The sequence below is a fragment of the Vibrio sp. D401a genome (assembly GCF_030248515.1).
GTDB lineage: Bacteria > Pseudomonadota > Gammaproteobacteria > Enterobacterales > Vibrionaceae > Vibrio > Vibrio rotiferianus.
On the sequence record NZ_JAHGAI010000022.1, the window covers coordinates 1 to 57,671 of the forward strand.

Annotated in this window: 47 protein-coding genes and 1 riboswitch (1 of these 48 running past the window's edge); of the genes, 21 read left to right on the forward strand and 26 right to left on the reverse strand. The window is 45.0% G+C overall.

All coding sequences use genetic code 11. The features are described 5' to 3' along the window. Positions 1-29 precede the first annotated feature (29 nt). Positions 30-1,004 carry a TDT family transporter gene (locus tag KIV41_RS10170; protein ID WP_045394071.1) on the reverse strand — a complete coding sequence of 325 codons (975 nt, stop codon included), beginning with the start codon at positions 1,002-1,004 and terminating at the stop codon, positions 30-32. Between the two features lie 112 nt (positions 1,005-1,116). Here KIV41_RS10170 and KIV41_RS10175 point away from each other — a divergent pair, with 112 nt between their 5' ends. From KIV41_RS10175 to dapD, 5 genes are all read left to right on the forward strand, one after another. Beyond that, a complete protein-coding gene (locus KIV41_RS10175; RefSeq protein ID WP_285336280.1) occupies positions 1,117-2,034 on the forward strand; it encodes a LysR substrate-binding domain-containing protein in 918 nt (305 codons plus the stop codon). Positions 2,035-2,195: 161 nt separating this feature from the next. Beyond that, entirely contained in the window at positions 2,196-2,495 is a 300-nt protein-coding gene (locus tag KIV41_RS10180) for a YebG family protein (RefSeq protein WP_005380208.1), read from the forward strand. Positions 2,496-2,651: 156 nt separating this feature from the next. Beyond that, positions 2,652-2,727, forward strand: a riboswitch (Fluoride riboswitch). A 260-nt stretch (positions 2,728-2,987) separates the two neighbouring features. Next, positions 2,988-3,680 (forward strand): iron-sulfur cluster assembly scaffold protein, encoded by a 693-nt coding sequence (locus KIV41_RS10185; RefSeq protein WP_005386501.1) that lies wholly within the window; start codon positions 2,988-2,990, stop codon positions 3,678-3,680. Between the two features lie 23 nt (positions 3,681-3,703). Continuing rightward, positions 3,704-4,687: a GGGtGRT protein gene (locus tag KIV41_RS10190; RefSeq protein WP_285336282.1), complete on the forward strand. Its 984-nt coding sequence runs from the start codon at positions 3,704-3,706 to the stop codon at positions 4,685-4,687. A gap of 324 nt (positions 4,688-5,011) precedes the next feature. Then, positions 5,012-6,043, forward strand: a complete 1,032-nt coding sequence (dapD, locus tag KIV41_RS10195) for a 2,3,4,5-tetrahydropyridine-2,6-dicarboxylate N-succinyltransferase (RefSeq protein WP_285336284.1) — start codon at positions 5,012-5,014, stop codon at positions 6,041-6,043. 157 nt (positions 6,044-6,200) lie between these two features. On the opposite strand, the gene glpQ is transcribed toward dapD, so the two are convergent. Together glpQ and glpT are read right to left on the reverse strand one after the other, a co-directional pair. Beyond that, positions 6,201-7,256: a glycerophosphodiester phosphodiesterase gene (gene glpQ / locus KIV41_RS10200; RefSeq protein WP_285336286.1), complete on the reverse strand. Its 1,056-nt coding sequence runs from the start codon at positions 7,254-7,256 to the stop codon at positions 6,201-6,203. Between the two features lie 54 nt (positions 7,257-7,310). Then, positions 7,311-8,678 (reverse strand): glycerol-3-phosphate transporter, encoded by a 1,368-nt coding sequence (gene glpT / locus KIV41_RS10205; RefSeq protein ID WP_010449918.1) that lies wholly within the window; start codon positions 8,676-8,678, stop codon positions 7,311-7,313. A gap of 869 nt (positions 8,679-9,547) precedes the next feature. Between glpT and KIV41_RS10210 the strand changes: the two genes are divergently transcribed. The 6 genes from KIV41_RS10210 to mltC all read left to right on the forward strand — a co-directional run bounded on the left by KIV41_RS10210 (position 9,548) and on the right by mltC (position 21,857). Beyond that, positions 9,548-10,402: an MIP/aquaporin family protein gene (locus KIV41_RS10210; protein WP_005436583.1), complete on the forward strand. Its 855-nt coding sequence runs from the start codon at positions 9,548-9,550 to the stop codon at positions 10,400-10,402. 58 nt (positions 10,403-10,460) lie between these two features. Next, a complete protein-coding gene (gene glpK / locus KIV41_RS10215) occupies positions 10,461-11,978 on the forward strand; it encodes a glycerol kinase GlpK (RefSeq protein ID WP_005436582.1) in 1,518 nt (505 codons plus the stop codon). A 191-nt stretch (positions 11,979-12,169) separates the two neighbouring features. Then, on the forward strand, positions 12,170-12,961 hold the full coding sequence (locus KIV41_RS10220; RefSeq protein ID WP_252041074.1) for a DeoR/GlpR family transcriptional regulator: 792 nt from the start codon (positions 12,170-12,172) through the stop codon (positions 12,959-12,961). Between the two features lie 179 nt (positions 12,962-13,140). Further along, positions 13,141-14,700, forward strand: a complete 1,560-nt coding sequence (glpD, locus tag KIV41_RS10225) for a glycerol-3-phosphate dehydrogenase (protein ID WP_088881588.1) — start codon at positions 13,141-13,143, stop codon at positions 14,698-14,700. Positions 14,701-14,911: 211 nt separating this feature from the next. Continuing rightward, on the forward strand, positions 14,912-20,566 hold the full coding sequence (locus KIV41_RS10230; RefSeq protein ID WP_373417599.1) for an SslE/AcfD family lipoprotein zinc metalloprotease: 5,655 nt from the start codon (positions 14,912-14,914) through the stop codon (positions 20,564-20,566). A gap of 166 nt (positions 20,567-20,732) precedes the next feature. Then, positions 20,733-21,857, forward strand: coding sequence for a membrane-bound lytic murein transglycosylase MltC (gene mltC, locus KIV41_RS10235; RefSeq protein ID WP_252041076.1), 1,125 nt, complete (start codon positions 20,733-20,735; stop codon positions 21,855-21,857). A gap of 115 nt (positions 21,858-21,972) precedes the next feature. On the opposite strand, the gene KIV41_RS10240 is transcribed toward mltC, so the two are convergent. Beyond that, positions 21,973-23,157: an NnrS family protein gene (locus tag KIV41_RS10240; protein WP_010449927.1), complete on the reverse strand. Its 1,185-nt coding sequence runs from the start codon at positions 23,155-23,157 to the stop codon at positions 21,973-21,975. 199 nt (positions 23,158-23,356) lie between these two features. On the opposite strand from KIV41_RS10240, the gene KIV41_RS10245 reads away from it, so the two are divergent. After that, a complete protein-coding gene (locus tag KIV41_RS10245; protein ID WP_010449929.1) occupies positions 23,357-23,908 on the forward strand; it encodes a gamma-glutamylcyclotransferase family protein in 552 nt (183 codons plus the stop codon). A 38-nt stretch (positions 23,909-23,946) separates the two neighbouring features. Here KIV41_RS10245 and KIV41_RS10250 read toward each other — a convergent pair whose 3' ends face one another. Together KIV41_RS10250 and KIV41_RS10255 are read right to left on the reverse strand one after the other, a co-directional pair. Next, positions 23,947-24,558 (reverse strand): outer membrane beta-barrel protein, encoded by a 612-nt coding sequence (locus KIV41_RS10250; RefSeq protein ID WP_071235356.1) that lies wholly within the window; start codon positions 24,556-24,558, stop codon positions 23,947-23,949. Positions 24,559-24,699: 141 nt separating this feature from the next. Next, entirely contained in the window at positions 24,700-25,032 is a 333-nt protein-coding gene (locus KIV41_RS10255; RefSeq protein ID WP_285336290.1) for a tRNA-binding protein, read from the reverse strand. A gap of 178 nt (positions 25,033-25,210) precedes the next feature. Between KIV41_RS10255 and KIV41_RS10260 the strand changes: the two genes are divergently transcribed. Continuing rightward, positions 25,211-26,209, forward strand: coding sequence for a substrate-binding domain-containing protein (locus KIV41_RS10260; RefSeq protein ID WP_171305667.1), 999 nt, complete (start codon positions 25,211-25,213; stop codon positions 26,207-26,209). A 181-nt stretch (positions 26,210-26,390) separates the two neighbouring features. Here KIV41_RS10260 and galM read toward each other — a convergent pair whose 3' ends face one another. The 4 genes from galM to galE all read right to left on the reverse strand — a co-directional run bounded on the left by galM (position 26,391) and on the right by galE (position 31,003). Beyond that, a complete protein-coding gene (gene galM / locus KIV41_RS10265; RefSeq protein WP_285336293.1) occupies positions 26,391-27,449 on the reverse strand; it encodes a galactose-1-epimerase in 1,059 nt (352 codons plus the stop codon). 52 nt (positions 27,450-27,501) lie between these two features. Next, positions 27,502-28,662 carry a galactokinase gene (gene galK / locus KIV41_RS10270; protein ID WP_285336295.1) on the reverse strand — a complete coding sequence of 387 codons (1,161 nt, stop codon included), beginning with the start codon at positions 28,660-28,662 and terminating at the stop codon, positions 27,502-27,504. Between the two features lie 110 nt (positions 28,663-28,772). Then, on the reverse strand, positions 28,773-29,825 hold the full coding sequence (locus tag KIV41_RS10275; RefSeq protein WP_009707482.1) for a UDP-glucose--hexose-1-phosphate uridylyltransferase: 1,053 nt from the start codon (positions 29,823-29,825) through the stop codon (positions 28,773-28,775). A gap of 167 nt (positions 29,826-29,992) precedes the next feature. Beyond that, positions 29,993-31,003: a UDP-glucose 4-epimerase GalE gene (gene galE / locus KIV41_RS10280; RefSeq protein WP_285336296.1), complete on the reverse strand. Its 1,011-nt coding sequence runs from the start codon at positions 31,001-31,003 to the stop codon at positions 29,993-29,995. Positions 31,004-31,460: 457 nt separating this feature from the next. Between galE and mrdA the strand changes: the two genes are divergently transcribed. The 5 genes from mrdA to KIV41_RS10305 all read left to right on the forward strand — a co-directional run bounded on the left by mrdA (position 31,461) and on the right by KIV41_RS10305 (position 40,005). Continuing rightward, on the forward strand, positions 31,461-33,359 hold the full coding sequence (gene mrdA / locus KIV41_RS10285; protein ID WP_285336297.1) for a penicillin-binding protein 2: 1,899 nt from the start codon (positions 31,461-31,463) through the stop codon (positions 33,357-33,359). A gap of 241 nt (positions 33,360-33,600) precedes the next feature. Then, positions 33,601-34,587 (forward strand): transcriptional regulator EbgR, encoded by a 987-nt coding sequence (ebgR, locus tag KIV41_RS10290; RefSeq protein WP_010449947.1) that lies wholly within the window; start codon positions 33,601-33,603, stop codon positions 34,585-34,587. Positions 34,588-34,930: 343 nt separating this feature from the next. Beyond that, entirely contained in the window at positions 34,931-38,029 is a 3,099-nt protein-coding gene (gene ebgA, locus KIV41_RS10295; protein WP_285336298.1) for a beta-galactosidase subunit alpha, read from the forward strand. A gap of 3 nt (positions 38,030-38,032) precedes the next feature. Next, complete coding sequence (locus KIV41_RS10300) at positions 38,033-38,482, forward strand: beta-galactosidase subunit beta (protein ID WP_252041092.1); 450 nt, start codon at positions 38,033-38,035, stop codon at positions 38,480-38,482. An 89-nt stretch (positions 38,483-38,571) separates the two neighbouring features. After that, the gene (locus KIV41_RS10305) at positions 38,572-40,005 is read left to right on the forward strand and encodes an amino acid permease (protein WP_285336299.1); all 1,434 of its coding nucleotides are present in this window, start codon (positions 38,572-38,574) and stop codon (positions 40,003-40,005) included. Positions 40,006-40,105: 100 nt separating this feature from the next. Here KIV41_RS10305 and KIV41_RS10310 read toward each other — a convergent pair whose 3' ends face one another. After that, positions 40,106-41,032 (reverse strand): LysR family transcriptional regulator, encoded by a 927-nt coding sequence (locus KIV41_RS10310; protein WP_285336300.1) that lies wholly within the window; start codon positions 41,030-41,032, stop codon positions 40,106-40,108. Between the two features lie 112 nt (positions 41,033-41,144). Here KIV41_RS10310 and chrA point away from each other — a divergent pair, with 112 nt between their 5' ends. Further along, positions 41,145-42,284 carry a chromate efflux transporter gene (gene chrA, locus KIV41_RS10315; protein ID WP_285336301.1) on the forward strand — a complete coding sequence of 380 codons (1,140 nt, stop codon included), beginning with the start codon at positions 41,145-41,147 and terminating at the stop codon, positions 42,282-42,284. Positions 42,285-42,354: 70 nt separating this feature from the next. Here chrA and KIV41_RS10320 read toward each other — a convergent pair whose 3' ends face one another. From KIV41_RS10320 to KIV41_RS10390, 15 genes are read right to left on the reverse strand one after another with little or no spacing between them, the layout of a single operon-like run. Further along, positions 42,355-43,458, reverse strand: a complete 1,104-nt coding sequence (locus tag KIV41_RS10320; protein ID WP_285336302.1) for a phosphatase PAP2 family protein — start codon at positions 43,456-43,458, stop codon at positions 42,355-42,357. Positions 43,459-43,492: 34 nt separating this feature from the next. Further along, positions 43,493-44,506 carry a lipopolysaccharide assembly protein LapB gene (locus KIV41_RS10325; protein WP_285336303.1) on the reverse strand — a complete coding sequence of 338 codons (1,014 nt, stop codon included), beginning with the start codon at positions 44,504-44,506 and terminating at the stop codon, positions 43,493-43,495. Positions 44,507-44,521: 15 nt separating this feature from the next. Continuing rightward, on the reverse strand, positions 44,522-45,466 hold the full coding sequence (locus tag KIV41_RS10330; RefSeq protein WP_138955043.1) for a type II secretion system F family protein: 945 nt from the start codon (positions 45,464-45,466) through the stop codon (positions 44,522-44,524). A 2-nt stretch (positions 45,467-45,468) separates the two neighbouring features. Then, on the reverse strand, positions 45,469-46,437 hold the full coding sequence (locus KIV41_RS10335) for a type II secretion system F family protein (RefSeq protein WP_045394001.1): 969 nt from the start codon (positions 46,435-46,437) through the stop codon (positions 45,469-45,471). 9 nt (positions 46,438-46,446) lie between these two features. Continuing rightward, complete coding sequence (locus KIV41_RS10340) at positions 46,447-47,889, reverse strand: CpaF family protein (protein ID WP_138942725.1); 1,443 nt, start codon at positions 47,887-47,889, stop codon at positions 46,447-46,449. Between the two features lie 15 nt (positions 47,890-47,904). Next, positions 47,905-49,113 (reverse strand): AAA family ATPase, encoded by a 1,209-nt coding sequence (locus KIV41_RS10345; RefSeq protein ID WP_285336306.1) that lies wholly within the window; start codon positions 49,111-49,113, stop codon positions 47,905-47,907. Between the two features lie 12 nt (positions 49,114-49,125). Then, positions 49,126-49,644, reverse strand: a complete 519-nt coding sequence (locus tag KIV41_RS10350; protein ID WP_143692884.1) for a TadE/TadG family type IV pilus assembly protein — start codon at positions 49,642-49,644, stop codon at positions 49,126-49,128. Further along, positions 49,641-50,093, reverse strand: a complete 453-nt coding sequence (locus KIV41_RS10355) for a TadE/TadG family type IV pilus assembly protein (protein WP_138955047.1) — start codon at positions 50,091-50,093, stop codon at positions 49,641-49,643. The genes KIV41_RS10350 and KIV41_RS10355 overlap by 4 nt, the downstream gene beginning before the upstream one ends. Next, the gene (locus KIV41_RS10360) at positions 50,093-51,433 is read right to left on the reverse strand and encodes a TadE/TadG family type IV pilus assembly protein (RefSeq protein ID WP_285336308.1); all 1,341 of its coding nucleotides are present in this window, start codon (positions 51,431-51,433) and stop codon (positions 50,093-50,095) included. Before KIV41_RS10360 ends, KIV41_RS10355 begins: the two co-directional genes overlap by 1 nt. Positions 51,434-51,462: 29 nt before the next feature. After that, positions 51,463-51,690 (reverse strand): hypothetical protein, encoded by a 228-nt coding sequence (locus KIV41_RS10365; protein WP_045393984.1) that lies wholly within the window; start codon positions 51,688-51,690, stop codon positions 51,463-51,465. Between the two features lie 12 nt (positions 51,691-51,702). Next, on the reverse strand, positions 51,703-53,181 hold the full coding sequence (locus KIV41_RS10370; RefSeq protein WP_285336310.1) for a type II and III secretion system protein family protein: 1,479 nt from the start codon (positions 53,179-53,181) through the stop codon (positions 51,703-51,705). Between the two features lie 7 nt (positions 53,182-53,188). After that, the gene (gene cpaB, locus KIV41_RS10375; protein WP_045393979.1) at positions 53,189-53,944 is read right to left on the reverse strand and encodes a Flp pilus assembly protein CpaB; all 756 of its coding nucleotides are present in this window, start codon (positions 53,942-53,944) and stop codon (positions 53,189-53,191) included. 14 nt (positions 53,945-53,958) lie between these two features. Continuing rightward, positions 53,959-55,272: a hypothetical protein gene (locus tag KIV41_RS10380; RefSeq protein ID WP_045393976.1), complete on the reverse strand. Its 1,314-nt coding sequence runs from the start codon at positions 55,270-55,272 to the stop codon at positions 53,959-53,961. A gap of 60 nt (positions 55,273-55,332) precedes the next feature. Next, positions 55,333-55,821 (reverse strand): prepilin peptidase, encoded by a 489-nt coding sequence (locus KIV41_RS10385; protein ID WP_285336313.1) that lies wholly within the window; start codon positions 55,819-55,821, stop codon positions 55,333-55,335. A gap of 6 nt (positions 55,822-55,827) precedes the next feature. After that, positions 55,828-56,007, reverse strand: coding sequence for a Flp family type IVb pilin (locus KIV41_RS10390; RefSeq protein WP_045393972.1), 180 nt, complete (start codon positions 56,005-56,007; stop codon positions 55,828-55,830). Positions 56,008-56,347: 340 nt separating this feature from the next. On the opposite strand from KIV41_RS10390, the gene KIV41_RS10395 reads away from it, so the two are divergent. Both KIV41_RS10395 and KIV41_RS10400 read left to right on the forward strand, forming a co-directional pair. Continuing rightward, positions 56,348-57,073 (forward strand): AraC family transcriptional regulator, encoded by a 726-nt coding sequence (locus tag KIV41_RS10395; protein ID WP_285336315.1) that lies wholly within the window; start codon positions 56,348-56,350, stop codon positions 57,071-57,073. A gap of 127 nt (positions 57,074-57,200) precedes the next feature. Beyond that, positions 57,201-57,671: the 5' portion of an AMP-binding protein gene (locus KIV41_RS10400; RefSeq protein ID WP_045393967.1), read on the forward strand. 1,221 nt of this gene lie beyond the right edge of the window; only the first 471 of its 1,692 coding nucleotides appear in the window; it begins with the start codon at positions 57,201-57,203; its stop codon lies beyond the right edge, outside the window.

The following is a 57,671-nucleotide window of genomic DNA, read 5'->3' on the forward strand; positions in this document are numbered from 1 at the left end:
CATATCAGGACGGGTCATGCATATTTTATTTATGCATGATGTGCTGCCACTAAGCGTGGTTGAATCAGCAAATTATTAATGTATTGCAATGCTACGTAAGTCACTACTATTGTCGCCACTATCAACTCAATGCCAGCTAGACCACGAACTTGTTGTACATAGTGCGCTGCTAGGCCATTTGCTTCCATCCAATTTGCAGTTTTGAATAGAGCTGTCGCACCAATCACCATTGGGAAGGTAAACGCTGCATAGCCTGGACTAAATGGTAGTCTTAGCAGTTTAAAGAAGGCTAAGTAGATGATGGCTGTCATCAATACTGCGATACCAAACAATAGAGCAATAATCACTGGTGAAGGCGTTGCGGTTACGGTTAGATAACCTGCCAGCGATAGGCTTGCTGGAGCAGCCAAGATTGCCATGGTTGGTTTTGCTGCATCTGGAATTTCATGGGTGAACATGAAACGGTAGATCATGATTGGTAACATCACGGCATACGCAACCATACCGAATACCAAAGCACCATGCGCAATTGGTGCAAGCACTGGATTACCAGAGAAAGACACATCGGCAACGATGATACCCACAGGTGGTACGAACCAGCTTGGCACCATGTGGTGTAGCTCGAAGTCTTTCGCACGGTGGTATAAAAAGCTCGCAAGGAACACGATATGTAAAGCTACCGCCACTAACCAAAGCACGTCACCTGCAACAGAGAAGAAATGCCCTAGTGAGTTTGAAACCACCATAGTTCCCATTGCGAAAGTTGGAACGACACTACCCACCACAGGGTGCGCAAGATCTTGTCTTAACAAGTGATTGTGAAAAAGAAATTTAACCGCCAAGATTGCTAGCAATACACTTGCAATACCTGCGCTAATCCACTGTCCATAGCCATGTAATTCGGCGAAGTTTTCCCAACTCCAACCCAAGCTCGCAATACCAAGAGCCAGACCCGCCATTGGGGTTGGTGCTCCCATTACTTTTGCTTTTGTTCTTTGAATCATTACGACCTCAAAATCTAGGCTAACTTTCTATGGGGTGTATATTACTCTTGCACTTCGTTCTAATATATCTAATTATTTAAAACTAACGTTCAGATTTACTTAACGGAATATCATGCCTAGTCATATCTCTCTTAAACAACTGAAAGTTTTTACTACGATCACTCAGCACAAAACGCTGACAGCGGCTTCAGAAAGCCTGTTTCTTTCGAAAGCAGCGGTAAGTATGGCGCTGTCTGAGTTAGAGAAACAAATCGGACATCACCTATTTGACCGGGTGAACAACCGCTTAATTCTCAACCAAGAAGGACAAAAGCTTTTGCCCCTCGCGGATGAACTCCTCAACCGAGCTCGGGATATTGAGAGTGTGTTCGATGGCGATCAAACCCTATCGGGTCTTTTACGTATCGGTGCCAGTGACACCATTGGCAACCAAGTCGCGCCTTATCTGCTTAGTGATTTCCGTCAGGATACCAATCATCAGTCACAGAGTTTGTTCATCTCTAACTCAGCACAGATTTGTGACATGTTGATCGCCTACGAGCTCGATATCGCACTCATTGAGGGCAAGACCATACACCCAGAGCTGGAGTCAACGCAATTCAGTGAAGATGAAATGTGTGTGATTTGTCCACCGGATTACCCTAACTTCGATGAGGGACCAATCAGTCTCAACGAACTTGAAGACACCGAATGGATCTTGCGTGAGGCTGGCTCTGGTTCGAGAGAGTTTTTTATGCGCGCCATCGCTCCGCGTCTAGAACACTGGCATGAGGCTTTTCAGCTCAATACAACAGAAGCGCTGATCAATTCGGTATCTGCGGGGCTGGGGTTAGGTTGTTTATCGCGCCTATCTGCAGAACCTGCAATTCGCGATGGTCGTGTGAAAATGCTCAACATGCCGCTGGATATGAAGCGTCGCTTCTGGCTTTTGATCCACAAAGAGAAGTATCAAAACCCGCTCCTGCGTACATTCATTGAATTCTGCCAAGATTGGGAGCGACCAGAGAACCCACATCTTAAAGATGGCTAGTTCGAGATGGGTCGTTCACGGGAGATAGTTCAAGGCAGATAGTTCAAATGCTGGTCACTTAGTTGTACACGGCTCTCATTCTTAGGCTTGTCGCTAGACTTAACTGGTCAAAAACTGTATAAAAAGCCAGTATAAATTAATCAAGTTAGAGGACCAACACCATGGCTGTAATCGTCAAGTACGTGGTAGAACGCAATGGAGAAGAGAAAATGACTTTTACCTCTAAAGCGGAAGCTGACGCATACGACAAAATGCTGGATATGGCGGACGAGTTATTCTCACTGCTAGGTAAAAGTGAACTTCTAGAAGACGAAGGCAAGCAAGAAGATCTTGCAATGTTCCTTGCGCAGAACAAAGAAGAAGTGCTTTACGCTCTGGGTGCAAAACGTAAACCTGCACCAAAAAAAGCAAAGAAGCTTGAAGCTGTTGAAGAAGATAGCGAGCAAGAAGACGCTGCATAAGCCTCTCATTTGTTTCAAAATAACGTCGCGCCATGCGGCGTTTTTTTATGCCTTCCGTTTGTCGTCATATATCTCTGAGAATATAAAGAACCGATTTAATATCCCAAATTGCTCTAAATTTCATGTTGCAGATTAGTGTGACTTAGATCTAATCTAAATGGGTACGGTGATGGGGTACCACCGGAATCGAAAGATTCAAACCGCTTTTAAAGCTGATGACTCCTACAGAAACGAGAACAGGTAAGCCCTGTTGGAAGTACTTTTGCCTCTAGTGTAAAAGTAAGAGTTCTGTAGTGAGCAATTCAACTCTTCTCCAACCCCGCTCCTGTTTTCTCAAAAATTAAAAAGATATCCAAAATAGTTGTTAACTCAACAAGGCGACAAACGCGTAAGCCTCCTGAACATAGTTTTTCTATTTGATGGAGCGAATAAGAGCAGTCAACGCCGTTGAGTCTGACCAATATGCTGGATATCGTACACTGGGAAAACATTATGCAATACTCACACGAAATCCAATCAATGTGCCCGATTCAACGCGGCGATCTTCATGCTTCTGCACCGATCCCTGTTGAAGGCGCAATGATCAATCCAAAAGACGTTATCGCGATTTCCGGTCTTAGCCACGGCGTTGGTGCTTGTGCTCCTCAACAAGGTGCAGCAAAACTGACCCTTAACGTCAAAAACGGCATCATCGAAGAAGCTTTGATCGAAACGATCGGCTGTTCAGGCATGACTCAATCTGCAGCAATGGCCGCAGAAATCCTAACCGGTAAAACCATTCTTGAAGCACTCAACACTGACTTAGTGTGTGATGCTATCAACGTCGCGATGCGCGAAATCTTCCTTCAATTTGTTTACGGTCGTACTCAATCTGCTTTCTCTGAAGGCGGCTTGGAAATTGGTGCGGCACTGGAAGACCTTGGTCAAACTCAACGCAGCCAAGTGGGTACTAGCTACTCAACCAAAGCAAAAGGCGTGCGTTACATGGAGCTGGCTGAAGGCTACGTAACAAAACTCGCATTAGACGAAAACAAAGAAGTGATTGGTTACCAATATCTCAATCTCGGCAAGATGATGAAAGCCATCAACGAAGGCGTATCTGCTGCAGAAGCCGCAGACAAAGCAACGGGCACTTACGGTCGTTTTGACGAAGCCGTAACGACCATTAACCCACGCCAACAATAATTGCCACCAAGAGGAAAGATATTATGAACACTCCAATTACTGAATCTGTACGTCGCACATTAGACGAAATGCAACTTTCTTCTCTGGAAGCTGCTTATCAATACTGTATGGATCGTGGTATCGACCCAAAAGCATTGGTGATGGACACTCAACCTATCGCGTTTGAAAGCGCGGCAGATGCCTACACACTGGGCACCGCTTTGGCGATTTTCCGCGGAGCAAAAACAGCAGAAGAAGCAGCAAACATCATCGGTGAAGGTCTTCAGGCGTGCACTAAACCCGGCAGCGTGGCAGAGCAACGCCAAGTGGGTATCGGTCACGGTGCATTGGCGGCTCGTCTATTGAATGAAGAAAGTGGCTGTTTCGCTTTCCTTGCCGGTCATGAGTCATTCGCAGCGGCAGAAGGCGCAATCAAAATCGCATTGAACGTGAACAAATCACGCAAAAATCCGTTGAAAGTGATCCTGAATGGTTTAGGTAAAGACGCCGCTTACCTAATCTCACGCATCAATGGTTTCACTTACGTACGCACTCAATACAACTACCAAACTGGTGAGTTAGTGGAAGTAGAACGTCGCCGTTTCTCCCAAGGTCCACGTGGTGAGATCCTTTGCTACGGTGCAGACGATGTACGTGAAGGCGTGGCTATCATGCATAAAGAACAAGTGGATATGAGCATCACTGGTAACTCAACCAACCCGACTCGCTTCCAACACCCAGTAGCAGGCATCTACAAAGCAGAACGTAACCGTGAAGGCATGCCTTACTTCTCTGTGGCATCAGGCGGTGGTACTGGTCGTACTCTACACCCAGATAACGTGGCGGCAGGTCCTGCTTCTTACGGTATGACCGATACCATGGGTCGCATGCACGCTGATGCTCAGTTCGCGGGTAGCTCTTCAGTACCCGCACACGTAGCGATGATGGGCTTCATCGGTATGGGCAACAATCCAATGGTAGGGGCAACGGTTGCACTTGCAGTAGAGGTCGGTGAGCTAAGCCTCTAAATCGATTTATCGCTTTACTATCCAAAGCCAGTAAATCCAACAAACCCAGTGTAGGGGGAGTGACTTCGGTCCTCCCCTTATTTTTTGCGATGCGCCCTTCTCCAACTTCACTGTGTCTCTGCCCAAAATCGGTCTGATAAGGCTTTTGCGACACATTTCTCATCAGACAAACATATCTCTAAAAAGACAAAAGGTATCCATCTACAGACTTTCTCCATTTCCCCTCTTTAAACTCCCGAACACTCTCTTTATGATGACTGACAACTTAATTATTTCTTGTCAGTGAACAGACGAGACACAAGACTCAACACATGGAGATCAACTATGGCTTTCTTCTCTCTAGCCTTTGGTACGGCAACTAAAAACCGCGACGGCAAAATCATCGAAGCGTTTTTCCCAAGCCCAGTTCTTAACCCAAGCGAAGCGCTTGTTAACGCACTAGCAGCAGTAGCAGGTTACGAACAAGGCAACCAAGCTATCGAGATCTCTGCAGCACAAAGCGCAGAACTGGCAGCAGCATTTGAAGCAAACGGCGATGCGGCAAACGCATCTTTCGCAGCAAAAGCAGCAGAATCAGCACAACCACTTGTACTGGTTATCCTTGCAACTGACGAGCAGCCACAAAGCGTTGCTGAAGGTTTCCTAAAACTTCAACTTATCTCTAACCGCCTAGTTCAACCACACGGTACGGTACTAGACGGCATCTTCGGTCTACTACACAACATCGCATGGACTAACGAAGGTCCAATCGATCTACCTGAACTAGCAGAGCGTCAAATCGAAGCTCGCCTAGCGGGTCGTACACTAAGCGTAGATTGCGTAGACAAGTTCCCTAAAATGGTGGACTACGTGGTACCAACTGGCGTTCGTATCGCTGACACTTCTCGCGTACGTCTTGGCGCACACGTTGGCGAAGGCACAACGGTAATGCACGAAGGCTTCATCAACTTCAACGCAGGTACAACTGGCGTGAGCATGGTTGAAGGTCGTATCTCTGCTGGCGTAGTGGTTGGTAATGGCTCTGACATCGGCGGCGGCGCATCTATCATGGGTACGCTATCTGGCGGCGGTAAAGTTGTGGTTTCTATCGGTGAAAACTCGCTACTAGGCGCGAACGCAGGTCTTGGTTTCCCAATGGGTGACCGTTGTACTATCGAATCAGGTCTATACGTAACTGCTGGTTCTAAAGTACGCATGCTAGATTCTGCTGGCCAAGAAGTAGAAGTAGTGAAAGCACGCGATCTTGCTGGTGTTTCTGACCTACTGTTCCGTCGTAACTCTGTAACAGGTCAAATCGAGTGTCTTGCAAACAAGAGCGCGGTTGAACTGAACAGCGAACTGCATAAAAACAACTAATTCATTCGTGAATTAGCCCTACGAAAAATCCCCCAGCAGGAAACTGTTGGGGGATTTTTTTATGCCCGATAAAGAGCACATTGTTACGACATGGCGTGTGACGTAATCCTGAGTGATTCAAATACTCTGCTTTTCAGAGAATGTGGATTCCTGACGTTTACTTGTTTAGAAAGTTCACCGCTTTATCTGGGAAGTCAGTAAACAAACCATCCACTTTCACTTGATTGTAGAAGACATCCATCATGCCATCGAAGCTGTCTGTGTACGTTGGAATACGCCCAGGGTCCGCTCGGAAAGTGTAAGGGTGCACTTGCAAGCCTGCGTCTTTTGCCGCTTTCATCAAAGGTTTGATGATGATGTTATCCTTGGTTGATTTGTCATCCACCAACATTGGCTTCCAAGGCCCGATCCCTTCCGCATATTCCGCGACCTTCTTCATACCATTGGTTTCAAACATCCAGTCATAACTGTATGGTGTTGCCTTGTCGCCTTTGTACTCCATAGTCTCATTCCAATCGGTGTAAGCCATGAGCTGAACGAGCTTTAAATCCATGTCCATCGCAGGCATGAGTTCACTGTTGATGCGCTGGAGTTCATTGGCATCGAAACACTGAAGGTATACTTTGTCGTCTTGCGAATCATAACCGTACTGTTTTAAAACTTTAAGCACCGCTTTTGAGATGTCTTTACCTTCATGGCGATGGAACCACGGCGCTTTGATTTCCGGGTAAATACCGATGTCATAACCCAGCGTTTTGTTTAAGCCTTGGATCAGCTCAATCTCTTCAGCAAAAGTAGGTACGGTGAAGTCTGATTTCCACATTGGGAATCGTGTCGGATAGCCAGCAACCTTGTTACCTTTATCATCAATGTTAAAGCCTTCAGTGACTCGCAATGATTTGATTTCAGCCAACGTGAAATCAATCGCGTAGTAACGGCCATCTTTACGAGCACGGTCTGGGAATCGCTCTGCCACATCGGTCACGCGATCGAGATAGTGGTCATGCAGCACGACCAATTGATCGTCTTTAGTCATCACCACATCTTGCTCGATGTAATCTGGTTTCATCGCGTACGCCAACGCTTTTGCTTCTAAAGTATGTTCTGGTAGATAACCCGATGCGCCACGGTGCGCGATAACAAGCGGTTGTGCAATTGCTCCAGCGGAGATGCTCAGAGCGAGAACCGTCATGCAAACTGACGTTGTTTTCATTGTTATTTCCTTAACTTATTTGAAGGGGCAGTATTCCACTGCCCCTTTAAGGTTTTATGACGCCAAAGCTTCTTTCTCACGCGCTTTTTGTTCATGGTGAGCGCGCTCGCCAAGAAATGCGTAAGTCAAACAAACGATAGACGTGATACATGAACCCACGAGGATGATAAAACCGCCATCCCAGCCAAAGTGGTCTACCGTGTAGCCAAGAATCGCGTTTGCCGCTACCGCACCGCCCAAGTAACCAAATAAGCCAGTTAGACCTGCAGCCGTACCCGCCGCTTTCTTAGGAGCAAGCTCTAGAGCATACAAACCAATCAACATTACCGGACCGTAAATCAAGAAGCCGATTGCAACCAGCGCCATCATATCGACTGCTGGGTTACCTGCTGGATTGAACCAGTAAACCAGCACAGCTACGGTTACTAACGCCATAAATAGAATACCGGCAGGAGCACGACGACCTTTAAACAGCTTGTCTGAAATCCAACCACACAATAGCGTACCTGGGATTCCCGCCCACTCGTATAGGAAGTAAGCCCAAGAAGATTTATCAACCGAGAAGTCCTTCGCTTCTTTAAGGTATACCGGCGCCCAGTCCAGCACACCGTAGCGGATCAGGTAAACAAACGCGTTCGCAATCGCAATTGACCACAACAACTTATTAGAAAAGACATACTTGAAGAAAATTTCCTTCGCCGTCATTTCTTTTTCGTGTGATTTGTCGTAATCGTCAGGGTAATCGTCTTTATACTCTTCAATTGGCGGAAGACCACAAGACTGCGGTGTATCTCTTACGGTGAACCAAATAAAGACAGCTACGAGCGTGGCAAAAAATGCAGGAACATAGAAAGCGGTGCGCCAATCGTCGTTGAATGCCCAAAGACCAAGGATGAACAGCGGACCAATCAAACCACCACCCACGTTATGTGCCACGTTCCAAACCGACACTATCTCGCCACGCTCTTTGCGCGACCACCAGTGAACCATGGTTCGACCACAGGCAGGCCACCCCATACCTTGGAACCAACCGTTTAGGAACAATAGAATAAACATCGCTGTAATGCTGCCAGTAGCCCAAGGCATAAAGCCGAAGCAGAACATCACAAGCGCTGACATTAATAGACCGCCACTTAAAAAGTAACGAGGGTTTGAGCGGTCAGAAACACTGCCCATTAAGAATTTTGATAAACCGTAAGCAATAGATACCGCAGCTAAGGCAACACCTAAGTCACCACGACTAAAACCTTGTTCAATAAGATAAGGCATCGCCAAGCTAAAGTTTTTACGAACTAGGTAGTAGCCAGCGTAACCAACAAAGATGCCGATAAAGAGTTGCCAACGTAAGCGGGAATAAGTGCCATCGATCTTATCGGACGATAAACGATCGATGTGCGCCTTAGGTTTGAATATTCCAAACATAGGAACCTCATTAATAATGTGAGCGATGGTAGGGAGTATAAAATCGCGAACGAGCAAAAAGGAGTTTCGTTCGAAAGTGAATGCATTTTATGAAATTCGATTTTTATTTCTGTGACAAATGTTGCATAAGAATTAAATTTCAGTAAATACAGTAAACTAGAAGCATTTAATTGGACAGCGCTTCCATTTCCCCCATATTCCGTTACTGTTTATATAGAGCATGAAGTGCGCAAACGAACAAAATCACCGCGAACTTAAGCAAACCAAGTGCTCAAATGACCACATAAATGGATAATAGGTAAAGGAGGAAGAGATTAAACACGTGATTTAAGTTAGAAAGCCTCAATATGGCGTGTTGCAACAATGTCATGGCGTTAACAATTAGGACCGGTATCAACCAACCACTCCCAAAGTGCATTCAAAGCGAATCTCCGAGTAAAAGACGGTTTATCAACCACGGATAAACGTCTTCGCTCTTAGTGATGACGCAGCTCTGGGCAACGAGCGAATGAATATCAGCAATCCCTTATCACCATTAGTGTTAGCTAGCTCTTTAGGGTTAGTTTTCGACCAATAATCTGAGTATTTTCCCACCACTCGCGAAGCAGGTTCACAAAACTCCTCTTACCAGTTTGTGCATTGATTTTCACATCGGTAGTTTTAGTCCATCAAAGCAAAATTGAAGACCATAATTCGTTTTATCGAGTTTCCTTTTTGAGCAAAAGATGCGTCAATTAACAAAAACGAAGAGTTTGATTAACAAATTTATGCTCAAACGCTCACTTTTGACGCTCGTTTGTTTTCGCAAACGTTTATATATGCACAATAGAACCGTGCTAGATAAGCATAAATATTAAAGGACTCTTAACATGACAACGAACAAACACCCCTCACTGCTCGGAGAATGTTTGGCCGAGTTTATCGGTACAGGATTACTTATCTTTTTTGGCGTAGGCTGTGTCGCAGCACTCGTTTTGACCGGGGCTCAATTTGGTCAATGGGAAATCAGTATTGTATGGGGCTTTGGCGTCGCCATCGCTATTTACTGTACTGCGGGCGTATCCGGTGCACACATCAACCCTGCCGTAACTATCGCACTGGCGATGTTCCATGGATTTGATAAGGCGAAAGTTGTGCCTTATATCATTGCGCAAATGCTCGGTGCATTTTGCTCTGCCGCTTTGGTTTACAGCTTGTACAGTAACCTGTTTACGGATTACGAAATCGCGCACAACTTCGTTCGTAGCAGCCAGGACGCATTAGCGACGGCGGGCATTTTCTCGACTTACCCACATGCTTCTCTCTCTTTCTTTGGCGCTTTTGCTGTGGAATTCGTGATTACTGCAGTGCTAATGTTTGCCATTCTTGCTCTTGGTGACGAGAACAACGGCGCACCTCGCGGCGCGATGAACCCATTACTTATCGGTATCCTCATTGCAGTTATCGGTGGTTCTTTAGGCCCACTGACTGGCTTTGCGATGAACCCTGCTCGTGACTTCGGCCCTAAACTGTTTGCTTACTTTGCAGGCTGGGATTACGCACTGACTGGTGCTCGTGAGATCCCATACTTTATTGTTCCAATTCTTGCTCCTATCGCAGGTGCTTGCTTCGGTGGTTGGTTGTACCCGAAAGCGATTGCTGCATATCTGCCACAACAAGGTCATGGCTGTACTATCCCTAACCAGTGCGAGACCGAAGAAGAAGCAGAACAAGCTCAAGCTTAAAACCAACTCATTCGAACATTTACTAAAATATAAATAACGAAACAAAAGGATTCTTACCATGACTGAGCAAAAATACATTGTTGCCCTAGACCAAGGCACGACAAGCTCTCGTGCTGTCATTCTGGATCATGACGCGAATATAGTAAGCGTCGCTCAGCGAGAATTTACTCAGATTTATCCAGAGGCTGGTTGGGTTGAACATGACCCAATGGAGATCTGGGCAACTCAAAGCTCTACTTTGGTTGAAGCACTTGCAAAAACCGGTATCCGTAGCGACCAACTTGTTGGTATCGGTATTACCAACCAACGTGAAACCACAATTGTATGGAACAAAGAAACAGGCAAGCCGGTTTACAACGCGATCGTGTGGCAATGTCGCCGTACTGCCGATATTTGTGAAGAATTAAAAGCGCGCGGACTAGAAGATTACGTTCGCGACAATACCGGTCTGGTTCTAGACCCTTACTTCTCTGGCACAAAAGTGAAGTGGATTCTAGATAATGTTGAAGGCGCACGCGAAGATGCTGAAGCAGGCAAACTGCTGTTCGGTACTGTTGACACTTGGTTGGTTTGGAAGATGACTCAAGGCCGCGTTCACGTAACGGACTACACTAACGCATCTCGTACCATGCTCTTCAACATCAATGACCTATGCTGGGATCAGAAAATGCTGGATGAGATGGGTATCCCAGCGTCGATGATGCCTGAAGTCAAACGCTCATCAGAAATCTACGGTCAAACCAACATTGGTGGTAAAGGCGGTACTCGTATCCCAATCGCGGGTATTGCAGGTGACCAACAAGCCGCGCTTTACGGTCAGATGTGTGTAGAAGCCGGACAAGCGAAGAACACCTACGGTACAGGTTGTTTCTTGTTGATGAACACTGGTCAAGAGAAGGTCACATCGAAAAATGGTCTGTTGACTACGCTAGCATGCGGTCCAAAAGGCGAGCCAGCTTACGCTCTTGAGGGTGCAGTGTTCATGGGAGGCGCTTCAATTCAATGGCTACGTGATGAAATGAAGATTCTAGCTGGAGCTGAAGATTCAGAATACTTTGCGACCAAAGTAGATACTTCAAATGGTGTTTATGTTGTTCCTGCGTTTACTGGTCTGGGCGCACCATATTGGGATGCTTACGCTCGCGGTACAATTGTCGGTCTAACTCGTGGCGTAAACTCTAACCACATTATCCGCGCAACTTTGGAAGGCATCGCTTACCAAACTCGTGATGTGCTAGATGCAATGCAAGCAGACTCGGGCATCAAACTAGCGAACCTTCGTGTAGATGGCGGCGCAGTGGCGAACAACTTCTTAATGCAGTTCCAATCTGATGTTCTAAATACCGAAGTTCACCGCCCTCAAGTAACCGAAGTGACCGCTTTGGGTGCTGCCTACCTAGCCGGCCTAGCGGTTGGTTTCTGGGATAGCATTGATGAACTGCAAGACAAAGCTGTGCTCGATCGCACATTCGAACCACATGATGATGAAGAGAAACGTAATCGTCGTTACAAAGGTTGGAAGCGCGCAGTTAAGTGTGCTCAAACCTGGTCTGAGCTTCACGACGAAGACGATTAATTTCTGATAAACGATTAGTTTTCCCCCTGATTAATCGTAAAGAGCGCCTAATTGGCGCTCTTTTTTTGCGTTCGATCGCGGATTCCACACTCCCACAGCTTCTCACAATGCGCTAATTCGAGCACAATAGAGCAAGTTTCTATTTTCGATTTTGAAGCATTGGCGATTACCAGTGCACAAGGGAGTGCTAAGTGAAGCAAATACCAAGACACCAACAGATTGTTGAGTTGGTGAAAAAACAAGGCTATGTCAGCACGGATGAGCTGGTAGAAAAATTTAATGTTAGTCCTCAAACTATTCGCCGCGACCTAAATGACCTCGCAGATGAAAACAAAATTCGTCGCTACCACGGTGGTGCAACCATTCCTCTCAGTTCAGAGAACACCTCATACAACACGCGTAAAGCGCTTAACTTCAATGAAAAAGATGTCATTGCGGAAGAACTCGTAAAACACATTCCAGATGGCGCAACTTTGTTTATTGATATTGGCACGACCCCAGAAGCTGTCGCTCGAGCGCTCAATAAAAACCACAAACAGCTTCGCGTCGTGACCAATAACATTAATGTTGCCACCATTCTTTTACCGAACCCGGAAATCAAAGTGATTTTAGCGGGCGGTGAAGTTCGCAACCGAGATGGCGGCATTGTTGGTGAAGCGACACTCGATTTCGTCAAACAATTCCGCCTCGACTTCGGTATTTTAGGCATCAGTGGTATCGATTTTGATGGCTCACTACTGGACTTTGATTACCACGAAGTTCGCGTTAAACAGGCGATTATCGATAACAGCCGCAGCGTTTTCCTTGCGGTTGACCATTCGAAGTTTGGTCGTAATGCGATGGTGAAACTGGGCAATATCGCGCAATTGAACATGGTATTTACTAACAAACAACCACCAGAGGAGATTCTCGCGATTCTAAAAGAAGCAGCAGTTCCGCTCGAAGTGGTTGATACACAAGTGGAAAGAACCATAACCGAATAGCGTTTACACTCACTATTTACGCGCATAAATGACCTCTGTCTTAATTAGGCAGAGGTTTTTTTGTGCCCAAATCACACAAAACGCTCATAAACGAAAATAAACAATGACCACAAACGAAACCTAAGCTAGGATAAACTCATGTTCTAAAATGCTCGTTCGCTCACTAAGAGGTCAAATTTATGAGTATCCAACAAAATGCTTCCACGACGAATTCATCCCCTACTCTAGACATGATCGTGATCGGTGGCGGCATTAACGGGGCTGGTATTGCTGCAGATGCTGCTGGCCGTGGTTTAAGCGTCGGTTTGTACGAAGCTAACGACTTCGCATCGGCAACCTCTTCTGCAAGTTCAAAACTGATCCATGGCGGATTACGTTACCTTGAACACTATGAATTTCGTTTGGTTTCGGAAGCGCTCGCTGAGCGTGAAGTGATCTTACGTAAAGCACCACACGTGGCTCTGCCAATGCGCTTCCGTTTACCTCATCGTCCATTTTTACGCCCAGCTTGGATGATCCGCTGTGGTTTGTTCCTTTACGATAATTTGGGTAGACGCACCACACTGCCAGGCAGCAAAACCGTCAACCTTGCAAAATCAGGTCTTTTAAAACCTGAAATGAAAACTGGTTTCGAATACTCAGATTGTTGGGTAGACGATGCGCGCTTAGTCTTACTTAACGTTCTGGCTGCAAAAGAGAATAACGCAGAAGTTCGCAACTACTGCCGCGTAGAAAAAGCACACCGTGAAGGCGGCATTTGGCATGTCACTATTCATGACGTCACCACAGACCAACGTTTCGAACGTAAAGCGAAAGCTCTGGTTAACGCTGCTGGTCCATGGGTGAAACAGTTCTTTGATGAAGGATTAGAGCAAACCTCCCCTCGCAACATTCGTTTGATCAAAGGCTCGCACATCGTTGTTCCTCGTATCCACAACGAGCCGCAAGCCTACATCCTACAAAACAAAGATAACCGCATCGTATTTATGATCCCTTACTTAGATAAGTTCTCGATCATTGGTACCACAGATGTGGAATACAAAGGCGATCCGCGTGAAGTCGCGATCTCCGAAGATGAAGTCGATTACTTGATCGATATCGTTAACCAACACTTTGTCCACCAGCTAAGTCGCGAAGATGTGGTATGGACTTACAGTGGTGTACGCCCACTGTGTGATGATGAGTCTGACTCACCGCAAGCGATCACACGTGACTACACACTAGAGTTGGATGCTGAATACGACCACGCACCTTTGCTTTCAGTGTTCGGCGGCAAGCTCACGACATACCGTAAGCTTGGTGAAGCGGCAATGAAGAAACTTGCCCCGTTCCTACCTGAAATGGGTAAAGACTGGACGGCAAACCAAACCCTTCCTGGCGGTAACTTCAGTTGCAGCCGCGAGCAACTGGCGAAGATGATTCATGCGAAATACTCGTGGGCATCAGAAGCGATGTTGCTGCGCTATGTGACTCAGTTTGGTACACAAACTTGGGATTTGATGGAAGGCACTAACAACGTAGAAGATCTTGGCCACTGCTTCTCAGAGCAAGCAAGCGGCGTATATCAACGCGAAATTGATTACTTGATGAATCACGAAATGGCGCTAACCGATGAAGACATCTTATGGCGTCGTACAAAACTTGGTTTATACATGAACGAAGAGGAGAAAATCGTACTGGCAGAATATCTAAAAGAGAAGCTGCAACAAAAAGTCGTTAGCCTCTCACAAGTAAGTTAAATTGGACTCTCCTAATACAAAGCCTGCACCTCGCAGGCTTTTTCTATTGTGAGCAACTAGATTCAAGTTATTGATTGAAAAACAAATATGATTGGTAAAAAGTTTTTTATCGTATGAACAATTGTAATTTAGCCACACATACCGTCTAGCATATTTTAATTTAAACTAATTCGAATAGAATGCGCATTTTCCTTCATAACTAAAATAAAAAATGCCTAAAAAACTTATACTTTCAACCATCATATCTATGGTGCTTACTGGTTGCTTTAGCGACTCAGGGAGTAGTCAGCCTCCTTCAGTAGAGCCGCCTTCGTCGAATCACCCACCTAGTGTAGAGTCAGTTCCTGTGCTTACTGCGCTGGTCGATCATAAGGTAACTTACCAACTTGTTGCCTCCGATAGAGACGGTGATTCTCTGAGCTATCAACTGAACGATGCGCCCGATTTTGTGTCTGTCGATAAACTTGGCTTAGTCACTATTGCTCCAAAAGAACCAGACCAAGACCAGTATCAATTTTCTATCAGCGTCTCAGACGGTAAAGCTAAGGTAACCACCCAAATTCAGCTCAATGTGTTTGCTCAACCAACAGCATCTTGCCCTGAAGATACGACTGATCCAGAGTGTAATAATGACAGCGGTTTCCAACCTAACTTCGCTCCTGAGCTCAACGTTGATGCGCAAATCGATGTTAAGGCAGATATCGCATCGAACTATCAAGTCAGTGCTAAAGACTACAATGGTGATCAACTAAGCTTCTCTTTAAACCAAGCACCTTCTTGGGCATCGATTGATAGCCAAGGGCTTATGAACTTCGTGCCAACTGCGGCTGATATTGGCACTTACGAGCTTGCAGTGATAGTCAGTGACGGCACATTCGACGTAACCGCTGATACTCAAGTAACCGTGCATTTAGGCATGACACCGGTAGATCCAGACTTGATAAATCATGCTCCGGTGGTTGACCCTATCCCTGAGCTAACAGCTCAAATTCTGCAACAGTCAACTTACCAAGTTCTTGCGACGGATAAAGATGGTGATGCACTGGCTTACTCTTTAAAAGATGCGCCTGATTTTGTCTCCATCTCAGAAAATGGTCTGCTATATATAGAGCCACTAAACAACTCAAATACTGGAAGTCATCATAGCCAGGTACTAGTAAGTGACGGCTCACTTACCACATCTCGTAATCTAACCATTCACGTTAGTGAGCAAGATGAACCAGGGAATGACAACAATGCTCCTATAGTTCAATCAATAGCACCGATCACCGCTTTCACCGATCAAACGCTTGAATACCAAGTCATCGCATCTGACCGAGATGGGGACCGTTTGAGCTTCTCACTTGATAACTCGCCAGAATTTGTCTCGATCACTCAATCAGGCGTTCTTACTTTCGCACCAACACCGGTGCATGAAGGCAATTATCAATTTGATGTTACGATCAGCGATGGGAAGTTAAGCACAAAGACAACCGTTATTGCTCAGGTTCATCTTCCGACAGCATCCTGCGATGAAGACAGCACCGCACCTGAGTGTGTGAACCCCGATGAAGGTATGGAAGTCACCTTCTACAAAGCTAGTCTGACAGCATCAAACAAGCCATTAAAAGGCGATGTGAGTTGCAACGGGCAATCACTCTTAGAGGGTCACTTTAATACGACAGAAGGTGACAGCTTTACTTGTTACTTAGAATCACTCGATTCCAGTTCAATAGAACTCGGAAGCTTCATCGCTCCCGATCACAAGAGCCAAAGCCTCAACTCAGATGCATTAGTTCCCATTGCCTTTGAGCTCACCAACGTCATCGGTAAAGGTGATAATGCGGCGAAAGTATTGGAGTCGATCTCCTCTTGTCCAGAGTCACAACAGGTCTGCCTTAACAAGATGGACAGCATCGACATTGCCGGGATCTATAACTCAGCTGCACTCGATTCAGACGAAACCGTAGGCGCGTTTTTAGCCGCTAAAAGTGAAGAGTCTACTGACGACGTAGGTAAAGCACCGAGCTCACACCGAGATCCTAATTTGGTTCCCGCGGTATCTGGTGGTGATAACGATTTGAACAGTGACTTTGTGTCATCTAATGCAGAAGCCAGTTTGACATATCAGCCAAGTGTAGAGGCTCAAGTATTAACTCGCAGTACATTAACTGACGCTCATGGACTGCCGATTGCGGGAATCAGCTATTTCTCCGCACACTCAACGGGGGTAACAGATGCGAATGGTGAATTTGAGTATTTGTGGGGGGATTCACTCACATTTGGCATTGATACCTTTGAGTTTGGCTCCGTTATCGGTAACAAGGTAAGTTATCAACTTGCCGATGTGACAGAAAACCCTGTAGTAAAAGCGAACATCCAAGCTTTATTGCAGCGTTATGGCGAAGCAAGTGGCGAACAGATCACGATTGATGCTCAAGTACGGGACGTATTCTCACAATACCCGAACGTCATCAATGAGCTGATCAAACTTACCCTACCGAATGGTGGAAAGTTAGAAGGTACCTCTTTCAGCTTGCCTAATGAATTTGAAAAGCAATTTGAACAGGGACTTACTGCGCTCATTGATCAATCTTTGAAAAAGACATCAGTTGTCGCAAATCGATCGCCAGTCGTCTTTTCTCTGAATGATGATAAATACGTGACCAACTCACTTAAAGCAATCTTTGACGGCGTCACGACTTTTCATGTCTTCAACGATAATAGCAGTTTCTATGGTGCAACAGGTTACACGCGCGGAATGCGTATGTTGAATATGTCAAACCGTGCGTTCCCAATTGTCATGCCACGCACCGACATTAACCGACAAATTGCTTTTGATGAAGCCCAAGCCTGGACACGAGAAGGTAAGCCATACATCGCAAACTGGCCTGACATTGAAATGCCAGCCATCCCTAAAGTTTCAAAAGACAACGCCACCTTCGGCTTTCCATTTGTTACAGCTGGAGAGATCGGCTTAGGCAAAGTGGTGTTTATGGGCAACAGCTTGTACCCAAGTATCCTGTCTTGTCCAAACAACTACTGGGCGAACGACGCACTGCGTATTGACAGTACCGCTTACTCTTGTACAACCACTGTTGATTTATCCGATGACCCAAGAAACGATCATGGCAGCATGAAACGCTTCTTCAGTAATCTGTTCCAATGGCTCGCACCTGAGTTAAACAATGGTGGCATTCGTGTTGCCACCAATATCGACCTAGCTGCGGCAGCAAGAAGTAATGTGTCTCATGGCACTCAATATGACTTCTTTATTAGCCCAGAATACGGGTTTTACGCAGTCGATAAAATCAGTAAAGGTGGCTTTGAGGCGCTTTCTATCACAGAAACACCATTGCTTATTCTTCAAGGTTATCAACCGAAAGTTCTCGGTGATGGCATGACTCATCGCTACATCGCGGATTTAGATCAAGCAAACCTAACTCAGGAAGATATCACCGCCCTCATCCACTTTATCAATGATGGTGGCAGCGTGATATTTATGGATGCCATCGACGAAAAGCTAAACCCTGAACCTTTAGGACGTCTAGCCGATGCAGCTGGTATGTCTATTGGTGGCAGTAATGTGACGCCAACTAACCAAGCTTTCTGTGGTTCATCATACTACTGCCAAAGCATGTATCCGAACCTTCATGTACGTAGCCGCTATGACATGGTCGTACTAGAGCGATTCCCTGATGTCAATGGCAAACGCCCTTACCAAGTCAATGATGACGGCTCGATAACTTGGGCTCCGCCAATCGATATGCCAAGCCTTGAAATTCCTCAATATCAAGTAGAGAAACTTGATAGCAATGGAAAACCAATGCTAGACGAATCTGGGCAACCAATCATGGCAACAAAGCATGCTCGTATTTTTGTACAAAATGAGCAAGAAACAGCAGCAGCGATTGCTGAACTGCAAAATGCGTTTCCAGGTACATCAATCTGTAGTCATGATTACGAATACGAAATCGACTGTATCGAAATTCGCAAAGGTGATGGTGTCATTGTACGTGGAAACTATTGGCGAAAAGACTTCGATCGTTACCAAATAAGCCCAGATGTAGTGGATAGCATGGTGAAAGCTGCGAACTTAGGCACCAATATCCAAGCGTTGATGGATCATGAACTTTACTACCGTACTAAAGGCGACAAAGGTATTCGTTTATCTACCACAGAGCTAAACCAAACCTATGACAACCTATCAGTATGGTTATGGAACAACAATGATTATGCTTACGATCAGGACGTTCAAGATGAGCTCGGTTTTGAAACTCTAGTCAACTACCTGAATTGCTACACAAACAATAAACATGGCAACGGTGGGGCTTGTCCTGACTCATTAAAGGCTCAACTGATTGAGCACAAGATGGTTCACGGTGAAGGTGAACTATTAGGGCAAATGAACCCTAGCTACCCATTGAACTATACTGAAAAGCCTTTGACTCGCATTATGCTCGGGCGCTCATTCTGGGACTACGACATTAAAGTGGATACATCAGCGTACCCTGGTCAAAGTACAGGAGAGGCAACCAATGTTTCAATTCAGATTGCAACCGCGGGCTCCCCTGTAACCTTCTCAGCAGGAAACAATCAATCAACTGGACTTTGGGCACCACAGTTACAAAAAGTCACTGTGACAGGCGGCGTACAAGCTAACATCACCGTAATGATGGCCGATGATTTAACAGGTAAGCCTCAACATGAGACTCGTCTAAATCGTCCACCTAGAATGCAAATGAACTTTGCCCACGATGGGGTATTAACCAAGTTCACCGTTCCTTACGGGGGGCTTATCACGGTTAAACCAATAAGCTCTGCTTCTGCAGATAATGCAATAGCGACATTCACTTTCGATGGCGTACAAAAAGCGGCATGGTGGAAAGAAGGGAAATGGGTGCACTCGATTGAAGAGAGTACCGCCCCAATCGCAGAAGTGGACACGGGGAGCTTCATTTATACAACGGCCGTTAAGAACTTGACCAACGCGGATCTTGTAAAGTTCAGTGAAGAAATGAATCAGTTTGCTGAAGCTGCAAGTGATTTCTATGGTCGAGATGAAGTAACAACTGAGGGCAAGCATCGACGTTTTACCTACGAAGATCTCGCTGAATTCCGCCACCGATTCGTCAATGACGTACAGATCTCGATTGGTGCTGCACATTCAGGTTATCCAGTTATGAACAGTGGCTTTAACGCCCAAAATGAGAACATACCATTACAACCTCTGGCTAGTTGGTTACTGTGGCATGAGGTAGGTCACAACTTAGCCTCAGCGCCATTTATAGCTGCTGGTAGCACTGAAGTAACTAACAATTTGCTTGCCCTATACATGCAAGAGCAAGTCAATGGCAAAATGGTTCGTATCGAAGCTGACATACAAAAAGCCCCATACTGGTTGGAGCAAAACAGCGGTCATGCATGGAGCCATGGCGATGCGGGTTTACGTTTGGTTATGTTCGGACAGCTAAAAATCTGGGCTCAAGATAACTTCATCATCGACAATTGGTATTCATCAGGAACTGAAAAGCCAAGCATCTACAATCATGACCAAGGATGGAACATGTTTAAGTTTATGCACCGCAAATCCCGTGGCGATTCACAAGGTGATGAAGGTATGAACTACTGTAGTGCACAAGCCACTGGCCTTAGCGGTGGTGACTTGATGATGCTTTGTAGCTCTTACGTTGCTAACCACGACTTGAGCGATTTCTTTACTCTCTGGAATGTTGGTGAAACATCAAGTACCAGTCCTGAAGGAATCAAAACATACTCAGGTGGAATCAGTAGCAAAGCCCTAACAATGTTAGCTGGCCTTAAACTACCGAAACCAGAAACCCCACCTCAAGCGATCAGTCACCTTCCTGATGCTGTAGTACATTGATCCAATAGTTTTGGCCTCGAAAGAGGCCATTACTTCTCCCGACCTCTTTTCCATTTATCGATACCACAAATTTTTTTAATTTCATGGTGTTAGTACATTTTTCTATCATTTCATTCCTTTATGTAGATCGCGAGTAATCTACAACCCCAGCCAACTATGGACTCTGATGAAACAAACTATTTTGCTGCTATCGCTGTTATTAGCAGGCTGCTCACTTGGCCCAGAAGGGTCTCACCAACAGCAACCAACACAACCGTGTGATTGCAGCGCTTATGAACCGCCTATTTCTCCGCCAACCTCAAATGACAGTGATATCGCTAAGCTATTAGCACATATCAAAAAGCTCGCTCAAGATCGTTGGGGGGAAGATGAATTTGTTGAGGCCGGTAAGCATCGCTATGTGAAATACCTTGATGGTTATAGCACTCGCGCTCACATCGATTTTGAGGCGGGTAAGATTTATGTTTCAACGATTTCTCAATATCAACCAACCGAAAAGTTACAGAAAGCCATTGTACAAACGTTACTGATGCCTGCAGACCCTGCACATGCTGAGCTCTTTAGTGATAAAGAGGCAGTGCTGCGTGGGAAGCCTTTCTTACTTGGGCAGGTTTTGGATCATGATGGCAAACCAATTGAATGGGAATGGCGAGCAAATCGCTACGCGGATTATTTGATCGACAACAGGTTGCAAAAAAAAACCATCAAGCGTGGTAGTGCTTACTATGTTGAAATTACCATGGTAAAGGACCACTTAGAGCAGCGTGAGTACCAATACGCAGGCCTGGTTCAAGATGCAGCGAAACGATATGGGTTATCTGAAGATCTAATTTTCGCCGTGATCAAGACGGAAAGTAGCTTTAATCCTTACGCAGTTTCTCATGCCGGAGCTTACGGTTTGATGCAAGTTATTCCTAAAACCGCTGGTGCTGACGTATTTAACTTGGTGAAAAACAAACCCGGAATTCCGACCAAAGAGTATTTATTCGATCCAGCAAACAATATCGATACCGGTGCGGCATATTTCTATATATTGAAAAACCGCTACTTGCGAGATGTAAAGCACCCAACTTCCAAGCACTTCAGTATGATTTCCGCGTACAACGGTGGCACTGGTGGCGTTCTTTCGACGTTTGATAGTGACCGAAAGCGCGCGATGAACGAACTCAATAGTCTAAATCCAACTCAAGTTTATCAGGCTCTAACGACTCAACACCCAAAAGGGGAAGCAAGACGTTACTTACAAAAAGTTCTGTATTTCCAAAAAGACTTTAGTGAAGGGAACATATAAATACTAGGGGTTGTTGACCTTTCGAGTTGGCTTTTGCAGCGAAAGATAAACAGCCCCTAGGGCTTGGCAATAATCCAAGCCCTTTTTCATGGAGAAGAGTCAAGACTTCCTGAAACTAGCCAGGGTGCCCATCCGCTCGTGGAGTAAGCAACATAATGCCAAAACGCCATACAAACATACCAAAGGCAAGGATCCACAATGCGGCACTCACATCGATCCAAATGAGCATATTTGAAGGGTCAAAAATAACGCCCAAACTTCTCGTTAACGCGGCTCCAATAATCGCAATAAACGCGATACTCATATTCGGACCTTTGTAAATCATGCGCCCTGTGTGCCCCATAGTGACGCGAGCAATCATCGCTAAGATCAATCCACCCAGTGCACCAATCGCAAACAAGTGAATCAAATTGTGACTGGCAAATGCGTTGTCCCAACCACCCCGCAAGATAAGACTTAAAGGCAGACACAAATATGCCGTATGTAAAGACCACACAAGTGGCTCACTTAGGGTTAACCAAGGCTTCCAACGTAGGAATCGAACCAATTGCGCGACTCCGGCAAACAGCATCAGTGGCTTACCAAGTTCAGCAAAAGTTACCGGGAAGAAGCTCAACACAAACAACATGACCAAAGGTAGGTTTGCTAGCCAATCTAACCACATGAGTGGCTGAGCTTTTTCGAAGTTAAAACGACGAGCAGTGAAGAAAGGAATCACTCTCCCCCCCATCACCGATAGTAATAACGTAAACCACCAAAGCATCGCCTGCCATACCGCCGATGAAGTGAATGGAGGCATGCCCTTCACCGTGGCATAACTGGCAAAATTAGCAAAGATTGCGAGTAAGAATAGCGGGACAAAAAATAGGTTTCGCCAACCTTTAGCACGGTATACACGAATGCCTACTTCATATGCTACAAACAACAAAAATAGTGCTTCAATACTGCTGGTTAACCAAAGTGGTGCTGGTGTCCATAGTAATATTCTTGGTGCCAACCATAAGGCAAACAAAGCCAATAACGTGTAATGCTTGGTGCCATTGATGCCAGTCCAGTTTTGCACAGCAGTCAGCACAAAACCCACCACGATGGCCATCGAGAAACCAAACAACATTTCATGTACATGCCACCACAACGCAGGAACACTCAGTGCGCTTGGCTGTCCGGTCTGAAACATCCATACCCATATCGCAATCGCGATAATGGCGTAGATAGAGCCAAACAGGAAAAAGGGTCTAAACCCGAGTCGCAGCCATGCGGGGATTTTTTCTTCCACTTTTTTATCGGTGATATTCAGCATTGTGATGCCCTCAAGTACCTTTAGGTACTGTCCAAAAATTCAACACCAGCGATCTTACCACAAACATGCATAAAAAATACATGTTATAATTTTAAACTATCCTTTCTAGGTAAAAGCGATGCTCCCTGCGTTGCTTGGAGAGTACTGTTTAGGTATAACAGGTAGAGATGATTTCGTCGAAGTAAGGGAAGCAATCGAGATGTATATATTTGGCTATGGCAGCTTAATTAATTCAGCCTCACGTAAGTTAACGGGGCAAACTGGAGAAGCCATCCCGGTAGTTGCTCATGGACTAGTGCGTTATTGGGGGAAAGTCGATGACAGCTATATCCTGTCCCCCCTAGTTGTGAATGAAGGTGAAGGCCAAGTAAACGGCGTATTACTTGAAGTTGATGACCAAGCACTGGCTGAGTTTGACCGTCGCGAGCGTGGTTATCACCGTATTCAAATTCGCCCTGAGCAAATCGAAGCTGAAGTCTCGTTTAACCCAGAGCACAGCATTTGGGTCTACGTCAAAAATGATCCTCTACCGCCCTGTTCACTCAGCCCAATCATGCAAAGCTATGTCGATACTGTTTTAGCTGGTTGCTTGGAAGTCTCTCACGCCTTTGCTGAACACTTTGTCGACCATACTATTGGTTGGCAGCATGCAAAAGAAAATGATCGCCACCAGCCTAAATATGGCAACCTTGCTGGAGTGCAGGTCCATCATTATGAAGTGATCGATAACCTAATTAAAAAGGGAGCCTAGCCGCTCCCTTTTGTTACAGTTTTTTAGCTGATACCAAGTTAGAACCTGTAATCTAGACCTACATAGAAACTGTCGAAATCGAAATCAATATCACCACCATCACCTTCTATTTCAATCGATACAGAAGAGGCTCGATAACCACCTGAAATCATCAATCCAGACATGAACTCGTATCCTGCTTCTACACCATAGTTAAAGCCGACATTGCTTCCGTCATCAGCAACCCCGTCAAGAGTAAGGTCAACCCCTAACACTCCAATTCCGGCAATCGCGCCAGCATAAAAACCTGTTCCTGGAAGGTAGTATTTCGGCTTAACATTTACGTTAATCCCATAGGCATCGATTTCGGTCTTAACTTCTTTCGTCGTAAACCCATCCGAAATAGTGGCGATACCATCAAACGAACCGAAATTCATGTATTCGGCCTCTAAGGCAAAACTCAGCTGCTGAGTTAAAGCTCGTTCAACACCAAAACTTACGCCAAATCCCGTGCTGGAGGATAGGCCACTAACTGTTGATTTAGGGATATCAAGATCAGTATTGTGCACCTCAACTCCAACATATCTACCTATGTTTGTGTTGGCTTGAACAGAGCATGACAAAACAACTAATCCCACGGCCAATGACAAAGAAGACGCTGCGAATTTCATTATAATTTCCTTAAACATCATGATTTTAAATAATATCAGCCAAGGAAATATAACTTATGTTGCATATCATTTAAGCTTAATAGCTATAAAATGAGACGTCATGCATAAATATTTATAATATTAGCTATCTGTTTGTTAATGCTAAACAATTCTTACCCCGGCAGGCATTACGCGTTCCGGTGTCAGTAATACGCTTTCCGACTCATCGTCAGTTTCAGCGCACAGCAACATACACTCAGAGGTTTCACCACGCATCTTAGCTTTTGCTAGATTACACAGCACTACCACTTGTTTACCCATTAACTCTTCTTCTGTGTAGTACGGTACAAGGCTCGTTACCGTTTGCAGGGTTTTCTCACCGACATCGATCTGCACAATGTACAGCTTGTCTGCATTCTTGTGGCGCGCCACCTCGATGATTTTTCCGGTGCGAATTTCTAACTTTGCAAAGTCTGAGTAAGCGATCGTTTCCATTTATTAAAACTCCAGTAAAACTTTACTAAAAAGATAACGTTTACACTATCAGTAAGATTAATAATTACAAGAGGTAAAGATCGCACTTTAGAAAGTAACCAACTGTTAAAATTGCACTTATTACACAATGGGTGTTTAATACTCCAATTAACGTTTTTTAGCCCACGAAAGGTTCCTCATGGCAACAATCAAGGATGTCGCGAAAGAAGCCGGCGTATCGGTCGCGACCGTCTCTCGCGTGATCAATAAATCACCGAAAGCAAGCCAATCTTCTATCGATGCAGTGACGCAAGCGATGAGTAAGCTTGGCTATCGCCCTAACGCGGCAGCACGTGCACTCGTCAGCCAAAGTACCAATACGATGGGCGTGCTGGTAAGCGATGTCTCTGACCCATTCTTCGGCACCATGGTCAAATCGGTTGATAACGTGGCAAGAGAAAATGGGAAGCACATTCTGATTGGCAATGGCTACCACAACCCAGAAGACGAACGCCAAGCGCTAGAGTTGCTGATTAATAGCCGCTGTGAGGCGATTGTGATCCACTCTAAAGGCTTATCAGATGAAGAATTGATTGGCTACGCCAAAGAAGTTAAAGGCATGGTGTTGATCAACCGCCATATCCCAGAGTTGGCAGAGCGTTGTATCTCTCTTGATAACCGCAAGGGGGCATACTTAGCGACGGAATATTTGATTCGTCATGGTCACACCAAGATTGCTTGTATCGCCTCATCCCATGACATCGAAGATACCGACGAGCGTTTACAAGGTTACCAAGCAGCACTGAAAGATCACGATATTGAGCTATCAAAAAGCTATGTCGAATATGGCGAGCCAAACAGTGACGGCGGCGAAACAGCCATGACCAATCTGCTGACCAAATCACTGGCAATCACTGGCGTGGTGGCTTACAACGACTACATGGCAGCAGGCGCACTGGCGGCATTAGACCAAAACGGCATCGACGTACCAGAAAAAGTGTCTATGGTTGGCTTCGACGATGGCTTAATTGCTCGCTTCGTCAACCCAAGTTTGACCACGATTCGTTACCCAATCGAAATGATGGCAGAGCGTGCTGCGCGTTTGGCGTTAGCGTTATCGCGTGATGAACAAGTGGAAGATGACACCATCATCTTTAGCCCGACTTTAGTGCGCCGTAATTCGGTGGATCGTCTTTAAGATATCGCGCTAGTCAGTGCCAAGACAGATTACAAAGAAAAAGCTCTGCCACCGATGTGACAGAGCTTTTTCTTTTTGGGTGTTTGTAGAGAACGTTATTTTGCCAACTTTCGATAAGCTTTTGACCTACTGTGAGCAAAAAGCCTACGGTAACCCAAAAGCTCGAAAATGCTCAGTCTACCTAGAAAGCAAACTGATAAGTGGTGCAGAAGCGGTACTCTTGTTCAGGCTCAAGAATACAGCTTGGCTGTACCCACTCAGCATGGTTTGGCGAATCTGGTAAAAACTGGGTTTCTAACGCCAAGCCCGAGTAGTCTTGGTATTCCCCGCCACGTCGATTTGGTGCACCCGCTAACCAGTTGCCCGTATACAATTGCATCGCAGGTTTGTTGGTCACCACCGACAAGTGCACTTTTTCATCTGGAGAAACCACCAGCACAACGGGTTTTGAAACGTCGCGATGAGCATCAAATAGATAGCTGTGGTCATAACCTTTCGCTGCAATCTGCTGCTCATCTTGTAAGAAATGCTCCGATACTGACTTTTCATTTCTAAAATCAAAGCCTGTTCCTTTCACATCTTGCAATGTCCCCAAAGGAATACCGGCCTCGTTAGTTGGTAGATATTGATCTGCTGCGATGGTTAAACGGTGAGAACGGCAATCCAAATCAGCTTCCGCACCAAGCAAATTAAAGTAGGCATGGTTGGTCAAGTTGATCGGTGTCGCTTTATCTGTCTTAGCGAAGTACGCAATGCTCACTTGGTTATCATCAGTCAGCGTATAGGTCACTTGCACTTCTAGGTTGCCCGGAAAACCTTGGTCGCCATCTTCAGACAACAAAGAAAACGTCACTTGCTGTTCGGACTGAGACTCATTCTTCCAACGACGTTTATCAAAACCTTCTTCACCACCATGCAGAGAATTACCCGCTTGGTTAGTAGACACTTGAAATACTTCGCCATTCACTTCAAAAAGACCATTGGCGATGCGGTTTGCGTAGCGACCAACAGTGACACCCATGTAACCCTGTTGCTGCATGAAACTCCCCATCGTCCCCACTCCGAGAAGCACTTCACGCAACTCCCCATTCGCCAAAGGTAAACGACAACTCAGCCATGTCGCGCCAATATCCATAAAGGTGACGCTCATGCCTGTGTTATTTTTCAGTTCGACCACGTTGGCAGGCGCGCCATCAAAGGCGGCCTGCTGTGTCATCGTGATAGTTAATGGCTCAGTCATCTCTCGCTCCTACTGCGTCTTAAAGCACTTTGAACTTAAAGCAATTTTGCACTTAAAGTACTTCGACTAGACCAGCGCCGTTTTTCGCTTGGCACACGTAGATGGATTCTTTTAGACCCGTTGCTGCTTGGTACTTCGTTTCTACCGTTGCTTTCACTTCGTCAACCAATGCTGGCGGTACAATTGCAACGATACAACCCCCAAAGCCGCCGCCTGTCATGCGCACGCCGCCTTGCTCGCCAATCACTTCTTTCACCATCTCAACTAACGTATCGATTTCTTTGACGGTGATTTCGAAATCATCACGCATGGACGCATGAGACTCAGCCATCAGTTCCCCCATACGCTTCATGTCGTGTGCGCGAAGTGCTTGCGCCGCTTCTACCGTGCGATCGTTTTCTGTGATTACGTGACGAGCACGTTTTGCTACTAGCTCATCAAGTTCAGAGACTTTCTCGTTGAACTGTTCAATGGTCACATCACGCAGTGCTTTCACACCGAAAATGCGCGCCGCTTCTTCACACTGCTCACGACGTGTATTGTATTCGCTGTCTACCAAGCCACGTTTTTTGTTTGAGTTGATGATCACCACCGCCATGTCTTCAGGCATTGATACCGCTTCAGTTTCTAGGCTACGACAATCCAACAGCATAGCGTGGTTTTCACGACCTTCTGCCGAAATCATTTGGTCCATAATACCGCAGTTACAACCAACGAATTCGTTCTCTGCTTGCTGGCCGTTTAGCGCAATTTCCGCTTGGCTGATTTCAAGATTGAACAGCACTTTGAATGTTTGACCAATCACGACTTCCAACGCTGCCGACGAGCTTAAACCCGCACCTTGAGGCACGTTACCGCTAACAGAAATATCCGCACCAGAGAATTGGTAACCACGAGCAAGAAGACACTTCACCACACCGCGAATGTAGTTCGCCCACATTTTGTCTTGCTGGAATGTGATTTCTTGCGTGATGTCGAATTCATCAACGGCGTTGCCGTAATCCACAGAAACGACGCGTACTAGGTTGTCTTCACGCTTCGCTGCCGCCACAACGGTTTGGTAGTTGATCGCACATGGCAGTACGAAACCGTCGTTGTAGTCAGTGTGCTCACCAATCAGGTTTACACGACCAGGCGCTTGAATAATGTGGCTTGGTGCGTAACCCAGCACTTGTTCAAAAGAGGTTTTCACATTTTGGATTAGATCAGACATAGGGGCGTTCTCTTAAATTATAAATTTGGTATTGGGATAGCGCGTGAGCCTAACTTTCTATCCGTAAAGTCGCGCTATCCCGTTATTCGTTATCAGTCTACTTTGAGGCGTTATTGCTCTTTGTAGTGCACATCGCTTAGGTCACGCAGACGCTGCGCCGCTTGTTCTGCGGTTAGGTCGCGTTGGCTTTCTGCCAGCATTTCATAACCAACCATGAACTTACGAACCGTTGCACTACGTAGCAGTGGCGGATAGAACAACGCATGCAGTTGCCAATGGTCGATATCGGTACCTTCTTCAAAGAACGGCGCGTAATGCCAGCCCATTGAGTAAGGGAAAGAGCATTGGAATAGGTTGTCGTAACGGCTAGTTAGCTTTTTGATTGCAACCGCAAGGTCATCACGTTGCTCATCGGTTAGCTCACTCATTCGACGAATATGCGTTTTAGGAAGTAGCATGGTTTCGAATGGCCACGCCGCCCAGTAAGGAACAACAGCAACCCAATGTTCAGTCTCAACCACTGTGCGTGAACCATCTTTAAGCTCAGCTTGCACGTAATCCACCAGCAAGTTGCTGCCATGCTCTTGGTAGTAAGCTTTTAAGTTGTGTTCTTTACGTTCGATTTCGTTTGGCAAGAAGCTGTTTGCCCAGATTTGACCGTGTGGGTGAGGCTGAGAACACCCCATGGTCTCGCCCTTGTTCTCGAATGCTTGAACCCAAACGTAGTCTTTACCCAGCTCTTCGATTTGATCATTCCACGTGTCAATCACACCACGGATTTTGTCGACCGGTAGCTCAGGCAAAGTTTTGCTGTGATCAGGCGAGAAACAGATCACTCGGCTCAACCCGCGTACACCTTGCGTTTTGAACAATGGGTTATCTGACTCAGGTGCATCTGGAGAGTCCACCATCAGTGCTGCGAAGTCATTTTGGAACACATACGTACCTTGGTAATCTGGGTTTACATCACCAGAAATACGCTCGTTGGTTGGGCAAAGGAAACACTTCTCGTCGTAGCTTGGTAGCTCATCAATTGCAGGTTTCTCGTCAGCGCCACTCCAAGGGCGTTTTGCACGATGCGGTGACACCAAAATCCACTGACCCGTTAGTGGGTTGTAACGACGGTGTGGGTGATCCACTGGGTTAAATTCAACATTCGACATCTTACTTACTCCACTTTTTCGCTTTTGGTGTCAGAACCAAAATTCATCAATCTGCTTGCTAGAGATTCCCTACTCCGCTCGTCCCTCGCTCTAGGGAATGACAAAGCTCATAGCTCAACGTTGTCATTCCAGAATCGAGGCACGAGATGTCTGGAATCTCTAATTCTTTAGTAACCTTGCGGGTTGTTTGACTGCCACTTCCACGTATCTGCCGTCATTTCCGCAACACTGCGCGTCGCTTTCCAGCCAAGGTCTCGCTCCGCTTTATCTGTACTTGCCCAGCATTCTGCAATGTCACCCGGGCGACGAGGACAAAGCTCGTAAGGCACTGGATTACCGCAAGCCGTTGCGAACGCTTCTACCATCTCAAGCACACTAGAGCCTTTGCCCGTGCCTAGGTTGTAAATGTGCAAACCAGCTTTTTCACCTACCGATTTCAGCGCTGCGATATGGCCGTCTGCCAAATCCATCACGTGGATGTAATCACGCACGCCTGTGCCATCCGGCGTTGGGTAGTCATTGCCAAATACCGACAGTTTTTCGCGGCGGCCTACTGCCACTTGCGCGATAAACGGCATCAAGTTGTTCGGGATGCCCTGAGGGTCTTCACCCATAGTGCCCGATGGATGCGCACCAACTGGGTTGAAGTAGCGCAGCAAAGTCACGCTCCAGTCGTTTTCTGCGTTGAACAAATCGCTCAAGCACTCTTCCACCATGTACTTGCTGCGACCGTATGGGTTAGTGGTCGCCCCCGTTGGAGAGTCTTCCGTAATCGGCACAATGTCAGGATCGCCGTAAACCGTTGCCGATGAGCTAAATACAATGCTTTTCACGCCCGCTTTACGCATGCTGCGCGCCAACACCAATGAGCCATTTACATTGTTGTCGTAGTATTCCAATGGTTTCGCGACAGATTCGCCCACCGCTTTCAGGCCAGCAAAGTGAATCACAGCTTGAATGTCATGCTTGGCAAATACTGAGTCCAAAAAGGCTTCATCGCGAATGTCACCTTGGTAGAAAGCCGGCTGCTTACCGGTTAGCGCTTCAATGCGGCTTAACACTTCCACTTTGGCATTACACAAATTGTCGACAATGATTGGCTCCATACCTGCTTCAATCATCTGTACACATGTGTGACTGCCGATGTACCCCATACCGCCTGTGACAAGAATTTTCACTTTTGCTTCTCCACTTTTGCTGCTCGATGCTTGGAAATTGGTTGAGCCTGATCACCAAGCAAATTCGCTCACCTCTTAACTGGCTAAAAGTCTACCAATCAAAACCGATCCAGATCCGTGATCAAATTCAAACTAGTGTAAACGTTTCCACAAAATTACATCACGATTCAGAATCAGTAAAAATAAAGAAAATTGGGTTAGAGCAGAAAAATGGGAAAGATTTATGACACTTACATGTATAAACGTTTACACAATGTAAGAAAAACATGGTGATTCACGCAAACCAGAAAGATGATTTTCCGCAATCGATCCCTGACATTGCTCTTACAAAACGAGAGATAAAGCCCGCTACAGTAGCCCCGCCTCAAATGTAACCATTTGTAACAGGGCTTATTCCACAGTCTTTTCCCTCTCTTGGGGCAAACAGAAAACTGAAACCGCATCAAAAGAGCTATTCATGTTACGTAAGCGAAACGAATTTCGAGATCATACCCAGGAAGTGAGGTTGTTTAAGAACCGTGCCATCGTCGCCTTTATTGGCATGGTCATTTTATTAGGAGGGCTGGTCGCCAACCTATACAACTTGCAGGTTAATCACTTTAAAGACTACCAAACCCGCTCTAACGATAACCGAATCAAGATACTGCCTATTGCGCCTACTCGCGGCCTCATCTACGACCGAAATGGCGTATTGCTTGCGGAAAACCGCCCCATTTACAATCTTGATATGATCCCCGAACAAGCAGGCGATCCGGATGCACTTATTGAAAAGTTGCGTCGTTACATCGATATCACACAGGAACAAGTCAAATCTTTTAAAAAGCGCTATAAACATACTCGCCGCTTTCGCTCTGTTACGATCATGAATGAGCTTAATGAAAAACAAGTAGCGCGCTTTTCAGTCCACCAATTTGAGTTTGATGGCGTCTTTGTCTCCGCCGATCTCAAGCGCTTCTACCCTTATGGTGCAGAGTTAACGCATGTATTGGGCTACGTTTCTCATATCAATGATCGAGACTTACGCCGCCTTGATGAAGAAGGCAAATTACAGAACTACCAAGCAACACAAAACATCGGAAAGCTAGGCGTAGAACGTTACTACGAAGACACTCTACACGGCACCAAAGGCTACGAAGAAGTCGAGGTAAATAGCCGAGGCCGAGTGATCCGTACCATCCAATATGTGCCGCCTATTCCAGGCAAAGACATAGTGTTGAACCTAGATATTGAGTTGCAAGAGTATGTCTATAAAGAGCTAGACCATCGTCAAGGCAGCGCAGTCGTACTCGACCCAAGTGACAACAGCGTACTCGCTATGGCATCTAGCCCAAGCTACGATCCGAATCCATTTGTAAACGGTATTTCCAGCAAAGCCTACAGCGCTCTGTTGAACGATCCGGCTCACCCTTTGGTTAACCGCACTACATTGGGCGTTTACCCACCCGCTTCAACCGTAAAACCTTTTATGGCAGTGGCTGGGCTCGAAGAGCACGTAATCACACCAAATACCGTACGTAACGATCATGGCACTTGGCGCATTCCTGGCTCGAAACCTAACTCAAAAGCATGGCGAGATTGGAAGCGCTGGGGCCACGGGGATGTTGACGTCACCAAAGCCATTGAGGAATCGGTTGATTCGTTCTTCTATCAAACCGCTTTTGACCTTGGTATTGACCGAATTTCTGCATGGATGAACCAATTTGGTTTTGGTTTGCCTACGGGTATCGATATTTACGAAGAAAGTAGCGCCAACATGCCAACTCGAGAGTGGAAAATAGCACGCCACCGCACACCTTGGTATCAAGGTGATACCGTGCCTATCGGCATTGGGCAAGGTTATTGGACGGCAACACCAATGCAAATTGCAAAAGCGACTTCCTTCCTCATTAACCATGGAGAAATGAAAGCCCCGCATCTACTCAAAGCCGTGATTGAGCACGGTGAAAGTTTTGAAAACCAAGTCAAGGTCACGCCAAAAGACTTACCTCCTATCGAAGGTGTCCCTGATGAGTATTGGGATATTCCAATTAACGCGATGCGCTTAGTAAACAATGGAGCTCATGGCTCAGGTCGCCGCGCATTCAAAGGAGCGGAATACAGCAGTGGTGGTAAATCGGGGACAGCGCAGGTGTTTGGCCTGCGCAAAGACGAAGTCTACAACTCGAAAAAGCTCGCTAACCACCTGCTTGACCATGCGTTGTTCACTGCGTTTGCACCGTACGACCATCCGAAATACGTGGCGACTGTCGTCATTGAGCACGGTAACGGAGGTTCAAAAGTAGGTGCTCCGTTCATTCGTCATGTATTTGATCACCTACTGGTCGACCCAGATAAAACCAAAGGTAAAAAGTCTTAGGTTTAACCTTATCGCCTTGCCGCTTATGTTAAGTGGCAATAATAAACAATAAAGTCCGACCGGATTGTCCTAGCCGCTCGGGCTTTTGTTTGCTTAAAACTCCTCTTCTCGCGCTGATATCTTCATCTCACTCCTCGCACAGTTTTACTAAAAATTTGTGCATCTATAAGTAGCTGTTTACAATGGGGGGATTATTGCTTTTTCTCACTGGGACAGTGAGCTTTGCCTACGGGAAGTATACATGGCAACATTAAAAGATATCGCTACCGAAGCTGGCGTCTCACTCGCGACCGTATCGCGGGTGTTAAATGACGACCCAACCTTGAGCGTAAAAGAAGAAACCAAACACCGCATCTTAGAAATCGCAGAAAAGCTGGAATACCGCACCAGCAGTTCCAAAAAAGCCACCAAAGAAGCGAGACAAAAACACCACTTTTTAGCCTTGTATAACTACAAGCAAGAAGCCGAGGTGAACGACCCTTATTACTTGTCGATTCGTCACGGGATTGAAACCCAGTGTGACAAATTGGGCATTACGCTAACCAATTGCTACGACAGCATCATCGATGTAGAAACGCAAAAGATCACCGGTATCCTTCTGGTCGGTAAAACTGACAGCGCCGTGATTCGTAAATTGCCTAAACGTCTTGCTGACAGCATTTGCTACATCGACTTCTCTGACAGCGATAGCACATACGACTGTGTTGATATCGATCTTGGGCGAATCAGTAAACAAGTGGTCGACTTCTTTGTTGAACAAGGCTACGAACGGATTGGTTTTATTGGTGGTCAAGATGAACCAAGCACTGCAGACATTCGTGAAAATGCATTTGTAGAATACGGCAGCTTGAAAGGCGTGGTGTCAGAAGACGATATTTATCGCGGCGATTTTTCTAGCCTCTCGGGCTACGACTTAGCCAAAGCGATGTTAGCAAAAGGCGATTTTCCTAAAGCGCTCTTTATCGCTTCAGACTCGATTGCAATTGGTGTTTTACGCGCGATTCATGAATTCGGTTTGAACATTCCACAAGACATTGCCCTCATCAGCGTCAATGACATTCCAACCGCCCGATTTACCTTCCCACCACTCTCAACTGTGCGCATTCATTCTGAGATGATGGGTATTCAAGGGGTAAATTTATTAGTAGAAAAATACCGCGACGGTCGCGCACTGCCTCTACAAGTGCATGTACCGAGCAAATTAAAACTCCGCGGTACCACTCAATAATTCCCTTCACATTATCAAATTTATAAAGCACTGAATATTCAGTGCTTTTTTATTGTCCCTTCTTTAAATCTAGCTATTTTTTATCCACTTTACCTAAGAAATCGACTTGGGATGCCATTCCTTTATCCTGATCACATCTTGTTCAATGATCGCTCGATAAAACGTGACCAAGTTAAAGTTAAACGTTTTCACCAATTTATTTTAGTAAAATTTTTACTAATATCTTTTCCCAGATAATTCATCACTCTTTTTCAAATGACATCGGCTGCATTTCTTTTGGATAGCTTCAAGCATTGGACTCCTCCTTTGCCTGCTACCAAACTAAGCCGAGGGGAGAACAAACGTGAACAATTGGGAAAACTTCCTTCAACTGCATGAGAACCGTATGGCACCACGTGCTTACTTCTTCTCTTACGATTCAATTAAAAACGCACAAACATTCCAACGAGAACTTAGCAGCCGCTTCAAACTGCTAAGTGGTCAATGGACATTCAACTACTTCACCAATCCTCTCTTGGTGCCAGAAGAGTTTTACTCGCAAAAAATGGAAGAATGGGGACAAATTACCGTTCCAAACATGTGGCAAATGGAAGGTCATGGCGACCTTCAATACACAGATGAAGGCTTCCCATTCCCTATCGATGTGCCTTTTGTTCCGACAGATAACCCGACAGGCGCTTACCAACGCACTTTCACTCTGGGTGAAAAATGGAACGACAAACAAACCGTCATCAAATTTGATGGCGTTGAAACCTACTTCGAAGTTTACGTAAACGGTCATTACGTTGGCTTTAGCAAAGGCAGTCGCTTAACCGCAGAGTTCGACATCTCTTCTTACGTACAACAAGGTGAAAACTTACTGTCTGTACGTGTGATGCAGTGGGCAGATTCGACTTACATTGAAGACCAAGACATGTGGTGGACAGCGGGTATCTTCCGTGATGTTTACCTTGTCGGAAAAGAGCACGTTCACGTCCAAGATCTAACTGTTCGTACTGATTTCGCCGACGATTACCACAGTGCCACCCTAAGCTGTCAAGTTGAGCTAGAAAACCTGTCGGCTACGGTTGCGTCTGGTTACACGCTGGAATACACGCTACAAGACAAAGGCACTGTGGTTGCAAAAGGCCAATGTGATTCACTGACAATCCAAGACAACAGCCAAGCAAGCTTTGCCATTGATATGGTCAACCCTGTCCATTGGACAGCAGAGAATCCATATCTTTACCAACTGTTTATTACGCTAAAAGACGCACAAGGCAATATTGTCGAAGTGATTCCGCAACGTGTTGGCTTCCGCGACATTAAAGTGCGTGACGGTCTGTTCTACATCAACAACCAATACGTAATGCTGCACGGTGTAAACCGTCATGATAACGACCACCTAAAAGGTCGCGCTGTTGGCATGGATCGCATCGAGAAAGACCTGATCTTGATGAAACAACACAATATCAACTCAGTTCGCACCGCGCACTACCCTAACGACCCACGCTTCTACGAGCTGTGTGACATTTACGGCTTGTTCGTAATGGCAGAAACCGACGTAGAAACCCACGGCTTCGCTAACGTTGGCGATCTCTGCCGCATCACCAATGACCCAGCATGGGAAAGTGTGTTTGTCGATCGCGCAGAGCGTCATGTTCATGCTCAAAAGAACCATCCTTCCATCATCATGTGGTCACTGGGTAATGAGTCTGGTTACGGCTGCAATATCCGCGCGATGTACAGCGCAACTAAGGCGATTGATGACACTCGCTTAGTGCACTACGAAGAAGACCGCGATGCAGAAGTGGTTGACGTCATTTCAACCATGTACTCACGTGCTCAGCTCATGAACCACTTTGGTGAACACCCGCACGACAAACCTCGCATCATCTGCGAATACGCACACGCGATGGGTAACGGACCTGGCGGTCTGACGGAATACCAAAACGTGTTCTACAAACATGACCACATTCAAGGTCACTACGTTTGGGAATGGTGTGACCATGGCGTATTAGCGCGCGATGAAAATGGTCAAGAGTTCTACAAGTACGGCGGCGACTACGGCGATTATCCAAACAACTACAACTTCTGTATGGATGGTTTGATTTACCCAGATCAAACGCCGGGACCAGGCTTAAAAGAATACAAACAAGTTATCGCACCGGTGAAAATCCATGCGGTGGAAGGCACAAAAGATCGCTTTACCATAGAGAATAAATTGTGGTTTACCAACCTTGATGATTACACCATCACTGCAGATATCCGAGCGGAAGGTGAAACGCTGCGCAGCGTGCAGTTCAAGGTCGAAGAGCTTGTAGCGAACAGCGCACGTGAAATCACGATTAACCTGCCAGAACTGGACGAACGCGAAGCCTTTATTAACTTCACCGTGCGTAAAGACAGTCGAACTCTGTACAGCGAAGCAAACCACGACATCGCGATCTACCAGTTCCAGCTAAAAGAAAACACAGCACGTGAAGCCGAGTTTGTTAACCACAATGCGCAAGAGTTAGTGACGACAGAAAGCCGCTTGGAACACGTGATTGAAGGTCACAACTTCGCGCTGACCTTCTCTAAAGTCAACGGCAAGCTGACCTCTTGGCGCGTCAATGGTGAAGAGCTGATTCAGTCAGAGCCTAGACTGAACTTCTTCAAGCCAATGATTGATAACCACAAACAAGAATACGAAGGTTTGTGGCACCCAGCACACTTGCAAATCATGCAAGAGCACTTCCGCACGCTGCAAGTCGAAGTAACGGATGAATCGGTTTCAATTACGACCACCAGCATCATTGCACCACCGGTGTTCGATTTTGGCATGCGCTGTACCTACCGCTACCAAATCAACGCACAAGGTCACTTGAATGTGGAAATGAGCGGTGAACGCTACGGCGATTACCCACACGTAATCCCTGTGATTGGCTTGGATTTGGGCATCAACGGCAGCTTTGACCAAGTCAGTTACTACGGTCGTGGTCCTGAGGAAAACTACCAAGACAGTCGCCAAGCCAACTTGATTGATGTTTACCACAGCACGGTAGCTGACATGTTTGAGAACTACCCGTTCCCACAAAACAACGGCAACCGCCAACACGTTCGTTGGGCATCACTAACGAATCGTCACGGCACGGGGTTGTTGGTGAAACCACAACAAGAAATCAACTTCAGCGCGTGGTTCTACACCAACCAAAACCTGCACGAAGCGCAACACACCATTGAGCTAGAAAAGAGCGGCTACATCACGCTCAACCTTGACCATCAAGTGATGGGACTGGGCTCAAACTCGTGGGGAAGCGAAGTGCTCGACTCATACCGCGTGTACATGGATGAATTCCGCTATGGCTTAACGCTGATGCCGCTTCAAGTTGGCGATTGCAGTGCACAAGCCATGGCAAACCATGATTTCGACAATGCGTTCTTCACTCAATCCAATACTCAAACAGCAAACGAGGCGTAATCCATGATCGTGTTAGACAACTTAGACCAATTCAAAGTCGTGTACCGCAATGGGCGTAAATGGCAGCGCTGTGTCGAAGCAATTGAGAACACCGTAAACCTTAAAGATAGCGTGATGTATTCCATCGGAGACTCCTTGGTTTACATGATTCAAGACGGCACAAAACAAACTGAAATGTTTGAAGGCAACCGCCGCTACTTCGACGTGCATTACTACCTTGAAGGTCGCGAAACGGTGGAGTTCGCTGACAAGAGAAACCTACAACCTGAGCAAGCTTACCAAGATGAAACTGACCGCGAGTTCCTTTCCGGCCAAGGGGATACTCGTGAGCTTTGTGAGGGTCAGGTAGCGATTTTCGATAACACCAAAGCCTACCGCTTCCATGGTGATAACCGCGTTAGAAAGGTCGTGCTGAAAGTCACTATCGAAGATGGCTACTTCTTGAATAAATAACAAAAGCAAAGAACAAGAGAAGGGCTGCGCTCACAGCAATGCAAGCCCTTCCTCCCTACAATTCCAACGTGATTCATCGGAGATAGAAAATGTCTGAATCCAAACGTAATACGATAGGCAAATTTGGGTTGTTGTCCCTTACCTTTGCCGCGGTCTTTAGCTTCAACAACGTAATTAATAACAACATTGAGATCGGTCTTGCTTCAGCGCCAATGTTCTTCTTGGCAACCATTTTTTACTTTATTCCTTTCTGTTTGATCATCGCAGAGTTTGTATCGTTAAACAAAGACTCGGAAGCCGGTGTGTATGCATGGGTAAAAAGCTCACTTGGCGGACGTTGGGCGTTTATCTCTGCCTACACCTACTGGTTTGTTAACCTATTTTTCTTCACGTCATTGCTACCACGCGTTATTGCTTATGCGTCATACGCGTTCCTTGGCTATGAATACATTCTGACCCCACTCACCACAACAGCACTGAGTATGATTCTGTTTGCGTTCGCAACTTATGTATCAACTAACGGCGCGAAGATGTTGGGTCCAATTACCTCAGTCACTTCTTCTTTGATGCTGCTACTGACTATGTCGTACATCCTGCTTGCTGGCGCTGCATTAGTCGGTGGAGTTCAACCTGCTGACCCAATCACAGTAGAAGCCATGGTGCCAGACTTTAGCTGGGCATTCCTAGGCATTACCACTTGGATCTTTATGGCTGCAGGCGGTGCTGAATCGGTGGCGGTTTACGTAAACGACGTGAAAGGCGGCTCAAAGTCTTTTGTTAAAGTGATCATCGTTGCAGGTATCTTCATCGGCGTACTTTACTGTGTCGCTTCAGTGCTGATTAACGTATTCGTACCTAGCGAAACACTTAAATACACGGGTGGTTCTGTACAAGTATTTGAAGGTTTAGCGGCGCACTTCAGCTTGCCTGAAATATTGATGAACCGATTTGTAGGCTTAGTGTCGTTTACCGCGATGTTCGGCTCTCTGCTAATGTGGACTGCGACACCAGTGAAAATCTTCTTCTCTGAAATTCCAGAAGGTATCTTTGGTAAGAAAACCGTAGAGCTAAATGAAAACGGCGTGCCTGCTCGTGCTGCTTGGTACCAATTCCTTATCGTTATTCCACTTATGATCATCCCGACTTTGGGCTCGAACACAGCGCAAGATCTGATGAACACGGTCATCAACATGACGGCTGCGGCTTCAATGTTGCCCCCACTGTTTATCATGTTGGCTTACCTAAACCTACGTCTAAAACTGGACCATCTAGAGCGTGATTTCAAAATGGGCTCTCGTATGACAGGTATCACTGCGGTTTCTGTGCTTATCGTTATCTTTACTGTGGGCTTCCTAGCGTCAACCTTCCCAACTGGCGCAGACATCATGACGATTATTTTCTACAACGTTGGTGGCATTGTGATTTTCCTTGGTTTTGCTTGGTGGAAGTACAGCCAATACGAAAAATCACTCGACCAGGAAGAGCGCGCCAAAGAAGCAGCGCCAGCAACTCAAGCAATGTAAGCCTTACATATAACGCTTGATAGCACCTGACCACATTCGTCAGACCAAGGGCACCCATCGGTGCCCTTTTTTATACCCAAGTAACCTCGAGATGCTAGGTTCAGCGAGAGTGCGTTGAAGTAACGATATCTGCCACCAGCTGACGTAGCCACGTCCCTTTGTCTTCATTGTTACGACTGGTGTGCCACAGCATAGCAATATCAAAATCGGCAACCGCAATCGGCGGCTGCACTGACACTAAGCCATCTGAAAACCCTTCTGCTGATGCCATTTTTTCCGGCACAATGGCAATCAAATTACGTTGTTTAAGCAGATTACGGATCGTCAAGAAGTTACGTGAAGCTACTGTTACCTTGCGGCTTAAACCATGTTCCGCGAGTTTTTTGTCTACCTGGGTACTTAAACTGCCATCCGGGCTCACCAAGGCTTGTTCAATATTGGCAAATGCTTCAATCGATAATTCAGTCTCACCGTTTAAAACCTGCTTATCGCATAGGCACACATGCTTTTCAGTGTAGAGATATTGGCTATCAAAGTTGTCATCGAGTACGGGCATGCTACCAAGAATGACATCGAGCTTGTCGTGTTCAGTAATGGCGACATAGTTGCTACGGTTAACATTGATAAAGCTGATTTGCGCTTCTGGCGCGCGCTTGCGGATTACATCATAAAGCAGAGGTGCGAAGATGAACTCAGCGTAATCGGTAAGACCAATGCGACACACGCCAGTGTAGTTTTCTGGCTGAAACTCGGACTTAGTCAGCAAGTCTTTGGCAATGGTATCCAATAAATGATGCACTGTTGGCGCGATATGATGCGCGTGCTCAGTCGGATCCATTTTATGCCCTTTGCGTTCAAACAAAGGGTCATCAAACAGCGCACGTAAACGCGACAAGCTATGGCTCATAGCGGACTGGCTGACAAAACTCTTCTCGGCAGCCAAACTCACACTGCGATAGCGATACAGATAAGAGAAGGTCACCAACAGATTCAAATCGATGTTACGCCACTGAATATCATCTTTCACAAATTACCCAATCCCATTTCATTCATAGATGAAATTAAAACTATTAATTTGAGTCATCTTAGTACATTTCATACAGTAACTGGAGTGTTATTGGAGATTTAACAGGCTCAATATGTTTACCATTTTTAAAACCTTTTTTTGGCTCGGTTGGATCAGTTTCGGTGGTCCTGCAGCACACATCGGTTACTTCCGCCAAACATTCGTAGAAAAACTCAAGTGGATTGATGATAGCGAATACGCACAAATCGTGGCATTGAGCCAATTTTTACCGGGACCGGGGTCAAGCCAAGTTGGCTTTGCATTGGGTTACAAACGCGGAGGTCTGGGCGGCGCTTGTATGGCGTTTCTTGGATTCACGCTGCCTTCGGTGATCATCATGTTGGCACTTGCAATGGTGAGCAGCCAAATCACGGATACAGCCCTGTTCCAAAACATCGTACACGGCTTGAAGTTACTGGCTGTTGTGGTGGTCGCTGATGCGACATGGGGAATGTACAAAAACTTCTGCCAAAGCAAACTAACAGCAGGATTGTGTGTGGCAACGGCAATAGCGTTATTGGTTGCACCTAGCATCATGACACAAATGTTGGTCTTAGTCGTGGCAGGTTTGATTGGTACCCAATATCTAAAGAAAGAATCGACCACACCAGCAGAGCCGTTCAAACCAACTATCGCTCCACTCGCTCTGTTTGCCGTACTTCTCCTTGGCTTGCCTTTGGTGGCTCACACGCTACCGATGCTGGGGTTATTTAGCGACTTCTTCCAAGCCGGCAGTTTAGTGTTTGGTGGTGGTCACGTGGTTCTTCCGTTGCTGCAAAACATCGTTGGCGATCAGCTCAGCCAAGATGCGTTCCTAACGGGCTACGCAGCAGCACAAGCTGTACCTGGACCGATGTTTACCTTCGCAACTTACATTGGCTATGAGCTATCGGATACACCAATTCTAGGGGCGCTAGTTGCAACACTGGGTGTCTTTCTTCCGGGCTTTTTGCTGTTACTTGGCGTGCTGAAAAACTGGCAAGCTCTAGCTGGCAAACCTGCGGTATCTGGCGCAATTAATGGCGTGAATGCCTCAGTAGTTGGTTTACTCTTAGCGGCACTTTACCAACCAGTATTCACTAGTGCTGTGATTGCTCCGATTGATATCGCGCTGATCATTGCAGGTTTCTACCTACATAAAAAGCTCAATCTATCTGTACTTTGGATGATCGTATTCTTTGTCGCAGCAGGCTGCGTGACTGGTATGATTTAAAACTCAAACTAAAAAGCGCACCATCCGAATAGCTTGGTGCGCTAATTGAGGCTCAAAAAACAGTCCTCTTCTACACCGTATCCATTGCCACTTCTTGGGTTTTACTTTTTACACCGACTTTCCCAACCACAAATTGTGCCACTTTCCAAATCACCACAGTGACAACTAAAGCAACATAACCGTCTACCGCGTAATGCCAAGCAAGGTGTACGGAGGCGATCATAATGATGATTGCAAAACACCAAAGTAAGATTCCCGCCTTTTTGTTGATTTGATACGCCCCCAGAGCCAGCAAAACAGAAGAAGCGACATGCATACTAGGCATAGCCGATATTCCCGCACCTATGTCAGTGCTCCGAGAGGAGTATGACTGCCATAAATACTCTTGAAGCTGTGACGTTTCACCGCCGTATATTTGCAATAACCAAAAAGTATCAACTTGATTCGACAGTCGCTCCATTAAAGGTAAGTACATGGTCTTATCCGGATACAGTAAGTGCATAAAGCATGGCCCGGCTGAGCTCATTGCTACTGCTAAAATGCCCCCAATAAAAAACCAAGTCATAAAGAATGAAAGCAGGTAGGATTGTCGATTGTACTCATTTTTGCAATACCACATGAAGTACAAGAAGCTACCCCAAATCAACAAAAACCAAAGGTTGTAGGCGAAGTTAAAAAACATCGTCCAGTATGGACTAGAAAATAGCTCATGGGTTAATACCCAAGGCGATAAGCCTCCGTGAAGAAAAAGATCCCACTGATAGAACAGCTCATCGAATCTGAAAGCATGAATATCAGGGATGATCTGCTTAAGATAGGTATAGTTTGCTAAACAGATATTGAGCAACATCACCCTTGATATAAAGACAACAACTTTGCTCGCCGGAGATAGCATCCCTTTCAAGGTAATATAATAAGAATAGAATAATCGCTCTTCTTTCTTTATCAGCATTTTGAAGTAGAAAAAGAAACTCCAAGAAAAGAATAATGCTTTCAAACAGATAGACAATCGACCCAAGTAATCACTGAACTGATATTGATAAACAACTTGGTCTTGATAGATGCTATAAACCACATAAGTCACTATGCAAGTTAACAAAACAAAATAATAAAGGAGCTTATCTTTAATAAGCTCTTCAGCAACTTCATTCAAAGAACTGACTAAAGTACGCATAGCTACACTCCTTTAATAATTTCATTGGTTATTGTCAAAAAACAACCGTAGATGTATCCGTACCTTCACGAACCATAGCTAAAGCACGCTCTAAGTTTTTATTGGCCATTTCATAATAGGAAGGGTTCTTATTTATTGCTTGTTGAAGGTAAGGGATAGCTTCATCTGGCTTGCCTTGTAGAATCAAGAAATAGCCCACATTATTCAGCGCTTCGGGCTCACTCATGTGTTTATTAAATATACTCAATGCTTGACGTGGTTGGCCTTTCGCAAGTGATATTAGTCCTAAATTATTGATTGCGCGCTCATTTGATGGACTAACACTCAATGCAGCACTGGTGAAATGTGTCGCTCTGAAATAATCTTCAGTCATATAGTACGAGTAACCAAGACTAACGAGCGCGTTGACGTTTCGGTTATCAATTTCAACCGCTTTTCGAAGCAGCGCTTGGGCTGTTTCGTGATTTCCTCTTACATCAGCTAACACGCCAAGCCCTACATATGACTCACTTGGCGAAGATTCATCAAAACGCAAGCCTGCAACGGACTCTTTAGAGATCGTATCTTTGGTCAAATTAGGCTCTCCCCCTAAGCGGATTTGGTCAGCATTAATAGCTCGCAAGTAATAGCTTTGTCCGACCTCCTTCTTTCCTTGCTTGGTATTTAGTTTTCCTAATTCGGCCAGAGAGCCAATATGATCAGGATTTTCGGCCAGTGATGCTCTAAATGATCTATCGGCCAACTCATAGTTTTCTCTGACTAGATGGATTTTACCTACGGTATAAAGCGTCTTGTCTTTGTGTTGTGCATTGGGGAAAGCAAGCGAGCGGATGTACTCATAGAGAGCAAGGTCGATATTGTTATTGTTCAGTGCTGCATCACCGCGTTGAATGGCTTCCTCCTCGGTTGCCGGAGGTGCATCACTTGTTAAAGACTCTACGGGCTTTCCGGAATACAAGCTCTCATCAAAGTCAGAGTCATTTTGTTGAGAGGAGCACGCTGCAAGTAGTATTACAGCCCCAATTAAAACAGTTTTTCGAATATCCATATCCCCTATCCCTCTTTATAAAAAGGCTTCGGCAAGAATAATTAATGCCGGTCCGACTGCGACAATAAAGAAACAAGGCCAAATACACAGCACCATTGGAAACATCATTTTTACTGGTATCTTTGCGGCCATCTCTTCTAATGCTTGCTGACGCTTATCCCGATAATCTTCTGTATATTCACGTAAAGAGTCGACTATGCTGCCGCCAATACGTGATGCATGGCTGAGCATGCTTACAAGCCCCATGATTTCCTCTACACCCGTTCTTACCACGAGCTCTCTTAGAGCTTCTGGCATTGGTTTACCTGCTTGAATCTTCACACAAACAGTATCAAGCTCATCGGCCAATTCTGGGTGAGAGATGGCTAATTCGTTGGCTACTCGCCTTAATGCAGCGTTAAAACCTAATCCCGATTCGGTACACACCACCAATAAATCCAGCATATCAGCAATACCGGCACGGATATTTTCTTGGCGTTTCTTCACCATCTGTCTTAATGCGATATCTGGAGCAAAAAGCCCTATCGCAACGGCCAGAATCATGTAGGTATAGAGGCGCCCGATATTAGGGAAAACAATGTAAATAAACATGGCGACCAAAAGGCCGATGATAGTGGTAACGGATTTAATAGCGTAAAACAGTGATAACGCATTACGTTGATGAAATCCGGCATGCATCAGTTTGTCTTTGGTCGTTTCTCGCTCTTTTTCACTGCTTGGAGAGGTAAGAGGCGCTAAAGATTCCAAGGTATCCATCATTCTTGCATTTGCTTGTGAGCGCCCTTGTGGCTCTCCAGATAGCTCAGCCAATTTTCTTTTAATTGGAGAGTTCACTCCCATAAGCAAAGAGCCAATCGTCAGAACAACCAAAATCGTCGCGATCATGATGAATGCCATGATGAGTATCTCTTGATCGATATTAATTTGGGCCAGCCAATCTCTTAATTGTTGTTCATTCATAGCTACACCTTCATGCTGACGATTTTTCGGATCCAAAGGGTGCCAATAAACAGCGCAACCATCCCCATCCCAATCAATTTCACACCTGTTGGGGTACTGTGAAGGGGCTCGATATAATCAGGTTTTGAAATGGCAATAATGATGTACATTGCAAACGGAGCCAAAACCAAAATCCATGCGGACATTCGTGATTCTGCTGAAATGGTTTTGATCTTTCTGGTTAACTTAAAGCGAGCTCGAAGAATGCGAGAGAGCTTTTCAATATTCTCAATTAAGTTACCGCCCGTCTCTTTCTGCATCATCACCGCGCTGGCAAAAGCCAACATAGAAATCGTAGGCGTTCTTTCAGTTAGCTGCATAATGGCTAAACGCAAATCATAACCGTAATTGAGGAGATTGAAGGTTTGAAGAAACTCTGGCCCCAAAGGTGCTGGCATTTCACGGCCAACTTCCCCAAAAGCTTGGTTAATCGGTTGTCCCGCTTGCAATACACGCTTAATAATATCCAGAGCTTCAGGTAGTTGCTCTTCAAACTTCATCAAGCGCTGGTCGATTCGTTTTTGAACATATAAATATTCACAAACCCAAATAAGCAGCATAACGGCAATGCAAAGGTACCAAGCTTGACCAAAAAACAGGAACAACAACGCAACTGCCACTCCCCCAAGCAGTGATGCAAATAGAAACTTACTGAATCCAACATTAATGCCCGCTAGCTCAAGCTTTCTTTTAAGGTTGTCAAAGATACCAATTTGAACCAATTGCTGTTCTAACGGACTGAGATCTTTGAGCGCATTTGCTCTCAGCAAGTTAATGCTCTCTGCATCAACATTTTTCCGACTTTCTTTAATTCTTTTGAGCAGTTGCTTCTGCTTTACTTTTTTACCAGCCGAAGGAAGAATCAATGCTTGGCTAATAAATACAACCGACAAAAACAGTAAGAAGAGAAAAATAGGACCTTGGTTTTCCATACTCAACTCCTATAGCTTTTCCTCGGTGAACAGTTCAAATGGTACATCTAGACCACGTTTTATCAGTTGGTCATGGCAACTAGGCACAATACCTGTTGCTACATAATCACCGAGTACGTTACCTTCCTTGTCCACCCCAAGCCTTTGAAACTTAAAGATCTGCGACATAGTAATCACATCGCCTTCCATGCCATTGATTTCTTCAACGCTGACCATACGGCGTTTACCGTCCTCTTGGCGTTCCATTTGCACCACAACATGAATCGCTGAAGCAATTTGGGCACGCAAGTTTTTCGTCGAAACATTCCACCCCGCCATTGAGAACATATTTTCAACTCGTCCTAGTGCGTCTCGCGGGGTGTTGGCGTGAATAGTCGCGAGTGAACCATCGTGGCCAGTATTCATCGCTGATAACATATCAACCGCTTCTGCACCACGTACCTCACCTATAACGATTCGATCCGGGCGCATACGCAATGAGTTTTTCACTAACTCGCGCTGGTTGATTTCCCCTTTTCCTTCAATGTTTGCCGGGCGAGTCTCTAAACGAACGATATGAGGTTGTTGCAGTTGGAGCTCTGCCGAGTCTTCAATTGTGACAATTCTTTGATCTTTAGGAATAAAACCTGAAAGAATATTTAAGGTAGTGGTTTTGCCAGAACCCGTACCACCAGAAATAAGAATATTGAGCTCACCCACCACCGCAGCTTCAAGAAAACGAGCCATACCTTCGGATACAGAGTTTAGCTGGAGCAGATTCTCCATGGTTAAGCGATCGACTGCGAATCGACGAATCGATACCGAAGGACCATCAATAGCAAGCGGTGGGATGATTGCATTAAAACGAGAGCCATCTTTCAGGCGAGCATCAACCATAGGTGAAGACTCATCAATACGTCGCCCCACCTGACTAACAATTCTATCTATAATATTTCTTAGGTGACGTTCGTCGAGAAAAGTGTGTGGTGTTTTCTCCAACTTACCAAACCGCTCGACATACACATCATTATGACCATTCACCAAAATATCTGATATTGATGGGTCATCTAACAGTGGCTCTAAAGGCCCGAGACCAAACACCTCATCTTCTATTTGTTTGATGACACGACTACGTGCCTCAGAACTAAGCGCATGTGTCTTGTCGTCCGAGATCAGTTGAATTACCGCCTCTTTCAGCTCAGTTTTGGCTCTGTCTTCTTCCAAGTGAGAGAGTAAGCCGACATCCAACGTATCAAGCAATTGTTTATGGTAGTAATGTTTAACAGAAAGGTCTTGCTCTAGCTGCTTTTTCTGCTCTTCGATGGCTTTCAGTTTTGCTTCTAGTGGTGAAAGAGATTGATCACTCTCGGTTTCCTGCTCCTCTTGCTCTACAACCTCTTCCTCAAGCTTTACTTCCTCTTCTTGCACTAGTTCAGAAAAACTTGCCCCAACACTTTTTCGTTTAAAAAACATAGCCCCCTCCTTGGCTTATGAGAACAATTTCTTAAACCAGCTTTTTCCATCCTCTTTCGGGTTCTCTAATAAGTGCGATATCTCTGCTAAAGATGCTTTAATCGCACTATTTTTCTTCGATTGAACAATTGGGTTACCTAAATTGGCACACTCTAACGCTAATGAAAAATTATTAGGTACGATATGAATTGACCGTCCTTTAATCGTATCTTCGATATCTTTTACCGATATTTCGGCTTTTTTATCAAATCGATTCACTATAATCTCTATATTGTGGGCGCCAACACTATAATCTAACTCTAAAATTCTAGCGTAGTTGGAAGCATGTTTTATGGAGGTGACATTTTGTTGAACAACCAAAAATACATGAGTTGCCGGAGAAATAATTTGTTGGAATGTATGGTCAATACCATGTGACATATCAACAATGATGTGAGAGTAGAACTGTCTCAACAACGGTAATAACTTACTTATCCCAGCGGCGCATTTGTAGTTATCTTTGATATTTTCTTGATTAAAACAGAGATAATTAAGACCTGAAGAGTGTTTAAATATAAGTGTTTCCAATGATAACTCATCAAGATCAGATAATTGCTCGACTACATCATTAATGCTGTATTTAGGTTTGCAGTTTAAATAATCCGCAGCATCACTAAATTGCATATCCAAATCAACAAGTAAGACTTTACTCTGAACGTAGCTTGCTAATTCAATTGCAGAGTTCAAAGCCAATGTTGTTGCACCAGAGCCCCCTTTTGTATTAATAAATAGCGTCAAATCACCCATTTTTTTACTGAAAATTTTTTCTTCAGCGGTTGTTTTTAAAACTGGGTATATCTCCTCAAAATCAAACTTTTTAGAAAAGTAGTCTGATGCACCAAGCTTTAACGCCATTTTTAGTGAAGCTGTGTCATGCTCTTCACCAAATACGATAAGTGATGTATTGGACTGCTGTAAGTTACTGTCGTTAGAATAAACATGAGCAATTTTCTGTGCCCATCCATCCCCTGTTTCGACATAAACCAAATCCGGAGTTTGCTTACTCTTTACATTTTCTTGAACAAATAACTTTAACTCAATCCACTCAATATTGACGTTTAAGCACTCGGATAACTCAGCGACCATATGTGATTTAAATTCTGACGATGAATAAACGACCCAAACAATTAGATTGGTTTTCAAGGTTTTACTACGATCGCTTGCAATTTTAATTGGTTTCAACACATTGCTACTCCCTTAGCAGTTCGTAATAACATCGCTTCCCTCAGGTCTTAAAATACCAAGACTTTCTGCGGGAAGGATGGTTTCAAAATTTGGAGTCGTTCCTATAGCATTAATCAAAAACGACAATACGACAAACTGAAAACTATAATTAATTGCTCTAGCTTTAACGTATTTAATCTGAGTTAATGTTGCATCGAGAGTTGCTGAATCTGCCATTGGCGTACTCAAAAACCCAGATACATCTACAGTGTTACCACTTTGGTCTAAATAGGTAATTTCCAAATTATTTGCACTAAAGCCTGATGGGTAAATATTCGTTACGGCAGGCATTGATGGAATATCATCTCTATCGGCGACATAACAAACTGTCGCTAAACGCGCAGCTCTTCTGGTTACTTCATTCACCATTTGTGTCGAATAAAAATAAGCTGCGAATTCCAAAATAACGAAAATCACGATCAAAACACTGACAGCGATAATCGAAAACTCGACTTGAGTAACCCCTTTCTGTTTTGACAATAACGTACTCATGGCCCCGTCCTCATCTTAGTTGATGCTCCAATTGAAAACTGAAGAGATTCATTGGAAAACGGTAAACTCGAAAATAAAGGCGTGTAATTGTAAGTGGCAGAAAGGGTCACTTCTTTATTCGCAGCCGTTGGTTGCGTCACCACGATATCGTTGACACCTATTAAGTCGATGATAGGTGAACCTGTCGCCGTCGGGTTGCCATAAACCACGACATTTTTGATACTGGACTCCTCAGCTATGGCATCAAAGTCTAGCGTACCGTAGGTATCCACCACAGCATAACGGGCCCCGTTTTGCAGCGCTTTATTCACTTGGGTATATTGGATAAACGCTCGGCCAACATCCATCACTAGCACAGCTAGTATCAGCAAAACAGGTAAGGTAATAATAAACTCTATCGCTGCGAGACCTTGTTGAGTCGATACGTTATTTTTGAAGTATTTGTTCATCAGGACTCTCCACTCAATGGATCGTCATAAAGCTGAATGCGATACGGTCCTTTATCGGTCGGATCGTTTCCCGTTGAACCGTTATTGATCAAGCAATCATAAAGGAATTGACCGAAAACAGATGCTTGGCCCGAGTTCTCAACTCGCTGTAGCAAAAAGAAACAGCCAAAACCCAAGACATCAAAGTCTGTTTTACCAGTAGAGTCAGCGGTACAATCCACAATAGGAATACGTAAAATCCTACGTCCATGTTGTCCAGAACTAATATAGTCGTTACCAGAGCAAGAACCACCACCTTCACACCCTGAAAGCTCAGAAACATAGTCGGTATAATAGAGGTCACCACTGTAGGTGCCCCCTTCAACCATTAAGTTATTGGGCTCACGAACATACTTATCTGGTAATACCGTTCCATCATCTTTCATCGGCCCAGAGAAATCATTAAGACGAGTGTTTAGACCTTGTGCTACTGGCCCTATGCTATTACCTGGTTTGGTAGTCACCGTGGCACCAACAGCCGCGCAACCATTGTAAGCTCCAGCTAAAGCTTGTCGAACGAGTGCTGCACCACCTCCATCACCGCCACCCCCATTGCCATTACCACCACCGTTGCCATTGCCATTGCCGGTATCACCACCATCGCCATCTTCAACAGTGCCTTGGCTGAAATCTAGTAACTGAAAGTTACCGGGGCCCATATCGGTATTATCTTGGTCGCCAACTTTAAGCTCATGAATCAGCGACGGATCAGTGTCTGTATTTGGGTTATAGCCATCAGGGTTATAACCCCATACAGCATCAGCACCCGCATCAGGATCTCCACAAACCGCTATCGGTGTAATGTTACAGGTATAGGCAATAGCAGCACTGCGGCCCGCGACGGCGCTGGCTGAGACATTCTTGTTACCACTAAAGATGTAGCTCAAATACTGAGTTAATGGCATCTCTGTTACTGCCACACGAACGTAGATGTCTTTGTCAGCTGGCAGTGTAAAAGAAGCCGCATTGACCCAGCTTTGCCTATCAGCGGAGAAAGTAACCGCTGAGTTGCTACTAGTAAACGTCATTTCACTATTACCAGACGCTGCAGCAAAGCTATTTAGCATCGCTATCGCAGCCGTCTCGGCTTGAGTTACGTCCAAGGTATCATCTGCCACTACCGCCCCAGCTAAAGCAGCTGAATCTACCGCATTTTGTAATCGAGCCTTATTTAATATTTGATGGTTAATATCGATTGCAAATGCTGCCATCGCTAAGATGAACAGCATCAACATGCTCACTAACACCAGAACGATACCACTTTGTTTCGTTCTGGATGAGGCATTGCCTTTTGCTAGCATAGCCTACTCCTTTAAGCAGTATATTCTGCTTAGTCTTCGTCTTTGGCTATCCCATTATTGTTGTAAACCTCAAGACTCACTTGCGAACGCTCGCCACTACCCTCTGGCAAGTAGCCTAAGTTCTCTTGCCACGCGTTAGGGTTGAGTGTTTGTTCTGTTCGTAATTGGCTTACTGAGATTCCAAGCTCCGGTTCATTCGCACAGCCTAAAAGCCCCAGAGATGCTACGAAAATGAACAATAAAAATAGTTTTTTCATCCTGAGTCCCTCCTATAAACTGTGGCCAAATTTACCTTCGGAACCACCTTCCGAAACGTTGTAATCAATAACATTAAGATCAAGCTGATCATCGTTATTCAATTTGTATCTATCAAAATCAAGCTCTGCCCCTTTACCCAATAAATAGAACTCGACGTCATTTGGGCTTACAAAACCATCTGTCGGCAAGGTAACTCTTCTTCTATCGATTGGTTTAGCCAACCTTGGAGTGACTAAAATCACCAGTTCCGTTTCACCAGACGTGAATTCTTCACTTTTAAACAGTCGACCAAGTACTGGAATATCACTCGCACCAGGTATACCGCTATCGACATTACGTGCATTCTCACTTAACAAACCTGCAATCCCGATAGTTTGTCCATCGGCAAGTTCGAGAGTCGTACCAGCACTGCGCTTAGTGATTGGAGGAATAAAGAATGCAGCATTAACTTCACCTGGATTAAAAGTAAGCACCCCAGAGTTTGCAATCTCACTGACATTGACATTCATCTTCAAATTAATTTTCTTATCGCTAAGAATGTATGGCACAAAATCTAACGCTACACCGTACTCTTTGTAATCAATAGTGATGCCGTCATCATTCGGCACTGGAATAGGAAACTCACCACCTGCAATAAACTCTGCTTGAGTACCACTCAGCGCTGTCAAGCTTGGCTCCGCGAGCACCTTTGCGACCCCATTTTGCTTAGCGACATCCAATGCAAACGTAAAGAGCGTGTTACTATCGATAAATGATCCAAGAAAGCCGAACTCATTCACACCAGGGGCATTGAGGATAGGCTGTATGAGGCCATCAATACTTTGAATATCGCCCCCTACCGTTGTCGCTCCCCAAGTAAAATCGCCACTCTTTTGAAAGAAATGGAAATTAGAGTCAAAGCGACGAACAAGACTGCGTTGAACCTCCGCAACCGTCACTTCTAACGTTACTTGCTGCGCGCCACCGATAGATAACAGGTTAATAACTGGGCTTTCATGCACTTTATCGTCATCGTTACTGTCTTTCTCCTTATCGACTGCATCACCGACAGCAAAGGTTTCAGCCACTTTAATTGCGGTATCCATGTTTTGCTGATTACTTACCAAACCACGCAACACAATTTTTTCTTGTGCGCTATGTACTTCGATACTTTCATTAGGTAAGAATTGATATAGCTTCGCTTTAAGGCTGTTTAAATCATGAGTAACTTCTACGTTAAACGATTCGATGATTCGGCCTCTACTGTCCCAGACTGCTACATTTGTCGTACCAAGCTTTTTACCAATCAAAAACAGCTCATTGGATCTCAAAACCAAAAGATCTAATACTGCAGGATCCCCCAACGTTACTTTCTTCGCTTTTCCTGAGATCATTAGCTGAGTTGACTGATGATGCGGTACGGTAACGATTTTCCCAGACTGCGCTGCAACCGCGTGAACAGAAAAGCTGACAAGAAGTAACTGACAAAAAATAAGAATTGTTCTTTTCATAAGTCACCTAATTACTGACTCGGACATTCGATGCCTGAGTTCCCTTAATTACCGTCACGCTTGGTCGAGGAGTGTAACGTTTCTTCGCAATTGGCTTATCGACCTCGTGAGGGTTCCTTAGCGCTAATTGGATCTTCCCTTTACTATTTTCTGTCAGTAGTTTTTCCGCTTCTTTTGGTGTTACTTCTAGCGTCACAGCTCGAACAATAACTGGCTTGTTATCTTTGGTTTTTGCGGTTTGGTCTACTGCCAATACCTTGATATTTTTAAGAACAGTGGTGGTGTTAGCTCTTTTCCCTTTTCCTCCGCCGATGGTATTAAGAATGTCCACCTTATTGCCCGGCAACAAGAAACCTGCGACACCGATAACGTCATTTACCCGTATTGTTACCGCGCGTTTACTTTCAGGGATTAGTGCTGCAAGAGTTGCCCCCTCACCAGGTAAAGCTAAGCGCTCCGGCTGAACCATTTCTCCATCGTAAATGGTAGTCGCAACGATTCTTCCAACCGCTTGTTCTGGTACCTTCAGCGTGCTCTCTTTAATCCAATCCACTTCCATTAGTTTCGTGGTCAAATGGCGTTCTTCAACAACCGTACCTGGCTCTAACTCCATTGCTGCAATTAACACCGGATGACGCTCTACTTCTTCAAGTTCAACCGTTGGCTGACTTTGCCCATCTAACCATTGTTTCGCTATCATCACAGCTCCCAACCCAAACACGATTGAGAGTAGTAACAGCATCACGACCTGTATCCGACTCATAATTCCCTATCTCCCTATTCATCAACAGTAAAGTAGAGTTCCCACGCTCTTCGCAGAATGTCTGCGTGAACTTCACTGCCGCCCCCCTCAAACAATAAAATATCTCGACTAATACCTAGTAAATCCTTAGGTAAGCAAGGGTAAAAAGCCTTACCACTCTCACTATGCAGCCCCATTAATGTGTCGATAATTCCATCTTCTAACGACAACTGCTTAAGCTTGGCTGTTTCATTTAGCAATGCGACGTAATCGGAATGCTCCAATGGACGAAATTCCACCTTATACCCCAGTCTTCTTAAGAAGGCAGGATCCGCAATTGAGCTTGGGGGTAAGTTGGATGAAAATGCTAGCGTCAACATAAACGGCACGGTAATTTGCTGGCCATTGGGCAACGCAAGATGATCGAAGAAGTACTCCATTGGCACAATCCAACGGTTTAGAATGGCGTCCACGGGCATAGGTTGGCGACCTAAATCATCAATAACCAAAATGCCGTTATTTGCCATCATTTGTAACGGTGCAATCCAAATACGATTGTGTTCACTGTGGTTCACTTCCAGCATCTCCATAGTGAGCTCACCGCCCACTTGGATATTCGGTCGTTCACACAGCACCCATCTCTTGTCGTAATGTCGTTCTAGCTTTACGCTCAATCGCGCATGATTATCATCTAGCCTACGGTGATGGTGCTCCGAATAGACTTTGATGATATTACCGTCAGCGTAGACCGCGTAGGGAATAAATACCGAAGTGTTCATCGCATTCAATACACGAGCTGCAACGTAACTCTTACCTGTACCTGCATGCCCATAAAGCAGCAATGCCCTGCCAGAGTTGATAGCAGGCCCCAAAATTGGTATCAAACGCTCAGCGCCGTACACGTCTTGAAGTGCCCGCTCGACATCTTTTCGTTCAATTGGATATTTACGAATATCTTGCGCTTCTACGACCGTCCAATATTCTTCAAGTGAAACAGGAACAGGCCCAATATAGGCATCCTTACGGAACGCCAGTTCTGCTTCAGCCATCCCAAGTTCAGTAAGCCCATAACGAACATTAGAATAGGAGTGGTGCGTTTGATCCGAGACTGGCTGATACACTTCAACCCAACTGCGGCGTCTTAGTTGAGCCAGCGCGTTTTCAACTATATGAGAGACAACACACAAGCGGCTAGTCAACTCGACCAAATCGCATTTTGGGTAAGCAGATAGATGCTTCAGAACTAGGTTCTCTAGAACAGCTGGTGGCACCCCTAAAGCTTCTTCTGATGCCGGCACTTTTGGTGGTGTAATTTGTGGCACAAGTTTTTCCAAGCAAACAGAGCCCATGCGACCTCCCTATCACAAGCGACTTTATTACTTATCAGAAGAGCTAGATTTTCTTGTCTACTAATAAATGTAAGAGTAATAAGCTAAGCCAATAACAATGACAGGAGCGAATGGGATAACTAAATGAGACTCGTGCCTAAAGCCCGGTGTAGCTTTTCTTAGACAGTAGCCTCTAACTTGATGCGAAAATGATTTATCATTACTTGCAATATTCAGCGCAGCGTAAAACAGCCCCACAACGCCTCCTGCAAGAATAATCCATATCATCGCGTCCCCAATACGACTTAACCCCAACCACACACCTATAACTGCCAACAATTTGACGTCCCCACCAGCCATGACTTTTAACATGAACAAGCCAAAACAGATGAAGAATGTAACGACGCCCCCTTTGACGTGATCGTACCAATCTGTGCCAGGGGAGCTTGTAAGTGACGCAGCAACAACTAAAAGAAAAACAAGAACATATTTGTTAGGAATACGGTGTCTCTGAGCATCAGAGACACCTATTGCAAACAATATACTCCAGGCTGCAAATTCAATTAACATTGATATTTAATCACCGACGGTGTTGATATCACTAGCAACGCTTTGGAATTTACCCGCTAGCGTACTCCAGAAACCAATATTAAGCAGTGCAGCTACAATCAATGCAGCACCAAGAATGTATTCCAGTAGTGTTAGACCTTCTTCATCTTCAATAAAGTCATTGAATAATTTGCGTACAGATTCCATTTGTAGTCCCCTCATAATTCCCGTGTAAATGGCGCTGTTGCAAGGCAACCTACGCCATGGATTAACAGTAGGACAAACGAAAAATTGACGGTTAGGACTTTTTTGCTAACGATTAGGACTTTTTTGCCAATTAATATTTCTATTAACTCATAGCTATACGTTGAATATATGAATATTAAATCGATACACATATCACACTTGCACAACTGCTTAATAGTTCTAAACTTAATGCTGACATGATGGCTAATACTCAATAAAAGAAATCTAAAAACTAACGTGTAATTGGATCACTCAGGCTTTCAAAAACATTGTGACCGTCTCAATAATGAGAGGAAAGAACGTGAGAGAAACCATCACTATTTATTGGCTTGGTGAGCCATTCCATTCACTCCCTAAACCCTTTCGTGGTGATCTAGAATTAAGGTTTGAAGTTATAGACTGCGGCAAAGATATCGCCGTCATGAGTGAAAAGGGCATTGAGCACTATTTTGTTTATTTAACTCAACCGGATCATAATTTTCTCAAATCGATCAGTACTCTTTGCTCTAATCTTGATAAAAAAATCATTGTTCTATTTGATAAAAATGAAGAACTCGTACTTCCTCAAGATAATATTTGTTCCGAAATTTATCATTTAGCCTCAGGTAATTTTCCAGACTGGATAGAATCCGTTAGGTTAAAATATTTTCAAGGTTCAACATACAATAGAAATATCGATTTAAAATTAGAAATCAATCTCTTACATAATAATTCAAATTTAGATCGTGTGATTCAGTATGTGACTAAAAACGTTCATCGAGAAATAAAAGAGCAAGATGTCGCTGCACTATGCCATTATTCTGTAACGTATTTTTCTAAGTTATTTCATCGAAAAGTCGGAATTAGTTTTAGAGATTTTGTGACAACCAAACGAATCAGCCTTGCAAAGAAACTGCTCGTGGAAGATAGCTCAGCCAAAATTGCTTATGTTGCCTACCAATGTGGATACCGAGACGTGTCTTACTTTTCTCGGATCTTCAAGAAAAAAACGGGCTACTCTCCTGCCGCATATCGTCAAAAATTTTAACACTCCCCACAACGTTATTAAACGCACAGAAATGAGCAATGATACTCACTGATGTGGATTGAACATGCTAAAGTTAACAATGTTTTAACAACTATAAGTACAAGTAAAAGACATGGAGTCACTTAACATGAATCAGCCTAACCCTAAAGTCGCTACTGGCTGCGCTCTCCCGCCACCAAATGAAATGATTCTCAAATGGGCAAAGGAACGCCCAAACGAAGTCTATCTAAAGCAAATCATCAACAGACAGTTTGTTGAGTTCACTTATGCCGAAGTTGCTGAACAAGCGCTAAAACTTGTGTCTGCACTACGAAGTCTCGGAGTAAAGCCTGGGGACAAAGTGGCATTAGTCTCCAAAAACTGTGCCGAATGGTTTATCTGCGATCTTGCGATGATGCTTGGTGACTATGTTAGTGTGCCAATTTTCCCGACAGCTGGTGCGGATACTATCGAGTACTGTATTACCCACAGTGAAAGTAAAGCTTTGATCGGCGGTAAGTTAGACGATCCAGCCGCAACGCAGCAAGTCATTAATGCAATTCCAGATTTAATTAGTATTGCGCTACCTTATGACACTGCACCTAATTGCCAATATCAG

What these genes read in the sequence shown, in the direction of transcription:
- KIV41_RS10305 (WP_285336299.1), top strand. Translation starts at nt 38,572, where the DNA reads ATGTCTGAATCCAAACGTAATACGATAGGCAAATTTGGGTTGTTGTCC.
- KIV41_RS10250 (WP_071235356.1), bottom strand. Translation starts at nt 24,558, where the DNA reads ATGAAATTCGCAGCGTCTTCTTTGTCATTGGCCGTGGGATTAGTTGTT.
- KIV41_RS10365 (WP_045393984.1), bottom strand. Translation starts at nt 51,690, where the DNA reads ATGAAAAAACTATTTTTATTGTTCATTTTCGTAGCATCTCTGGGGCTT.
- KIV41_RS10230 (WP_373417599.1), top strand. Translation starts at nt 14,912, where the DNA reads ATGCCTAAAAAACTTATACTTTCAACCATCATATCTATGGTGCTTACT.
- KIV41_RS10335 (WP_045394001.1), bottom strand. Translation starts at nt 46,437, where the DNA reads ATGGAAAACCAAGGTCCTATTTTTCTCTTCTTACTGTTTTTGTCGGTT.
- KIV41_RS10380 (WP_045393976.1), bottom strand. Translation starts at nt 55,272, where the DNA reads ATGGGCTCTGTTTGCTTGGAAAAACTTGTGCCACAAATTACACCACCA.
- dapD (WP_285336284.1), top strand. Translation starts at nt 5,012, where the DNA reads ATGGCTTTCTTCTCTCTAGCCTTTGGTACGGCAACTAAAAACCGCGAC.
- chrA (WP_285336301.1), top strand. Translation starts at nt 41,145, where the DNA reads ATGTTTACCATTTTTAAAACCTTTTTTTGGCTCGGTTGGATCAGTTTC.
- glpT (WP_010449918.1), bottom strand. Translation starts at nt 8,678, where the DNA reads ATGTTTGGAATATTCAAACCTAAGGCGCACATCGATCGTTTATCGTCC.
- KIV41_RS10240 (WP_010449927.1), bottom strand. Translation starts at nt 23,157, where the DNA reads ATGCTGAATATCACCGATAAAAAAGTGGAAGAAAAAATCCCCGCATGG.
- KIV41_RS10210 (WP_005436583.1), top strand. Translation starts at nt 9,548, where the DNA reads ATGACAACGAACAAACACCCCTCACTGCTCGGAGAATGTTTGGCCGAG.
- cpaB (WP_045393979.1), bottom strand. Translation starts at nt 53,944, where the DNA reads ATGAGTCGGATACAGGTCGTGATGCTGTTACTACTCTCAATCGTGTTT.
- KIV41_RS10275 (WP_009707482.1), bottom strand. Translation starts at nt 29,825, where the DNA reads ATGTCGAATGTTGAATTTAACCCAGTGGATCACCCACACCGTCGTTAC.
- KIV41_RS10180 (WP_005380208.1), top strand. Translation starts at nt 2,196, where the DNA reads ATGGCTGTAATCGTCAAGTACGTGGTAGAACGCAATGGAGAAGAGAAA.
- ebgR (WP_010449947.1), top strand. Translation starts at nt 33,601, where the DNA reads ATGGCAACATTAAAAGATATCGCTACCGAAGCTGGCGTCTCACTCGCG.
- KIV41_RS10330 (WP_138955043.1), bottom strand. Translation starts at nt 45,466, where the DNA reads ATGAATGAACAACAATTAAGAGATTGGCTGGCCCAAATTAATATCGAT.
- KIV41_RS10385 (WP_285336313.1), bottom strand. Translation starts at nt 55,821, where the DNA reads ATGTTAATTGAATTTGCAGCCTGGAGTATATTGTTTGCAATAGGTGTC.
- KIV41_RS10190 (WP_285336282.1), top strand. Translation starts at nt 3,704, where the DNA reads ATGAACACTCCAATTACTGAATCTGTACGTCGCACATTAGACGAAATG.
- KIV41_RS10350 (WP_143692884.1), bottom strand. Translation starts at nt 49,644, where the DNA reads ATGAGTACGTTATTGTCAAAACAGAAAGGGGTTACTCAAGTCGAGTTT.
- mrdA (WP_285336297.1), top strand. Translation starts at nt 31,461, where the DNA reads ATGTTACGTAAGCGAAACGAATTTCGAGATCATACCCAGGAAGTGAGG.
- KIV41_RS10320 (WP_285336302.1), bottom strand. Translation starts at nt 43,458, where the DNA reads ATGCGTACTTTAGTCAGTTCTTTGAATGAAGTTGCTGAAGAGCTTATT.
- KIV41_RS10355 (WP_138955047.1), bottom strand. Translation starts at nt 50,093, where the DNA reads ATGAACAAATACTTCAAAAATAACGTATCGACTCAACAAGGTCTCGCA.
- glpD (WP_088881588.1), top strand. Translation starts at nt 13,141, where the DNA reads ATGAGTATCCAACAAAATGCTTCCACGACGAATTCATCCCCTACTCTA.
- glpQ (WP_285336286.1), bottom strand. Translation starts at nt 7,256, where the DNA reads ATGAAAACAACGTCAGTTTGCATGACGGTTCTCGCTCTGAGCATCTCC.
- KIV41_RS10255 (WP_285336290.1), bottom strand. Translation starts at nt 25,032, where the DNA reads ATGGAAACGATCGCTTACTCAGACTTTGCAAAGTTAGAAATTCGCACC.
- glpK (WP_005436582.1), top strand. Translation starts at nt 10,461, where the DNA reads ATGACTGAGCAAAAATACATTGTTGCCCTAGACCAAGGCACGACAAGC.
- KIV41_RS10300 (WP_252041092.1), top strand. Translation starts at nt 38,033, where the DNA reads ATGATCGTGTTAGACAACTTAGACCAATTCAAAGTCGTGTACCGCAAT.
- KIV41_RS10170 (WP_045394071.1), bottom strand. Translation starts at nt 1,004, where the DNA reads ATGATTCAAAGAACAAAAGCAAAAGTAATGGGAGCACCAACCCCAATG.
- mltC (WP_252041076.1), top strand. Translation starts at nt 20,733, where the DNA reads ATGAAACAAACTATTTTGCTGCTATCGCTGTTATTAGCAGGCTGCTCA.
- KIV41_RS10370 (WP_285336310.1), bottom strand. Translation starts at nt 53,181, where the DNA reads ATGAAAAGAACAATTCTTATTTTTTGTCAGTTACTTCTTGTCAGCTTT.
- KIV41_RS10325 (WP_285336303.1), bottom strand. Translation starts at nt 44,506, where the DNA reads ATGGATATTCGAAAAACTGTTTTAATTGGGGCTGTAATACTACTTGCA.
- KIV41_RS10390 (WP_045393972.1), bottom strand. Translation starts at nt 56,007, where the DNA reads ATGGAATCTGTACGCAAATTATTCAATGACTTTATTGAAGATGAAGAA.
- KIV41_RS10360 (WP_285336308.1), bottom strand. Translation starts at nt 51,433, where the DNA reads ATGCTAGCAAAAGGCAATGCCTCATCCAGAACGAAACAAAGTGGTATC.
- KIV41_RS10175 (WP_285336280.1), top strand. Translation starts at nt 1,117, where the DNA reads ATGCCTAGTCATATCTCTCTTAAACAACTGAAAGTTTTTACTACGATC.
- KIV41_RS10185 (WP_005386501.1), top strand. Translation starts at nt 2,988, where the DNA reads ATGCAATACTCACACGAAATCCAATCAATGTGCCCGATTCAACGCGGC.
- galK (WP_285336295.1), bottom strand. Translation starts at nt 28,662, where the DNA reads ATGTCTGATCTAATCCAAAATGTGAAAACCTCTTTTGAACAAGTGCTG.
- KIV41_RS10340 (WP_138942725.1), bottom strand. Translation starts at nt 47,889, where the DNA reads ATGTTTTTTAAACGAAAAAGTGTTGGGGCAAGTTTTTCTGAACTAGTG.
- KIV41_RS10260 (WP_171305667.1), top strand. Translation starts at nt 25,211, where the DNA reads ATGGCAACAATCAAGGATGTCGCGAAAGAAGCCGGCGTATCGGTCGCG.
- KIV41_RS10245 (WP_010449929.1), top strand. Translation starts at nt 23,357, where the DNA reads ATGTATATATTTGGCTATGGCAGCTTAATTAATTCAGCCTCACGTAAG.
- galM (WP_285336293.1), bottom strand. Translation starts at nt 27,449, where the DNA reads ATGACTGAGCCATTAACTATCACGATGACACAGCAGGCCGCCTTTGAT.